71 protein-coding genes, 1 pseudogene and 1 riboswitch (1 of these 73 cut by a window edge) are annotated in these 54,640 nt (G+C 36.5%); of the genes and pseudogenes, 26 read left to right on the top strand and 46 right to left on the bottom strand.

The window, feature by feature from the left end; all coding sequences use genetic code 11:
• Both JR050_RS13765 and JR050_RS13760 read right to left on the bottom strand, forming a co-directional pair.
• On the bottom strand, positions 1-828 hold the 5' portion of the coding sequence (locus JR050_RS13765; RefSeq protein ID WP_204204078.1) for a glucose-6-phosphate isomerase. The gene continues 519 nt to the left of window position 1, outside the view; 828 of the gene's 1,347 nt are visible here — the first part of the coding sequence; its start codon is at positions 826-828; its stop codon lies off the left edge, out of view.
• Positions 829-1,102: 274 nt separating this feature from the next.
• Positions 1,103-2,266 carry an iron-containing alcohol dehydrogenase gene (locus JR050_RS13760; protein ID WP_204204077.1) on the bottom strand — a complete coding sequence of 388 codons (1,164 nt, stop codon included), beginning with the start codon at positions 2,264-2,266 and terminating at the stop codon, positions 1,103-1,105.
• Positions 2,267-2,422: 156 nt separating this feature from the next.
• Here JR050_RS13760 and JR050_RS13755 point away from each other — a divergent pair, with 156 nt between their 5' ends.
• Positions 2,423-2,656: a DUF378 domain-containing protein gene (locus JR050_RS13755; RefSeq protein ID WP_149221031.1), complete on the top strand. Its 234-nt coding sequence runs from the start codon at positions 2,423-2,425 to the stop codon at positions 2,654-2,656.
• A 52-nt stretch (positions 2,657-2,708) separates the two neighbouring features.
• Here JR050_RS13755 and yugI read toward each other — a convergent pair whose 3' ends face one another.
• The 3 genes from yugI to JR050_RS13740 form a co-directional block, all read right to left on the bottom strand.
• The gene (yugI, locus tag JR050_RS13750) at positions 2,709-3,098 is read right to left on the bottom strand and encodes a S1 domain-containing post-transcriptional regulator GSP13 (RefSeq protein WP_204204076.1); all 390 of its coding nucleotides are present in this window, start codon (positions 3,096-3,098) and stop codon (positions 2,709-2,711) included.
• Between the two features lie 348 nt (positions 3,099-3,446).
• Positions 3,447-4,661, bottom strand: coding sequence for a hypothetical protein (locus tag JR050_RS13745; RefSeq protein WP_204204075.1), 1,215 nt, complete (start codon positions 4,659-4,661; stop codon positions 3,447-3,449).
• The gene (locus JR050_RS13740; RefSeq protein WP_204204074.1) at positions 4,654-5,205 is read right to left on the bottom strand and encodes a sigma-70 family RNA polymerase sigma factor; all 552 of its coding nucleotides are present in this window, start codon (positions 5,203-5,205) and stop codon (positions 4,654-4,656) included. Before JR050_RS13740 ends, JR050_RS13745 begins: the two co-directional genes overlap by 8 nt.
• Before the next feature lie 227 nt (positions 5,206-5,432).
• Here JR050_RS13740 and JR050_RS13735 point away from each other — a divergent pair, with 227 nt between their 5' ends.
• Positions 5,433-6,263 (top strand): alpha/beta fold hydrolase, encoded by an 831-nt coding sequence (locus JR050_RS13735; RefSeq protein WP_204204073.1) that lies wholly within the window; start codon positions 5,433-5,435, stop codon positions 6,261-6,263.
• A gap of 84 nt (positions 6,264-6,347) precedes the next feature.
• On the opposite strand, the gene JR050_RS13730 is transcribed toward JR050_RS13735, so the two are convergent.
• From JR050_RS13730 to JR050_RS13715, 4 genes are all read right to left on the bottom strand, one after another.
• Entirely contained in the window at positions 6,348-6,608 is a 261-nt protein-coding gene (locus tag JR050_RS13730; RefSeq protein WP_204204072.1) for a DUF1871 family protein, read from the bottom strand.
• Between the two features lie 501 nt (positions 6,609-7,109).
• Entirely contained in the window at positions 7,110-7,694 is a 585-nt protein-coding gene (locus JR050_RS13725; protein WP_204204071.1) for a superoxide dismutase family protein, read from the bottom strand.
• A 130-nt stretch (positions 7,695-7,824) separates the two neighbouring features.
• A complete protein-coding gene (locus JR050_RS13720; RefSeq protein ID WP_204204070.1) occupies positions 7,825-8,031 on the bottom strand; it encodes a hypothetical protein in 207 nt (68 codons plus the stop codon).
• A gap of 5 nt (positions 8,032-8,036) precedes the next feature.
• Complete coding sequence (locus JR050_RS13715; protein WP_204204069.1) at positions 8,037-8,777, bottom strand: peptidylprolyl isomerase; 741 nt, start codon at positions 8,775-8,777, stop codon at positions 8,037-8,039.
• A 102-nt stretch (positions 8,778-8,879) separates the two neighbouring features.
• On the opposite strand from JR050_RS13715, the gene kapB reads away from it, so the two are divergent.
• Both kapB and JR050_RS13705 read left to right on the top strand, forming a co-directional pair.
• The gene (gene kapB / locus JR050_RS13710; protein ID WP_204204068.1) at positions 8,880-9,263 is read left to right on the top strand and encodes a kinase-associated lipoprotein KapB; all 384 of its coding nucleotides are present in this window, start codon (positions 8,880-8,882) and stop codon (positions 9,261-9,263) included.
• A gap of 173 nt (positions 9,264-9,436) precedes the next feature.
• Positions 9,437-10,624: an MFS transporter gene (locus JR050_RS13705; RefSeq protein WP_239454400.1), complete on the top strand. Its 1,188-nt coding sequence runs from the start codon at positions 9,437-9,439 to the stop codon at positions 10,622-10,624.
• A gap of 25 nt (positions 10,625-10,649) precedes the next feature.
• Here the strand turns inward: JR050_RS13705 and JR050_RS13700 are convergent, their stop codons facing one another.
• Positions 10,650-11,036, bottom strand: coding sequence for a hotdog fold thioesterase (locus tag JR050_RS13700; RefSeq protein WP_204204067.1), 387 nt, complete (start codon positions 11,034-11,036; stop codon positions 10,650-10,652).
• A 123-nt stretch (positions 11,037-11,159) separates the two neighbouring features.
• Between JR050_RS13700 and JR050_RS13695 the strand changes: the two genes are divergently transcribed.
• Complete coding sequence (locus JR050_RS13695; protein ID WP_204204066.1) at positions 11,160-11,333, top strand: asparagine synthase; 174 nt, start codon at positions 11,160-11,162, stop codon at positions 11,331-11,333.
• 39 nt (positions 11,334-11,372) lie between these two features.
• Here JR050_RS13695 and JR050_RS13690 read toward each other — a convergent pair whose 3' ends face one another.
• Genes JR050_RS13690 through JR050_RS20710 form a run of 4 tightly spaced genes read right to left on the bottom strand, consistent with a single transcriptional unit; the run spans position 11,373 to position 13,975 of the window.
• Positions 11,373-11,543 carry a hypothetical protein gene (locus tag JR050_RS13690; protein WP_204204065.1) on the bottom strand — a complete coding sequence of 57 codons (171 nt, stop codon included), beginning with the start codon at positions 11,541-11,543 and terminating at the stop codon, positions 11,373-11,375.
• A 38-nt stretch (positions 11,544-11,581) separates the two neighbouring features.
• Positions 11,582-12,511, bottom strand: coding sequence for an FAD-dependent oxidoreductase (locus JR050_RS13685; protein WP_204204064.1), 930 nt, complete (start codon positions 12,509-12,511; stop codon positions 11,582-11,584).
• Entirely contained in the window at positions 12,508-13,056 is a 549-nt protein-coding gene (locus JR050_RS13680) for a 5' nucleotidase, NT5C type (RefSeq protein WP_204204063.1), read from the bottom strand. The genes JR050_RS13685 and JR050_RS13680 overlap by 4 nt, the downstream gene beginning before the upstream one ends.
• Positions 13,057-13,069: 13 nt before the next feature.
• Entirely contained in the window at positions 13,070-13,975 is a 906-nt protein-coding gene (locus tag JR050_RS20710) for a YunG family protein (protein WP_204204062.1), read from the bottom strand.
• 151 nt (positions 13,976-14,126) lie between these two features.
• On the opposite strand from JR050_RS20710, the gene JR050_RS13670 reads away from it, so the two are divergent.
• Positions 14,127-14,321: a hypothetical protein gene (locus JR050_RS13670; protein WP_204204061.1), complete on the top strand. Its 195-nt coding sequence runs from the start codon at positions 14,127-14,129 to the stop codon at positions 14,319-14,321.
• 159 nt (positions 14,322-14,480) lie between these two features.
• The gene (locus JR050_RS13665) at positions 14,481-15,035 is read left to right on the top strand and encodes a CBO0543 family protein (protein ID WP_204204060.1); all 555 of its coding nucleotides are present in this window, start codon (positions 14,481-14,483) and stop codon (positions 15,033-15,035) included.
• On the opposite strand, the gene fosB is transcribed toward JR050_RS13665, so the two are convergent.
• The 3 genes from fosB to JR050_RS13650 all read right to left on the bottom strand — a co-directional run bounded on the left by fosB (position 15,026) and on the right by JR050_RS13650 (position 16,468).
• Positions 15,026-15,448: a metallothiol transferase FosB gene (fosB, locus tag JR050_RS13660; RefSeq protein ID WP_204204059.1), complete on the bottom strand. Its 423-nt coding sequence runs from the start codon at positions 15,446-15,448 to the stop codon at positions 15,026-15,028. The two genes, JR050_RS13665 and fosB, sit on opposite strands and share 10 nt — an antisense overlap.
• Before the next feature lie 144 nt (positions 15,449-15,592).
• Positions 15,593-15,793, bottom strand: coding sequence for a cold-shock protein (locus tag JR050_RS13655; protein WP_204204058.1), 201 nt, complete (start codon positions 15,791-15,793; stop codon positions 15,593-15,595).
• A gap of 102 nt (positions 15,794-15,895) precedes the next feature.
• Positions 15,896-16,468 carry a CBO0543 family protein gene (locus tag JR050_RS13650; protein ID WP_204204057.1) on the bottom strand — a complete coding sequence of 191 codons (573 nt, stop codon included), beginning with the start codon at positions 16,466-16,468 and terminating at the stop codon, positions 15,896-15,898.
• A 124-nt stretch (positions 16,469-16,592) separates the two neighbouring features.
• Positions 16,593-16,690: riboswitch (guanidine-I (ykkC/yxkD leader) on the top strand.
• Positions 16,691-16,741: 51 nt separating this feature from the next.
• Between JR050_RS13650 and JR050_RS13645 the strand changes: the two genes are divergently transcribed.
• The 3 genes from JR050_RS13645 to JR050_RS13635 all read left to right on the top strand — a co-directional run bounded on the left by JR050_RS13645 (position 16,742) and on the right by JR050_RS13635 (position 17,996).
• Positions 16,742-17,080 carry a DMT family transporter gene (locus tag JR050_RS13645; RefSeq protein ID WP_204204056.1) on the top strand — a complete coding sequence of 113 codons (339 nt, stop codon included), beginning with the start codon at positions 16,742-16,744 and terminating at the stop codon, positions 17,078-17,080.
• A complete protein-coding gene (locus JR050_RS13640) occupies positions 17,080-17,394 on the top strand; it encodes a DMT family transporter (RefSeq protein WP_204204055.1) in 315 nt (104 codons plus the stop codon). Before JR050_RS13645 ends, JR050_RS13640 begins: the two co-directional genes overlap by 1 nt.
• A 137-nt stretch (positions 17,395-17,531) precedes the next feature.
• On the top strand, positions 17,532-17,996 hold the full coding sequence (locus JR050_RS13635; protein ID WP_204204054.1) for a CBO0543 family protein: 465 nt from the start codon (positions 17,532-17,534) through the stop codon (positions 17,994-17,996).
• A 12-nt stretch (positions 17,997-18,008) separates the two neighbouring features.
• On the opposite strand, the gene JR050_RS13630 is transcribed toward JR050_RS13635, so the two are convergent.
• From JR050_RS13630 to JR050_RS13605, 6 genes are all read right to left on the bottom strand, one after another.
• Positions 18,009-18,221: a hypothetical protein gene (locus JR050_RS13630; protein WP_204204053.1), complete on the bottom strand. Its 213-nt coding sequence runs from the start codon at positions 18,219-18,221 to the stop codon at positions 18,009-18,011.
• Positions 18,222-18,237: 16 nt separating this feature from the next.
• Complete coding sequence (locus tag JR050_RS13625) at positions 18,238-18,768, bottom strand: DUF4269 domain-containing protein (protein WP_204204106.1); 531 nt, start codon at positions 18,766-18,768, stop codon at positions 18,238-18,240.
• 14 nt (positions 18,769-18,782) lie between these two features.
• The gene (locus JR050_RS13620) at positions 18,783-19,382 is read right to left on the bottom strand and encodes a sulfite oxidase-like oxidoreductase (RefSeq protein WP_204204052.1); all 600 of its coding nucleotides are present in this window, start codon (positions 19,380-19,382) and stop codon (positions 18,783-18,785) included.
• A gap of 142 nt (positions 19,383-19,524) precedes the next feature.
• Positions 19,525-20,841, bottom strand: coding sequence for a Na+/H+ antiporter family protein (locus JR050_RS13615; protein WP_204204051.1), 1,317 nt, complete (start codon positions 20,839-20,841; stop codon positions 19,525-19,527).
• Positions 20,842-21,149: 308 nt separating this feature from the next.
• Complete coding sequence (locus JR050_RS13610) at positions 21,150-22,649, bottom strand: leucyl aminopeptidase (protein WP_204204050.1); 1,500 nt, start codon at positions 22,647-22,649, stop codon at positions 21,150-21,152.
• 63 nt (positions 22,650-22,712) lie between these two features.
• Positions 22,713-23,090 carry a DUF309 domain-containing protein gene (locus JR050_RS13605; protein ID WP_204204049.1) on the bottom strand — a complete coding sequence of 126 codons (378 nt, stop codon included), beginning with the start codon at positions 23,088-23,090 and terminating at the stop codon, positions 22,713-22,715.
• A 68-nt stretch (positions 23,091-23,158) separates the two neighbouring features.
• Between JR050_RS13605 and JR050_RS13600 the strand changes: the two genes are divergently transcribed.
• A complete protein-coding gene (locus JR050_RS13600) occupies positions 23,159-23,635 on the top strand; it encodes a divergent PAP2 family protein (protein ID WP_204204048.1) in 477 nt (158 codons plus the stop codon).
• A 13-nt stretch (positions 23,636-23,648) separates the two neighbouring features.
• On the top strand, positions 23,649-24,470 hold the full coding sequence (locus tag JR050_RS13595; RefSeq protein WP_204204105.1) for a cobalamin-binding protein: 822 nt from the start codon (positions 23,649-23,651) through the stop codon (positions 24,468-24,470).
• 508 nt (positions 24,471-24,978) lie between these two features.
• On the opposite strand, the gene JR050_RS13590 is transcribed toward JR050_RS13595, so the two are convergent.
• The 7 genes from JR050_RS13590 to dapF form a co-directional block, all read right to left on the bottom strand.
• Positions 24,979-25,695, bottom strand: a complete 717-nt coding sequence (locus JR050_RS13590; protein ID WP_204204047.1) for a 3D domain-containing protein — start codon at positions 25,693-25,695, stop codon at positions 24,979-24,981.
• A 262-nt stretch (positions 25,696-25,957) separates the two neighbouring features.
• Entirely contained in the window at positions 25,958-26,281 is a 324-nt protein-coding gene (locus JR050_RS13585; RefSeq protein WP_204204046.1) for a YuiB family protein, read from the bottom strand.
• Positions 26,282-26,420: 139 nt separating this feature from the next.
• Positions 26,421-26,540: a YuiA family protein gene (locus JR050_RS13580; protein ID WP_204204045.1), complete on the bottom strand. Its 120-nt coding sequence runs from the start codon at positions 26,538-26,540 to the stop codon at positions 26,421-26,423.
• Between the two features lie 270 nt (positions 26,541-26,810).
• Positions 26,811-27,299 carry an NUDIX domain-containing protein gene (locus JR050_RS13575; protein ID WP_204204044.1) on the bottom strand — a complete coding sequence of 163 codons (489 nt, stop codon included), beginning with the start codon at positions 27,297-27,299 and terminating at the stop codon, positions 26,811-26,813.
• A 74-nt stretch (positions 27,300-27,373) separates the two neighbouring features.
• Positions 27,374-28,603 (bottom strand): NAD(P)/FAD-dependent oxidoreductase, encoded by a 1,230-nt coding sequence (locus tag JR050_RS13570; RefSeq protein WP_204204043.1) that lies wholly within the window; start codon positions 28,601-28,603, stop codon positions 27,374-27,376.
• Positions 28,604-28,974: 371 nt separating this feature from the next.
• Positions 28,975-29,328 (bottom strand): HesB/IscA family protein, encoded by a 354-nt coding sequence (locus JR050_RS13565; RefSeq protein ID WP_204204042.1) that lies wholly within the window; start codon positions 29,326-29,328, stop codon positions 28,975-28,977.
• 72 nt (positions 29,329-29,400) lie between these two features.
• Positions 29,401-30,234, bottom strand: coding sequence for a diaminopimelate epimerase (dapF, locus tag JR050_RS13560; RefSeq protein WP_239454403.1), 834 nt, complete (start codon positions 30,232-30,234; stop codon positions 29,401-29,403).
• Between the two features lie 227 nt (positions 30,235-30,461).
• Between dapF and JR050_RS13555 the strand changes: the two genes are divergently transcribed.
• A complete protein-coding gene (locus JR050_RS13555; protein WP_239454398.1) occupies positions 30,462-31,172 on the top strand; it encodes a DUF2225 domain-containing protein in 711 nt (236 codons plus the stop codon).
• 116 nt (positions 31,173-31,288) lie between these two features.
• Here the strand turns inward: JR050_RS13555 and JR050_RS13550 are convergent, their stop codons facing one another.
• Positions 31,289-31,525 (bottom strand): YuzB family protein, encoded by a 237-nt coding sequence (locus tag JR050_RS13550; RefSeq protein ID WP_204204040.1) that lies wholly within the window; start codon positions 31,523-31,525, stop codon positions 31,289-31,291.
• Between the two features lie 241 nt (positions 31,526-31,766).
• On the opposite strand from JR050_RS13550, the gene JR050_RS13545 reads away from it, so the two are divergent.
• Entirely contained in the window at positions 31,767-32,834 is a 1,068-nt protein-coding gene (locus JR050_RS13545) for an NAD(P)/FAD-dependent oxidoreductase (protein WP_204204039.1), read from the top strand.
• A 33-nt stretch (positions 32,835-32,867) separates the two neighbouring features.
• On the opposite strand, the gene JR050_RS13540 is transcribed toward JR050_RS13545, so the two are convergent.
• On the bottom strand, positions 32,868-33,194 hold the full coding sequence (locus tag JR050_RS13540; protein ID WP_204204103.1) for a YuzD family protein: 327 nt from the start codon (positions 33,192-33,194) through the stop codon (positions 32,868-32,870).
• A gap of 336 nt (positions 33,195-33,530) precedes the next feature.
• On the opposite strand from JR050_RS13540, the pseudogene JR050_RS13535 reads away from it, so the two are divergent.
• A pseudogene (locus JR050_RS13535) lies at positions 33,531-33,758 on the top strand (NifU family protein); the annotation flags it as partial.
• A gap of 50 nt (positions 33,759-33,808) precedes the next feature.
• Here the strand turns inward: JR050_RS13535 and yutH are convergent.
• On the bottom strand, positions 33,809-34,810 hold the full coding sequence (gene yutH / locus JR050_RS13530) for a spore coat putative kinase YutH (protein ID WP_204204038.1): 1,002 nt from the start codon (positions 34,808-34,810) through the stop codon (positions 33,809-33,811).
• Positions 34,811-34,948: 138 nt separating this feature from the next.
• Between yutH and JR050_RS13525 the strand changes: the two genes are divergently transcribed.
• Positions 34,949-35,464, top strand: a complete 516-nt coding sequence (locus JR050_RS13525) for a phosphatidylglycerophosphatase A family protein (protein WP_204204037.1) — start codon at positions 34,949-34,951, stop codon at positions 35,462-35,464.
• A 25-nt stretch (positions 35,465-35,489) separates the two neighbouring features.
• On the opposite strand, the gene JR050_RS13520 is transcribed toward JR050_RS13525, so the two are convergent.
• The 3 genes from JR050_RS13520 to JR050_RS13510 all read right to left on the bottom strand — a co-directional run bounded on the left by JR050_RS13520 (position 35,490) and on the right by JR050_RS13510 (position 38,136).
• Positions 35,490-36,260: a TIGR01457 family HAD-type hydrolase gene (locus JR050_RS13520; protein WP_204204036.1), complete on the bottom strand. Its 771-nt coding sequence runs from the start codon at positions 36,258-36,260 to the stop codon at positions 35,490-35,492.
• A 124-nt stretch (positions 36,261-36,384) separates the two neighbouring features.
• Positions 36,385-36,822, bottom strand: a complete 438-nt coding sequence (locus JR050_RS13515; RefSeq protein WP_204204035.1) for a DUF86 domain-containing protein — start codon at positions 36,820-36,822, stop codon at positions 36,385-36,387.
• 21 nt (positions 36,823-36,843) lie between these two features.
• Positions 36,844-38,136: an EAL domain-containing protein gene (locus tag JR050_RS13510; RefSeq protein ID WP_204204034.1), complete on the bottom strand. Its 1,293-nt coding sequence runs from the start codon at positions 38,134-38,136 to the stop codon at positions 36,844-36,846.
• Between the two features lie 162 nt (positions 38,137-38,298).
• On the opposite strand from JR050_RS13510, the gene JR050_RS13505 reads away from it, so the two are divergent.
• A complete protein-coding gene (locus tag JR050_RS13505) occupies positions 38,299-38,565 on the top strand; it encodes a DUF3055 domain-containing protein (protein WP_204204033.1) in 267 nt (88 codons plus the stop codon).
• A gap of 115 nt (positions 38,566-38,680) precedes the next feature.
• Entirely contained in the window at positions 38,681-38,989 is a 309-nt protein-coding gene (locus JR050_RS13500) for a cytosolic protein (protein WP_204204032.1), read from the top strand.
• Between the two features lie 19 nt (positions 38,990-39,008).
• Here the strand turns inward: JR050_RS13500 and JR050_RS13495 are convergent, their stop codons facing one another.
• A complete protein-coding gene (locus JR050_RS13495) occupies positions 39,009-39,284 on the bottom strand; it encodes a YutD family protein (protein WP_204204031.1) in 276 nt (91 codons plus the stop codon).
• Positions 39,285-39,414: 130 nt separating this feature from the next.
• Here JR050_RS13495 and JR050_RS13490 point away from each other — a divergent pair, with 130 nt between their 5' ends.
• Positions 39,415-40,203 carry a YhcN/YlaJ family sporulation lipoprotein gene (locus tag JR050_RS13490; RefSeq protein WP_346726754.1) on the top strand — a complete coding sequence of 263 codons (789 nt, stop codon included), beginning with the start codon at positions 39,415-39,417 and terminating at the stop codon, positions 40,201-40,203.
• Between the two features lie 201 nt (positions 40,204-40,404).
• Here JR050_RS13490 and lipA read toward each other — a convergent pair whose 3' ends face one another.
• Positions 40,405-41,289 (bottom strand): lipoyl synthase, encoded by an 885-nt coding sequence (lipA, locus tag JR050_RS13485; protein ID WP_204204030.1) that lies wholly within the window; start codon positions 41,287-41,289, stop codon positions 40,405-40,407.
• Positions 41,290-41,745: 456 nt separating this feature from the next.
• Between lipA and JR050_RS13480 the strand changes: the two genes are divergently transcribed.
• Complete coding sequence (locus tag JR050_RS13480; RefSeq protein ID WP_204204100.1) at positions 41,746-42,690, top strand: M23 family metallopeptidase; 945 nt, start codon at positions 41,746-41,748, stop codon at positions 42,688-42,690.
• 71 nt (positions 42,691-42,761) lie between these two features.
• On the opposite strand, the gene JR050_RS13475 is transcribed toward JR050_RS13480, so the two are convergent.
• The 5 genes from JR050_RS13475 to JR050_RS13455 form a co-directional block, all read right to left on the bottom strand.
• Positions 42,762-42,869: a methionine/alanine import family NSS transporter small subunit gene (locus tag JR050_RS13475; protein ID WP_204204029.1), complete on the bottom strand. Its 108-nt coding sequence runs from the start codon at positions 42,867-42,869 to the stop codon at positions 42,762-42,764.
• On the bottom strand, positions 42,869-44,389 hold the full coding sequence (locus JR050_RS13470) for a sodium-dependent transporter (protein WP_204204028.1): 1,521 nt from the start codon (positions 44,387-44,389) through the stop codon (positions 42,869-42,871). The genes JR050_RS13475 and JR050_RS13470 overlap by 1 nt, the downstream gene beginning before the upstream one ends.
• Before the next feature lie 242 nt (positions 44,390-44,631).
• Positions 44,632-46,263 carry a catalase KatX gene (katX, locus tag JR050_RS13465; RefSeq protein WP_204204027.1) on the bottom strand — a complete coding sequence of 544 codons (1,632 nt, stop codon included), beginning with the start codon at positions 46,261-46,263 and terminating at the stop codon, positions 44,632-44,634.
• 78 nt (positions 46,264-46,341) lie between these two features.
• On the bottom strand, positions 46,342-47,295 hold the full coding sequence (locus JR050_RS13460; RefSeq protein ID WP_204204026.1) for a phosphotransferase enzyme family protein: 954 nt from the start codon (positions 47,293-47,295) through the stop codon (positions 46,342-46,344).
• A gap of 32 nt (positions 47,296-47,327) precedes the next feature.
• Positions 47,328-47,651 (bottom strand): hypothetical protein, encoded by a 324-nt coding sequence (locus JR050_RS13455; protein WP_204204025.1) that lies wholly within the window; start codon positions 47,649-47,651, stop codon positions 47,328-47,330.
• A 118-nt stretch (positions 47,652-47,769) separates the two neighbouring features.
• Between JR050_RS13455 and JR050_RS13450 the strand changes: the two genes are divergently transcribed.
• Positions 47,770-48,267, top strand: coding sequence for an NUDIX hydrolase (locus JR050_RS13450; RefSeq protein WP_204204024.1), 498 nt, complete (start codon positions 47,770-47,772; stop codon positions 48,265-48,267).
• Positions 48,268-48,332: 65 nt separating this feature from the next.
• Positions 48,333-48,470, top strand: a complete 138-nt coding sequence (locus JR050_RS13445; protein WP_204204023.1) for a hypothetical protein — start codon at positions 48,333-48,335, stop codon at positions 48,468-48,470.
• A gap of 331 nt (positions 48,471-48,801) precedes the next feature.
• Here JR050_RS13445 and JR050_RS13440 read toward each other — a convergent pair whose 3' ends face one another.
• Both JR050_RS13440 and yunB read right to left on the bottom strand, forming a co-directional pair.
• A complete protein-coding gene (locus tag JR050_RS13440; RefSeq protein WP_204204022.1) occupies positions 48,802-49,644 on the bottom strand; it encodes a dimethylarginine dimethylaminohydrolase family protein in 843 nt (280 codons plus the stop codon).
• Positions 49,645-49,757: 113 nt separating this feature from the next.
• Positions 49,758-50,537 carry a sporulation protein YunB gene (yunB, locus tag JR050_RS13435; RefSeq protein WP_239454397.1) on the bottom strand — a complete coding sequence of 260 codons (780 nt, stop codon included), beginning with the start codon at positions 50,535-50,537 and terminating at the stop codon, positions 49,758-49,760.
• Between the two features lie 169 nt (positions 50,538-50,706).
• Between yunB and JR050_RS13430 the strand changes: the two genes are divergently transcribed.
• Complete coding sequence (locus JR050_RS13430) at positions 50,707-51,978, top strand: MFS transporter (RefSeq protein ID WP_204204021.1); 1,272 nt, start codon at positions 50,707-50,709, stop codon at positions 51,976-51,978.
• Positions 51,950-52,555 carry a TetR/AcrR family transcriptional regulator gene (locus tag JR050_RS13425; protein ID WP_204204020.1) on the top strand — a complete coding sequence of 202 codons (606 nt, stop codon included), beginning with the start codon at positions 51,950-51,952 and terminating at the stop codon, positions 52,553-52,555. The genes JR050_RS13430 and JR050_RS13425 overlap by 29 nt, the downstream gene beginning before the upstream one ends.
• 30 nt (positions 52,556-52,585) lie before the next feature.
• Here JR050_RS13425 and JR050_RS13420 read toward each other — a convergent pair whose 3' ends face one another.
• The gene (locus tag JR050_RS13420; protein WP_204204019.1) at positions 52,586-53,128 is read right to left on the bottom strand and encodes an NADPH-dependent FMN reductase family protein; all 543 of its coding nucleotides are present in this window, start codon (positions 53,126-53,128) and stop codon (positions 52,586-52,588) included.
• A 169-nt stretch (positions 53,129-53,297) separates the two neighbouring features.
• Here JR050_RS13420 and JR050_RS13415 point away from each other — a divergent pair, with 169 nt between their 5' ends.
• Together JR050_RS13415 and JR050_RS13410 are read left to right on the top strand one after the other, a co-directional pair.
• Positions 53,298-53,861: a helix-turn-helix domain-containing protein gene (locus JR050_RS13415; RefSeq protein WP_204203384.1), complete on the top strand. Its 564-nt coding sequence runs from the start codon at positions 53,298-53,300 to the stop codon at positions 53,859-53,861.
• Positions 53,762-54,640, top strand: an 879-nt coding sequence (locus JR050_RS13410) for an IS3 family transposase (RefSeq protein ID WP_346726756.1), incomplete at its 3' end; no start/stop codon positions are given. The genes JR050_RS13415 and JR050_RS13410, both read left to right, overlap by 100 nt.

Genomic DNA, 54,640 nt, shown 5'->3' with positions numbered 1-54,640 from the left:
ACCAGGTTCGTAGTTAATTAACATCTCAATCGTTTTTCCTTTATTGTAAAGAACGTTACGAACAGCTGCATATTGGTACGCAAGGTTTTCTTCTAGCTCTGATTTTCCAAATGCCTCACTTGCATCCTGCGCACCCTTCATCATTTGTTCAATATTTGCCCCGCTCACTGCAATCGGAAGTAAACCTACTGCTGTTAGTACAGAGTATCTTCCACCAACATCATCTGGGATAACAAATGATTCGTACCCTTCTTCAGTTGCCAGTGTTTTTAATGCACCTCTAGCTTTGTCAGTAGTCGCATAAATTCTCTTTCTTGCTTCTTCTTTACCGTACTTTTCTTCTAGAAGCTTACGGAAAATACGAAAAGCAATTGCTGGTTCTGTCGTTGTTCCAGATTTTGAGATAACATTAACCGAGAAATCTCTACCATCAAGTAACTCCATTACATCTTTTAAGTATGTAGAACTAATGTTGTTACCAACAAAGATCACTTGTGGAGTTTTACGTTGTTCTTTTGATAAAGCATTATAAAAAGAGTGATTTAATAATTCGATTGCAGCACGTGCACCAAGGTATGAACCACCTATACCAACCACAAGTAATACATCCGAATCAGATTTAATCTTCTCTGCACTTTTCACAATGCGAGAAAATTCCTCTTGATCGTATTGTGTCGGTAAATCAATCCATCCTAAATAATCATTCCCTGCACCTGTTTTCTCATGTAAAGAGTGGTGTGCAACTTTTACTGCATCACGTAAATATGTAAGTTCATGCTCTCCAAAAAACGATAACGCCTTTGAATAATCAAATTTGATATGACTCATTTTATAAGCCTCCTCTATTAAACAGTCTTGCCTCTTTCACTTTATCGAATTCATGATAGCAAATCAAGAAGGGTGGAATTTTGTAAACGGATACATTGGAAATTAAGTTAAATTTCATACCAAAAAATGAGTTTTGGATCAATCTCATGTATTTTTCGTGTGATTAGATTATTATTTTCGCTTTTTAATTTTTCTCGCGTTTTAAATGAATTTCGCTATTCGCTATTATTTTCACAAAAAAAAATAGCACTTCAAGTTGAAGTGCTACCTTAGTTTATAGTGAAGCGCGATAAATCGCTAACGTATCTTCTCTATTTAATTTTTGGAAGTTACCGTATTCGCCGCGGGCCATTGCTTTGTCTGCCATTAATTCAAGCTTTTCATCATCAATATCATAATCCGCTAAACGAGATGGAGCTCCGATGCTGTTCCAGAAGCTGCGTAGCTTTTCAATTCCTTCTAGAGCTACTTCTCTGTCAGACTTTCCGTCTGGATTTACATCAAATACTCGAACTGCTAATTGCTTAAAACGAGCAACGTTTGTATCCAATGTATGCTTCATCCAATTTGGGAAAAGAATCGCTAATCCACCACCGTGAGGAATATCGTATACGGCAGAAACAGCATGCTCAATATTGTGAGTTGCCCAGTCTCCTCGGTACCCCATTTGCAGCATTCCATTTAAGGCAATTGTACCACTGTATAGAATTGTCTCACGGTATTCATAGTTTTCTAAATCATTAACTAATTTTGGTGCTACCTCCATTACAGTGCGCAATGTTCCTTCACATAAACGATCTTGAAGTGGAGTGTTCGTTACATTGTGGAAATACTGTTCGAATACGTGTGACATCATATCTACAATTCCATAAATGGTTTGATTTTGAGGCACAGTAAACGTATTCGTTGGATCAAGAATTGAAAACTTAGGGAATGTAAGTGGACTGCCCCAGCCATACTTTTCATTTGTTTCCCAGTTTGTAATGACAGAGCCTGAGTTCATTTCAGAACCCGTTGCAGCTAATGTTAAAACTGTTCCAAATGGTAAAGCCTCTTTTACTTCAGCCTTTCTAAGAACAAGATTCCATGCATCTCCATCGTACTTGCTACCAGCTGAGATTAATTTCGTACAGTCGATGACACTTCCACCACCAACTGCTAGAAGAAAATCTATTCCTTCTGCTTTACAAATTTCAATACCTTTTTGAGCAGTCGTTAATCTCGGATTTGGTTCAACACCACCAAGCTCGTGAACTTCTGCATTTATTTCTTGTAGCTCTTTCATCACTTTATCATATAGGCCGCTACGCTTAATGCTGCCTCCACCATATACTACTAATACTTTTTTACCGTATGTAGGTATTTCTGTTTGAAGATGTGATAACGTATCTTTTCCGAATATAAGCTTGGTTGGATTATAAAATGTAAACTGTTCCATGATTCATTACCTCCTCATGATTTGGTCATTTCTCATTATGTATCACAGGTGTAGCGATTGTAAAGAAACATGACTCCTTATAGCAGTATGCATAATTTCATTGAAATGTACTCATGCTAAAAATGTAGTTATTTTAATAATAAGGAGGGAAACGTAGTGAGTACAATTCAACGTCTTGCGTTAGCTCTAACAATAATCGGTGCGATTAACTGGGGACTAATTGGCTTCTTCCAATTTGACCTAGTTGCTGCGATCTTTGGTGGACAAGATTCAGCATTATCACGTATCATTTACGGATTAGTTGGGATTGCTGGTTTAATCAACTTAGGACTATTATTCAAGCCTTGGAAAGAGATGGAAACATCTGCAGAACCAAGAGCAACACGTTAATTCTGCATAAGAAAAAGGTAGGGAAGATTCCCTACCTTTTTTCTATTAGTGATTATTTCTTTAATAAGTTTTCACGGCCGTTAGATTGTTCAATCCACTCTTCAAGCTTGTCTTTTAATGTGTTGAAGCCTTGTAGTTCTGTATCAGACTTCTCACTCTTTTTATTCATGATCTTTTGAAGTGGAGCTTTTTCTGGTGCTTTTTCTGTAGCACGGATAGAAAGACTAATCTTCCCTTTTTCTTCGTTAATAGAAAGAACTTTTACATTTACCTCGTCCCCAACAGATAAATGTTCGCTAACGTCCTTTACGAAACCATGCTTAATTTCTGAAATATGAACAAGACCTTGAGTCGTTTCATTTAACGCAACAAACGCACCATAAGCTTGAATTCCTGTTACCTTACCTGTTAATACACTACCTACTTCGATTTTTTCTGACATCCGAAACACTCCTATATGTTTTATTTTCTATCACTTTATATACGCAATATAAAATTATATCATAGTAATGTTATTTAATCAAAAAGGACGGCTTTTGGCCGTCCTTTCTTATTTATTAATAGGGTTCTTTACTAAATGATTGTTTTTTCTATTCTGAACTGAGACCGTTCCTTTCCGCTGCAGTCACTTGCTTTCCGCGGGGAGAAAGTGGAGCCTCCTCGGCTTCGCCTGTGGGGTCTCCACCTTTTCTCTTCTTCCCGCAGGAGTCAAGTGACTTACGCTTCAATTCACTTTTGCTCAAAATTTAGTTAAAAAGTAACAATCGATTACAGTAAGAACATTTATATATTACTCAATAGCACTTTTATGAAACTCAGCTTCTTTAAGACTATTATAGTAATTTTCAACCTTTTTATAAGCTTCTGTATCAGGATCTTTCTCATTTAAGAACTTTTGATAACTTTCTTTTAATTCAGGGTCAAGATAACCATCATTTAAGAATGCAGGTTTACTCACATTCCCATTAAAGTAGAAATTAAAATACTCGTTAAATAAATTATCCATAAGAACCTTACTCGAACCTTTATAATTCTTTCTACTCTCTTCTAGAATAATTATTTTTTCAGCAATTATATCCCAGTTTTTCGAAAGTCCACCATCAATTGCAAGTCTTGAACTATTTATATTAATAAAATCTTTAACATCTTGATCTATCTTGCCCCCATATAAATCAAGGATGCTTTGGAAGTTTATCTCTACCTCATGCTGCCCTTCTATATCAATTAATGTATACCCATTATCTTTTAAATATTGAGCAAACTCTTTCAATTCTTGGTTTTCAATTCCGCTAACAGAAAGAAGTTTTTCCTTTTGTTCAAAAAAATCTTGGCTAATTTTGAGTATCTCACCTGAAATAGCAAATGCAGTTAATTCTTTCTGAAAATGTACTTTTAATTCCTCTTGTTTTCGCATGATATCCATTACATCAGATGATAGATCCTCTTTATTACTAGTCTCCAACTGCCCTAAGTCAGTTTTAGGCATTTCGAATCGATCTTTAACAAACGCCATATATTCTTCGTACGATTGTTCCAGGTCTTTTTCATTTTTATATTTTTTATACTCCGGTTCACCTACTTCTTCAATGAATTCCTTCGTTTCTCGAATGTACGGTAATTCCTCTAAATTTTTAATTTCCACAATTGGGTGTTCATAGGAAGTAGACAGTAATTCATCGTAGTATGCTACGAGTATTTTTTGCTTTTCCGCTATCTGTTCCTTCGTGACTTTCTGTTCATTCGTTACAGGTGGTTTTTCTTCCGGTTTCTTTTCTCCATCACCTTGATTCGTACCTTGTGATGATAACATCTGAACAGCAAGGAGCGATCCGATAATGAGTACGCCGATAAAGCTTGCAACGTATGGTAGTTGTGTTACCCATTTTTTCTTTTGCTTTTGCTTAGTTTTCTTAATTTGCTCCATAATTTTGGCCGGATTACTTGCGGTTGGGATTTCTTCATAGCTATTTTTTAGTTGGTTTAATCGTTGTTCTAGCTTATCCATTCCCATTGCCCCCCTTTCTTTCTTCCTCTTCCATGATTTGTTTTAACATCGACTTTCCTCTTAACAATCTCGTTTTTACTGAAGATAAGCTAATGGATAGTATCTCTGCGATTTCGTCATACTTTTTATCATGAAAGTAGTAGAGGATAATCGGCACACTGTATTTCTCATTCAATCGTTGTATGCTAATGTGTAGGATTCGGTCTTCTTCACTTTGCAAAATAGAAGCTTCTACTTCTGGATATACTTCGCGTTCTAACTGAATCTTAAATAGCTTTCTTTCGTTTTGTACCTTTTTCCGTGCCATGTCTCGCGTTACATTTAACGTAATTTTATACAGCCATGTTGAGAATTTCGCCTTTGAGAACTGATCTAAAAATCGATAGACTCGGATAAATACTTCTTGCGTAATATCATCTATTTCATCCCTGCGGTTTCCTAATTGATAGGCAAACCGTTCAACGACAGGATAGTATTGTTCAACTAGTTGCTGAAAACTTGCAGTGTTTCCTTGCTGTGCTTTCCTTATTAATTCTTCCTCCACGCCCGTCAACCCCTTTCTCTTGCTTATGAAACGAAGCAATCGTTACAATTGTTTCAAAAAATAATAAAAAAAATGTTTACACGATAAAAAATATGGAAATAGTATACATATAAGGCTTTCTAGTATTCCCCCTTTTTAGGACAAGTGTAAACTTGTCCATTTTTTTATGAACAAAATTGAACTTTTTGGGTATGATAATACGTAAATAATGGTTGGAGTGAAGAGCGATGACATTCGAAAAGAACAACGAATTCACCATTACCATTCAAGGGATACCAATCCATTACGAGTTGTATCATAAGGAAGCAAGTAATTTGAAGCCTACCATTGTGTTAATACATGGTTTCCTTTCATCAACCTTTAGCTTCAGAAGACTCGTACCTCTTTTGGCAAAGGAGTATCGCGTGGTTGCTGTAGATCTCCCTCCCTTTGGTAAAAGTGGAAAATCAAAAGATTTTATTTATTCCTATCAAAATTTAGCAAGCGTTGTAATTGAGCTTCTCTCGATCCTTGATATTAAGGAAATTATTCTTGTCGGGCATTCGATGGGTGGACAAATTTCCTTAAACATCGCTAAGTTGCGACCTGATTTAGTTCGTAGGATGGTATTGTTATGTAGTTCTGGATATTTAGAACGTGCCAAACAGGCGCTTATCTTATCTTCCTATATTCCATTTTTCTCGCTCGTGTTAAAGAGGAAATTGGCAAAACAAGGCGTCATGCATAGCTTAATAAACGTGGTGTATGATCATTCGATGATTGATGATGAAATGAAGACAGGATATGAAGAACCGTTTTACAATGATGAAATTTTCACAGCAATGACGAGATTCATACGACATCGTGAAGGAGATTTACCTGCTAACGAACTTCAGTCCATTGATACAAAAATCCTTCTTATTTGGGGACGTGAGGATAAAGTGGTTCCTCTATCAGTTGGTGAACGATTGCATCGTGATCTCAAGTATTCCGAGTTAATTACGCTCGAAAAAACCGGGCATTTACTCCCGGAAGAAAGACCTCATCATATTAAAGAACAAATATTGCAATTTATATAAATAACTGGAGAAAGTGAACACTCCAGTTGTTTTTAAATAAGGCTCAATTCGTAAACGTTTTGCTCGCCCTATGCAAAGACATCCCTAATTGATCATGCACGAGTCGTCTTCATCTTTAATCTGTAGTAGTTGTTTTGCTTTTTCTAAGCAAAGGTCCATTGATAATGTACGCTCAAACGAGAATTCAAAAATACCTTGGATTTTTTTCGCTAGCTCTTCTTCATGATCAAGAAAGTTGACTGCTCCAATAATATCTGCAAACTCAGGGTCATAATTATCTGCACCGATCCCGAATGGGTCCCATTCTAGTAAAAAATCGTACAATTTAATATTTAATGTATTCATTATTGTTATCACCTATTATACTTCTAATTTTCACTATAATCTTATTTTATAGGAAACACACAAACTGACAAGTGGAATTTGATTTGTAGGAAATATTGCTATTCTGAAGGGATTTAAAGGAAACGTCTAGGAATTATAATAAATACGCAATTCAAAAAAGAGGCTAGGACAAAACTAAATCACGATACTTTAAAGACGAACGATTTCAAATTAGATAGGCTTTTAATACAGCTGTTAATTTCCGCGCAAGACTTCGCTTTCCGCGGGCGGTTGGTGAGCCTCCTCTGTCGTTCCTCCCTGCGGGGTCTCACCTAACTCGCTTCTCCCGCAGGAGTCTTCGTCTTGCACTCCAATTAACAGCTAGAACATACTTAAAACAAAACGTAGTCTCTAACAAAACAAATAAATAAATAAATAAATCCGAACTCATTCAAATCCTATAAACGAATTTGAGATGATTGTTCGGATTTTTCTTCGCCGAAAATACTTTTGGACCTGCCTCTATTTCCCTTCCTCTTTCTTGCGCTGATCAATATCTACAACTTTTTCTTTTTTCTTATCTTTATTCATTTGCTCTTCAAGACTGATCACACCGCAAGCGATTCGTTTTCCACCGTTTCCTGCTGGTTGACTCATACCGTCGTCAGCCTTTTCGTGAATAACTAGTGAAGTACCTTCTTTAATAAATAATGAAGTCTTTCCTTCTTTAAGTGTAACACCTGGCGCCATTAGCTCAACTAAAACGGTACCATCTGACTCTGCAATTATATTCGGTAAGTCACCTGCGTGAGAACCTTCTGGATTTAATAAGCCATGGTCTTTGTCTTCTGGATTATAATGTTCCCCTGCAGATTCATAGTCAGGTGGCTCGCATTTTCCTGTTTGGTGAAAATGAATTGCATGTGGACCCGGTTCTAACCCCTTCAAGTCTAATCCAACACTTAAACCTGTTGCCTTTTCTTGAAGCGTTGCCGTCCCCATTGTATCGCCATCTGGATTTTTAATATCAATCATGATTTTAGTTGGTGTATACTCTCCGCATCCACTCATGAGAAGCAGAAGTGACAACAATAGCAACCTTTTCATGCAAATCCTCCTCTAAAAGTCTCATATCTCGTAGCTTAACCAAATCTCAAATTGATTAAACGACAACTATTACCCTTTTATTGGAGCAATTACCTAAACAAGACAAAAAAATAACCGAGGTCAACCCCGGTTATTTGTTCTCTTCATTGTACTTTCTCATTTTCTCTTCTACTTCTTTTGCCTTTTCTAATTCTTTCTTCGATGCTTTAATAATTAATCGAAACACAAGAACAGCCAACATCATAAAAATTAAAAAAGAGAAAGCTGCTGGAATATACTCAGATTTATCTTCAGGAAAATATAAAAATAACCCAAACACTTGAGGTGCTATTAACATAGTTGTTACTCCTTCACATTAACCTTTTCAATCGTTACTGGCTGTTTTGGCTTACCTTGGGCATCCACTTCAACAGCTGCTATTTGGTCAACAACGTTCATACCTTCTATGACTTGACCAAATACAGTATGCTTAAAATCTAACCATGGTGTTCCACCCTGTTCAGCATACGCCTTTATAAGCTCTTCTGGGAATTGAGCTTCCTTCATTTGAGCTTGAAGGTTTTCATCAATCGTTGGATTTTGAACGATAAAAAATTGACTTCCGTTCGTATTTGCTCCTGAATTTGCCATCGCTAATGCTCCTCTAAAGTGCATAACCTTAGGTGAAAATTCATCTTCAAAATCACTGCCGTAAATACTTTCTCCACCCATTCCTGTTCCATCAGGATCTCCACCTTGAATCATAAAGTCTTTTAAAATGCGGTGAAAGGTAACTCCTTCGTAATAACCCTCTTTACCATGAGTTATAAAGTTCTCTACTGCCTTCGGTGCTACATCTGGGTATAACTCAATAGTGATTGAACCCATAGAAGTTACAAGCTCAACTGTAGGGTAATCTTCACTTTTTTCATCTGATAGTTGACGAAGTGCTTCAACATCAATGGTTTCTTTAGTTTCGTCTAATGATTCTTCCACTGGCTCGTCCTTTTCTTCCTTTGTACCTGAGGTTTCATCATTTCCTGTTCCACAAGCACTTAAAAGTAAAACGAATAGTAGTGCGATAACATTTAGTTTTAATTTCATTACTGTTTACACTCCTAACAAAAGTACTCAAAAATTTTGACTTCTTGTCCCTTATGGTACTATGAAGAGTAGAATGAATCAATGAGGGAAGGATGAAATGTTATGTCAGAGTCATTACAAATTGGTGACATTGTCAGAGCACCGTATAAAACAGGAGTATATATTGGAGAAATCACAAACGTTCGACCTGAACATTATCTCGTGAAGGTGAAAGCTGTGCTAAAACACCCAGCTCAAGGAGACCTTCATAATCCGAAGCAAGTGGGTATGGGATTTTTTCATGAACGGAAGGCTCTCGCAGAACATGAGCAAACGAACATTTTAAAAGGTATGGTAAAACCATATGAAGGTGAAATTCCTAATTATAAAATATCTTTAACAGATTCACTTCGTAAACTACGTTGCGATTTAGATAGTGAACAATCTGAATGGGCAACTCTATGCTTGGAGAAAGTTGAAACCTTGGAAAAGGAATATAAGCTATAATCTCATGTATTATACTTTATTCGTACACCTTGCTTAAAAGGTGTTTTTTTATTTTCTGGACAGAATATAGAGAGCAAAAGACTTGATATAATTATTGAGGTTTACTAAAATTTAGTAAGGCGAAATAATTTAGACAGAAGGTGTGTATCATTCAACTGTTAAAGAAAAATCTTATGATTATGTGGACTGCTAACTTCTTTGTCGCAGCAAGTGCCACAATGATCCTTCCCTTTTTATCTATTTACATTGAGACTTTTGGTAACTTTTCAAGTGATTTTGTTCAACGTTGGTCTGGATTTGTATTTAGCATTACGTTTTTAACAGCCCTCTTCTTCTCACCGATTTGGGGGAGAATTAGTGACCGTTATGGTTATAAGAAGATCTTAATGATTACCGGTTTTGGAATCTCTATTAGCATCTTTTTAATGGGATTTGCACAAAGCGTAGAGCAATTATTTTTCTTACGTATGTTTATGGGAATTGTAACAGGCTTTATCCCCACTTCAATTGCCTTTATTTCTTCACAAACACCTAAGGAAACTGTCGGTAAAACACTCGCAACACTTCAAACAGGTACCGTTTCTGGTGGATTGTTAGGTCCATTAATTGGTGGGTTAATCGTTGATGTTGTTGGTTTTGAGTATACCTTTATTGTTACTTCCCTTTTTATTGCCGGTGCAGCTCTTCTCGTTACCCTATTTGTGAAGGAAGAAAAGAAAACAGCCATTCAACTAAAAAAGACGTTCACACGAAAAGATGTTTTCTCCCAAATTATGAGTTCACCGTTATTAATCATGTCAATGGTATTATCCTTTCTAATTCAAACCGCAAATTTTAGCATTCAGCCGATTCTCGCTCTTTACGTAAAGGAATTAAATGCTGGGACAACTGTTGCATTATTATCTGGTTTAGCGTTTTCAGTTACAGGACTGGGAAATTTACTGGCTACAAGACGTTGGGGAAACCTCGGAGATAGAATTGGTTATGAAAAAGTCGTTCTATTATTACTTGTTTTATCGGCTACTTTCTTTATTCCACAGGCCTTCGTGTCATCACTTTGGCAGCTGGTTATCTTACGTTTCTTCCTAGGAATGTCTCTTGGAGGCATTATTCCTTGTATGACTGCATTTATTCGAATGCAAGCACCACAAGCGATGCAAGGTGAAGTACTCGGATATAATGTGAGCTTCCGTTTTCTTGGTAATGTCATTGGTCCTTCACTAGGTGGTATATTAGCTAGTTTGTTTGGAATATCTAGTGTATTTTTAATTACTGGCTTATTGTTTATTGTGGCAGCCCTCCTATTATGGACAATTATGAAAAAAGCTCCTAACGATAAACGTGAGTCCCTTACGGCATAAAAATAACTGGAGGTAAATCCTCCAGTTATTTTTTCAGTTTAATAACAGCTACTGTACACCTTGAGATACAAATAAGATTTTGTTCTTCATCGACAATTTTTATATCCCATACCATTGTCGTACGTCCTTTATGTAAAATTGTTGCAATGGCAGTGACTGTTCCTTCGCGTTTTGCTTTTATATGGTTTGCATTAATTTCTAGTCCGGCACAGCTTTCTGTTTCTTGATCAACTAAGTAATAAGAACCGAAGCTTGCTACTGTTTCCGCTAATGCAACAGACGCTCCTCCGTGAAGTACTCCAAACGGTTGATGTGTCCTTCCGTCAACTGGCATTGTTGCGACTACTCTGCCTTCTTTTATTTCCGTAATCTTAATTCCAAGTGTTTCAATTAATGTGTTTTCTGTTTTCATTCGGGAAGTCCTCCTAATCTTTATTTACATTATTTCTCCTTTTTTCATACAAAATCCTGCTTTAGGCTACTAGTGGTTGGATATGCTAAAGAAGAATTCCATCACCTACTAGGAGGGACTTACATGAATGTTCGAGAAGGTTTAATTCCAACTGTCTTAGGTACTGCGGTTACTGCAACAGGTTTTGCACTTAAACAAAATCGGAACGTAAGTCCAATGCTTTCAAACACAATCGTTGGCTTTGGATTAGCACATGTCGTTCTAGGAACGATTGACCTAGTTGAACATCGAAGATAGGAATTCCATATGAAAAAGCGAGCAATTGCTCGCTTTTGTTTATGTGTTACCATTCTCATCTACTTTTTGTTTAATGCCATCTAATGCTGCATGAGCACGTAAATCATAACCTTCTGCATATTCACTCACATGAATGATGTCTTCTCTTGCCCCAACGATACTCGCAGTTCTAGCATCGTCTAACGTTGATTTATTCTTGTTGTCACTCATGAAAATCCCTCCTCTATAATGATATGTTTAGTATGTCGTTAAACTTGTTTTTCTAATAGAAGAGAAATATTCTTTGTTGTTACCATCCCTTGACCTACAGATGTTGAAATACTTGTATACTCCGGCTTGTTACATAGATCACCAATTGCATATATATTGTCATGGCTTGTCTTTCCATATTCATCGGTAATAACATAGCCTTCTCGATTAGTTAAAACAATTCCTTTTATTTGTTCACTATTCGGTTGAATACCAACCCTGACTAAAACAGCATCTGTATCTAGTTGATAAGGATTACTTCCTTTTGATTGAACAATGATCCCTCTCGTTTCATTCTCTCCACTGATTTTGAGAACCTCAGTGTTTACCAATAAGGAAATCCGAGGATGTTCTTGAACTGGGACAATATATTCCTTTCTTGCCCGAAACATCGTTGAACGATGTATTAACGTTACATATGCACCAGCATTTGCTAACAATAACGCTCCTTCAAACGCTCTGTCTCCTCCACCGATGATCGCTACTTTTTTATTTACAAACAAGTGGTGATCTTTTGACGCAGAGTAAACTTCCCCTCTCTTTACCATTTCTTCTTCACCGGGGACACCTAGAGTTCTAAGGCTAGCACCAGTTGCAAATATAACGTAATCAAATTGAACTTGAATCTCTCCACCTTTAGTCATAATCGTCATATGCTTTTTCTCGATATCAAAAATTTTGATTTCGGTATTGCACAAATAGTTGCTCTTAATATCATTCAAGTGAGTAAAAAAGTGCTCTAATAGTTCACTACCTGTTAAACCATAAAAGCCTGGATAATCCATAATTTTATTTTTAATTTGTGAAAGTTGACCACCAAGCTGTGAATCTTTTTCGATAAGTAAGTGTGATATATCTAGCCGTTTACACCAAATAGATGCTGAAATTCCCGCTGGACCACCACCAACAATCAGAACATTTACTTTCACTGTTTTATTCCCCACCAATTCTCTATGATTCCTCTCTCAAACTCGAGCCAATTTTTCACTCTAGGAACATTAACCATTCTGTTATATGGATAATCCATTGCGATCGCAATTCTGCCTGTTGCTTGAAACGAATGTAAGTTATGAGGTGCATCATCGAACAATAAATCACCACAGACTTTATCTTTTTTGTGAGTAAAAATCATATTTTCCTTCCCAATAATAGGTAGATGTTCGTTGATCCAAAGCTCTTTTTCTGCAAAAGCTGTTGAAACACTGCTCGTTACGATGAGTAGCTCATGTTTTTGAGATAATCGTTCAATGACTTCCTTCGCATTCGGAAGAGGTTTAAGATTCAGAAATAAACCTGGTTCTGTTAAGTAATCATAAATTTTCATACCACACTCAGGCTTTACGTACTTTTCAGATTTCCAGCATTTTAAATTTTCAACAGTAAGTGAATCTTGATACTCTTCATTATATTTTTTATGCCAATCAGTCATTAAATCACAGATAACTGAATCCATATCGAGTAATATTGTAGCCATTTCGTTTACCTCTTTAATTCCTCTTATCTATATATTCTTTTACGGCTTGTTTTAAATATGTATATTGACTTTCATTTGTGTCTAAGTAGGCTTCCTCTCTTGAACTTGGTACATCATCATAGTGAGGTAGCACAGCAAATTGTGAGCCCGTAAAATCATGACGTGATCCATTTAATATATTAAAAAAGTGCCAATGGCCGTCTACCCTCGTTTTCGCTATATCCCCACCTAAATAATCATGAACAACTAGAGAAGTCACACCACATTGTCCACATGCCGGATTATCTACTGTCCACTTTGAACTAGATTGAAGAGACCAACTATGTTCAAGTGCCTCTTTCAATAAATGTATCGTTTGTTTTCTTTCAAATTCTTCTTTCAGCATCGAATAGACAACCGTATCATGAAAGTTAACACCATCAAAATCAGTTTGTCTCAAGACACCATCTTGATGAAATCCAAAAGTAGTGAGTAACTTTTGGGAGCCTTTATTTTCAGCGAAAATATCCCCCACAATTCGATTTAAGCCAAGAGTAGTAAAACCAAAAGAAAGCATCATCGTTAATATTTCAGTCATTACGCCTGTTCGTTGATATTCCTTTCGAATCACTACTCCCATTTCTGTTTTTTGATGCCATAAATTCAGTTTATGAAATCTAAACATTCCGATGATCTCTTCATTTTGCTTATGGACAATTACCCAGGGCAATTCTTTTTGCATGTAGAAGTTTTGAATGCTAGACTCAATAGACTCTTTTAGTTCTTCTGTTGTCTGTACTGGATTGGGAGTAATGTATTTCATCGTATCTTTGTCAGACATAAATGCAAACAGAAGTGGTGCATCTGCTTCTGTCATTCCACGTAATCGATAATGCTCCGTTTCTAGAGTGGGAATATCTAAATACCAATCCTTATTCATACAATCTCTCCTTACTCAAACTCGTGACAATAGCCCTAAACAACTATTATACAAAGTGAAAATTCGCTCTATTATCCTACTAAAAAGGGCTAATCCATCCTTACCAACGGCAACATTCTTTCATATATTATTAATGAAAGGAGGGAGATTTATGGAATTAATCTTCTTATTTTTGGCAGCCGTTCTTGCTGGTCTTGCATTACTTTTTTTACCGACATCTGCAGTCGCATCCGTACCTTTTTTAGCTACTCTAATGACATTTATTGCACCAATCGTGTTTGTTATTGTTTTAATATTTGCGCTCGTAATTCTATACAAAGCAATTAGGGCACTTTTAGGTAGATAATTTACCGGATATCTAATTGGGAGGGCTACCTTTTGAGCCCTCTGATTTTGGACAACGAGAGTAAAAGGTTCGTTTTGTTACATACTAATATGATACAAGAGATGGTCGTCATTACCTAACTAAATGCACTCTTATTCCAACTCATAAGGAGTTAAGTATATGAAGCATCCATCGTTTGAAGACGTGAAAATGGTTGACCGACACTTAGCGGAACTTAGAATGGAGTATTTCATTCATGAAATTTTATTTACCTTTCAATGGTGGCTTTTAGCCCTGTTTATCGTTTTACCTTGGATTATTTTTTTCTTACTAGTAAAAAGAAAAGCGATGATCGAGACTCTTCTTTATGGTTCCATTATTAGCATGCTTGCTGTATTTCTTGATGACCTAGGTGTGGAGCTGCAGTTATGGAGCTATAAGTATCAATTTTTCAAGCTAATACCACGTTTGAACCCTGTGGATTATTGCATTCTTCCTGTTTTCTATATGCTTATTTATCAAACCTTCCGAACCTGGAAGAGCTTTGTTATAGCCATGACTCTTTTTTCTGCCGTTGCATCCTTTATTGCCGAACCTATATTCATATGGTTAGATATTTATTTGCCGAACAAGTGGGAGCATTGGTACTCCTTTCCTTGCTACATCTTATTAGGCTTATTTGTAAAAGCTGTATTGCAAATACTACTTCGTATCGAAAGACGTAATCAATCATAAAACTCCATATGTAGCTTTTCATGTTTATAGTAACGTATTCGATCAATTAGGGTACCTGTGTGGAATTCGAACTTATGGCCATCTGGATCTGTAAAATAAATAGAGCGTTTATCACGTGCATCGCGATTGCGTCCATTTAAAATAGTTACATTTAATTTTATTAAATTCTGATAGAATTCATTAAATTCTTCATCCTCTATTGAAAACGCAAGATGTGTGTAGGAAGCGTGTATTTCATTACGTGGAATATCTTTTTCAACATTCAGTGCTAGCCATATCCCTGCTAAATCCAAATAAGCTGTATTGTTCCCCTTAACCAAAAGCTTTGCACCAAAAACGTTCTCATAAAACTTAATTGAATGTTCTAAATCAGTTACTGAATATAGCAAATGATTGATCCCTTTTATGTTCACTTCTATCACTCCTAACTAAGAGTTATTGTTCGATAAATTATTAAAATAACCTCCTAAATAAAGACATAAAAAAACAGACTAATAATATCTAATTTAGATATTACAGTCTGTTTTTATTAGTGAAAAACATTAATTTTCGCTTATTTAAGCTTTATGAACGTTAGTTGCTTGAGGTCCACGTTGTCCGTTTTCAATCTCAAACGTTACTTCTTGACCTTCATCAAGGGACTTAAATCCTTCACCTTGAATTGCTGAGAAGTGAACGAATACATCTTCTCCGCCTTCACGCTCAATAAATCCAAAACCTTTTTCACTGTTAAACCATTTTACTTTACCGCGTTCCATCTCTTTGTTGCCTCCTAATAATAAAAATACACATCTTTCGACCGTGCCTTTATATTATTTCCATGTAATAGCTTTTTTCATACATTTCCATTTAAACAAAAATTATGATTCCTTACTTTTTAGATGAAGCCTTAGAAATATCTTTGTTAACCAATAGCCTACCAAAAATAACAACTGGTAAATTAAATAGATATAAAAGTAATTAATCCATTTATATTTTTCAAATAGACCAATCATAACTAATAGAGGTTTAAAACCAAAGCCAAAAACGAGAGCTGCAATGATTGAAACGAAATAAAAGTTCTTCCCATTTCGGATGGTCCACTGATAGATTAGCATAATGGTCACCGGAATAATAGCTGCGTCTAGCGAGAAGCTAGGGAGAAATGGAATTACTTGATATGGATAGCCCCACAGTCCTAATCGAATCCCTGAAGAGTCTATATAAGCAAATAGTACATGTACTGTAAAACCAAAAAAGCCGATGCGAAAGATATCCTTTCGATCAATTTTTAAATAAACAATAAGAATAGGAACAAGTAATAGCAAAAGGTTCACCCAAAACTGCCACGTACCAAAATGTGAGTATTTCATCCAATAATCTATTCCTAAATTTGTTAAGTTTTCCTGTTTATCAACCATTTCTCGGAACATTTCCTGTTGTGGTCCACTCATGAAAACACCTCCCAAAGCTTTACTATTTCAATATTTTACCGTAGGCTATTGATATTATTCATTAGATAAGTCGCATCGCTCTTGAAGAAATCCGAAATAATAATTATAATAAGTAAATTAATATTGAAATGTTTTCTAGGGTTCCGCAAGCTGGCTTGGACTGGTCCGAGAGAAAACTCACAGCCTTTTGCTGTGTCACGGAAGGATAAAAGCCTGGGAGATCATACACTTGATTTCTTAGGTTTTTTTATTTGAATTTAGGAGTGAGTAATTTTGAATAGAACTTGGTTCGCAGTAGTTGTTGCTGCGTTGTTTGAGGTTGGTTGGGTAATTGGTTTAAAACATGCAACTAACGCATGGGAGTGGATTGGCACCATTCTTGCAATTACGGTTAGCTTTTATGTCATGATCATGGCCGGTAAGAAATTACCAGTCGGAACAGTGTACGCTGTTTTCGTAGGGTTAGGAACAGCCGGGACTGTTCTATCTGAAATGATATTTTTCAATGAGCCGATTCAAATAGTAAAACTATTATTAATTGGTCTCTTGTTAGTCGGAGTGATTGGATTAAAACTCGTAACAAAAGAGACATCAGAAGGAGTTGGTAGCTAATGGCATGGTTTATGCTTTTACTCGCTGGTCTCTTTGAAATGTTTGGTGTAACAATGATTAATAAATATCATCATGAAAAAAGTGTCTTCTCTATCATTTTGTTAGTCATTGGATTTGCAGGAAGCTTTTTATTTTTATCGTTATCAATGAAAACATTACCGATGGGAACAGCCTATGCAATTTGGACAGGAATTGGCGCATCTGGTGGGGCAATCTTTGGTATGATTTTATACGGAGAAGCGAAAGACTGGCTGCGCATACTGTTCATCTCCATGATTATAAGTTCGGCCATTGGGCTAAAGTTAATAGCATAGTGAAATATAATAGACTGAATCCAGTAGGAATCGGTCTTTTTTCACCACTAAAATAGAATAGTTCTTTAGAGGGAGGGGGAAACTTTTGTAAAACAGGAATTATCGGAGAAATGTCGCACGATTAGGAGAGTGGATAATTGGAATTACAAACTGTTTTTATCTATACGACAAGCGTACTTATCGTAGTAGCAGCTTTTTTTATCCCTAAGAAAATTAAACTGTATGAACTATATACAACATCTATATTCGCTACATTGTTCGGTCTGCTTGTTGATACAGTGTTAGCAGTAAAATATAAGACTTATGTTTTGGATAAGCCGGGAATCCAAATCCCTCCATTAATTGGACAAGTAGTTCTATATTTTTGTACGAATATCCTACTACTGAACTTTTATCCTTTTAATAAACCGTTAAAATGGAGAATCCTCTATGTCTTATTCTTCACTTTGCTAACAGTTGTATTTGAGTTTACTGCTTATATATTTGGATTTATTAAATACAATGAATGGAAAATATGGTATTCTGCATTAAGCTATCCATTTTTAATTTATTTTTTATTACTACATTATAAATTCTTTCTGTGGTTGGTGAAAAAATCTTAAAGCACTTTATACTTATAATTCCTTTTCTATCTCTTTTGTTTTTTCTTCATATTGTATATTATGCTTTGAATCATTCACGGATTCTGTCGTAAAATGGTCCCCCGTACCATTAATCATCGCATCAAACGGCTTATAATGAATAAAGGAATCGCTTTTTGACTTACCTCTTCTTGTTAAAATAAAAGCACCAATAATTAATAATACTAATAATATTAAACTAGCCATCCCAATTCCTTCCCCTCTAAATAAATCCTTGTAACACACCATATTCAATTAATTGATCATAGGGATCACCCGATACATTCAATAATGTACAAAAAGCCGGTTCTGTTTTGTATCCTTGTTTCTTTAATTGAATCACTTTTTCTTTCCACTTTGGATTTTTTACTAACAGGTTATGCTCAATCACCATATGTAAATACGCATACTGCTCATGTACAGGCTTGTTTTGGCCAAATAACTCGAATTCAAAGCCTTGATAGTAAAAATTCGCTTTAATCACTTTTTCATTTCGCATGATGGTAGATTTGAGACGAAATTTCTCATGATGACTAAATTGGTCAAGAAGCTTTCTTTCAAACAATGGAAAATCTTTTACATACATAATAATATCTAAATCAGATTGGGGCAGGTCAATTCCCAATGGAATAGTCCCACATAAAACAGGGGTATAAATCGCTAATTCGTCCATGATTCCTAACAATTGAATCACATGGTAAGCCTTCTTTTGTTTACTTGTTCCTGAATTCAAATATTCAATGTTCTCAAACAGTTCCGATCCCCCCATTAATCAAAACTAAATCTTTGTTCTTCCCACGGATCTCCATACATATGGTAGCCGTTCTTCTCCCAAAAACCAGCTCGATCTTCCTTCGTGAATTCAATCCCTCTAAGCCACTTTGCACTTTTCCAGAAGTAGAGATGCGGAATTACAGCTCGTAGTGGATAGCCGTGCTCAGGCGTGAGTGGCTTTCCATCATGAGCAAAGGCGAGTAAGCTTGTCTCCTTCAAGAAGTCTTGTACCGGAAGATTTGTTGTCCAGCCCTCCTCTGCATGAAGAATGACATATTTCGCTTCAGGCAGAGGCTTTGCCGCCTTCACAACCTCTAGTGTCGAAACACCTTCCCATCCGGTATCTAATTTAGACCAGCCAGTAACACAATGTATATCATTGCTAATCGTAACAGCTGCCAAATTTTGAATATGTGTAAAGGAGTATGTTATCGGATTTTCTACTAATCCAAAGATGTTTAAATTCCAATCTGAAAGATCTTGCTTATAGAAAGGTATATTACCGTGGTGTAATACTGGGAACGTTGTTGTCACATTTTGGTTCGGCGGTACACGATCACCATTTTTCTTTGCTTTTTCTTTTCCAAAGTACATCTTGATACCTCCTTTTATTATTAAAGAACTATCCTTCGTCAGGTTTGACCTTTTTAAAAGGTCTCTTTCTATAAATTTCGCCTTTTATGTCTAGTATCCTACATAAAAAAGAAAAAGAGACCCAAATGAGTCTCAAAAAAATTTATAAAATGATAGCTGCAATCCAACCAAAGATAATTAATGGAATGTTGTAGTGAATAAATGTTGGCACAGTTGTATCCCAAATGTGATTGTGCTGACCATCTGCATTTAATCCCGAAGTTGGTCCTAACGTACTATCAGAGGCTGGTGAACCTGCGTCACCTAATGCCCCTGCTGTCCCAATAATCGCAATAGTTGCCAATGGGCTTAAACCAAGTTCTAAACTTAATGGTACGAAAATAGTGGCGATAATTGGCACCGTTGAGAAGGAAGATCCAATTCCCATCGTCACTAATAAGCCTACGAGTAGCATCATAAGTATACCTAGTTGTTGGTTACCATTCAACAAGTCTGAAGCTTCGTTTACTAATAATTCAACGTGACCTGTTTCTTTCATAACATTGGCAAATCCAGATGCCGCCAACATCACAAATCCGATAAAGGACATCATTTTCATTCCTTTTGTTAGAACTGTATCTGTATCATTCCATTTCACTTTCCCGCTTAATGCCACAATTACAATACCTGCTAATGCACCCATAATCATAGAGTCTGTTGTTAATTGAACAGCTAAGGAAGCAATAATAGCCACCCCAGCAAAGAGTAAGCCTTTTAATGTAAACGATTCTTTCTGATTATCTTCTGAAATGGCAATATCCGTGTAGGATTTTTTTTTGCGATATGAGAAGAACACTGCAATGAGTAAACCAACTACCATACCAATAGAAGGAATAATCATCGCCATTGGGATATCCTCTCTTGCGACTGTAAGCCCACTTTCTGCCATGTTTGTTTGAACAATATCATGAAAAATGGCACCAAATCCAGTTGGTAACAACATATATGGTGTTACTAATCCAAATGTGATAACAGATGCGATTAAACGTCTGTCTAGTTGTAACTTATTAAATACTAATAATAATGGTGGAATTAAAATTGGAATAAATGCAATGTGAATCGGTATTACGTTTTGCGAAAAGACCGACATAATTAAAATAATTAAGATAATGGCTACCTTTGATAAAGACTTGCGCTTTGAATCTCCTTGCTTACCCACAATTTTAAGGGAAGCATTTACTAATGCTTTTGGTAAACCTGTTCTTGATATCGCAACAGCGAAACTGCCAAGTAATGCATAACTAAGAGCTACCTCCGCACTATTACCTAATCCTGCGCTAAATACTTCAATCGTTGAAGTCAATCCAAGTCCTCCAACTACACCTCCGATTAATGCACCAATTACTAATGAAACAACTACATTTAAACGAGCTAAGCTCAAAATAAGCATGACTAGTACTGCTATTACGACTGCATTCATGATGAATCCTCCTACGATGTATATGTTCAATTGCTTTAGTTCGCTAAATCACTAATATGTTAACGCGATAAAATAATATCATGGTAGATTCATAGTGTCAACAAGGGATAATAGATTGGATACAGTTTACAAAAGGGGAAGGATTCAGGTATTTAGACGAGTTTCAGATTTTTTTGGACGACAATTTATTTTTTTGGGGCGACTTAGTTAATTATTTGGACGACTTAGTTTAGTTCTCGGACGATTACCAATATTTTGTAAATAAAACCACAAAAAAAGAACTGGTCCATAGACCAGTCCTTCACGTATTATTCTTCTCCAAATCGCTCAACTAATGTCGCAAGTGTTCTAGACATAACGCCTGTAGCTCCAGATGGACCTAGATCATATTCAGATGATGATGTTGCCGTTCCAGCAATGTCTAAGTGTACCCAAGGTGTTTCTTCTGCAAACTCACCGATAAATAATCCGGCAAAAATTGCGTGACCATCACGACCTGGTGAGTTATTTAAATCAGCAACGTTGCTTTTTCTTACACGCTCTTTAAATTTATCTGTAATAGGCAATCTCCAAATCATTTCTCCAACTTCATTTGAAGCTTCTAATACTCTTTCAAATAGTGCTTCGTTGTTTGTCATAGCACCCGTGATATGGTTTCCAAGAGCAATGATAACTCCACCAGTTAGTGTTGCAACGTCAACAATATAATTTGCACCATGATGTTTCGCATAGGTTACTGCATCTGCAAGTGCTAAGCGTCCCTCTGCATCTGTATTTAAGATTTCAATAGTTTTTCCGCTCATAGAAGTTACAACATCATCTGGCTTAAATGCATTTCCGCTAATCATGTTGTCAGTTGAAGGAATGACCATGACAACGTTTTGCTCTGGCTTTAGTTCAGCAATAATTTCCATTGCACCTAATACTGCAGCTGCTCCTCCCATATCAGTTTTCATTCCTACTAAACCATCCTTTGGCTTAATTGAGTATCCACCAGAATCATACGTAATCCCTTTTCCTACTAAACCGATTACGTCTGTCCACTCATCTTTTCCTTGATACTTAATGACTATCATTTTAGGTGGTTCTACAGAGCCTTTATTGACTGCAAGAAGAGCACCCATTCCCAGGTTTTCCATCTCTTCTTTGTCTAAGATTTCGTATTCTAGTTCATACTTTGTCGCAAGCTCTACTGCATAGTGGGCTAAATCTGTTGCAGTTAACATATTGGCTGGAGTATTTACTAACGTACGTGCACTGTTCGTACCTTTTCCGTAAATATATCCAACTGTTAAGCTAGCATCTACTTCTTCTTTATCTTGCTCTGTATAAACAACGACAGATGATATTTCCTTTGTTGGTTCATTTGATTTTTGCTTATAATCTGCAAATTTATAGGTCGCAAGTGGGAGTGCTTCTCCTAATGCATGCGCAACATCAGAAGCATCTACTTTATCTGTTACAAAGCTATCAAGTACAATTTCAATTTCTTCTAGCTTCGCGTTCTTACACGCTTTAAATAGCTTTCCAAACGAGCTTCTTGCTGTTTCGAAGCTAAATTGATTTTCTTTTCCTAATCCTACGAAGTAAATTCGCTTTGCTTCTAATTTCCCTAGTGTATGTACTTTTGAAACAACACCTTTTTTAGCAGAAACATCCCCCTCTTTGACAAGTGTAGCTAATGAATCTCCTAAAGCAGAATTAACGTCTCCAAGAATTCCTTCAAATGAAGCTGTTTTTTCAAATAATCCGACAACAAGCGTAGTACTTGCTTCGTTTACTGAAAAGTTATTTTTTACTGTGAACATGAAAGCACCTCCAAAATTGTAACTGATTCTATTATATAGAAAACTTGTAATTATTTCGAGTATCTAATTATCCTCTAGATATAGATATATCGATGGAAGCATTGGTAGTTCTTTTACAGACTCAAAAGGTACTCGATCTATATGTTGTGGTATAATGTGGAGACATTGTTCGATAAATGTATTCACGTTTTCTAAATCTAGCCCCCAGTAACGAGGACGATACTTTTGTAAGTATTGATGTCCAACATTCATCATCGCTCTTGCTCCTTTTACGTTACCATACTCATAATGATAAATAGCAACTGTCATTTGGAGCAGACCTTTTAAAAATAGATTATCTTTATCAGTCAGCCACATTTCTTCAAGTAAATCATGACAGGTGTAGTAATCACCTTCATTAAATTTAATAAAGTATTCATAGTATTCCATCGGATAGTCCATGTGGTTATCCTCCCAAAAACAACGTTACCTACATCATAGCAAATTAGTCAGAAAGGACGTATTCAAACATGAGTTTACTTACTAACTTTCCATTATGGGCTGCTCTAGCCGCAATATTCTTTGCACAGTTTGTGAAAGTGCCCATTCAATTCATTGCTTCTCGAAGGCTAGATTGGTCTCTGTTAACAAGCACGGGTGGTATGCCAAGTTCCCACTCTGCAGCTGTTACAGCACTTACTACTGGAATTGGATTGCAACAAGGCTTAGATTCTCCAATCTTCGCCGTTTCAGCAGTGTTCGCGATTATTGTCATGTTTGATGCAACTGGAGTGCGTCGCCATGCAGGAGAGCAAGCGACTGTACTGAATCAGCTTGTAACAGACTTTCATAAATTTATGGAAGAAGCGAAGCACTGGCCGGAAAAAGGAGAGCAAGAAAAGAGAAAAGAATTAAAGGAACTATTAGGTCACCAGCCTATTGAAGTATTCTTCGGCGGGTTATCAGGTGTATTGTTAACTTTATTACTTTATTTTCTTATTTATTAAGGGGGAGAGCTTCCTGAGGTTAATATCTATTTGCCCTAGTAATACAGAGCTACTAGCATACTTAGGACTTGAAAGCTCACTAATCGCTGTAGATGATTATTCCGATTGGCCAAAGTCCGTTCACCAATTACCAAAGTTAGGTCCTGATCTTTCGATTGATATGGATAAGGTTGAGCAATTAAATCCTGATCTGGTCCTAGCCTCTTTAAGCGTTCCTGGGATGGAAAAAAATATTACTGAACTTGAACGACGTAACATTCCACATATTATATTAAACCCTCAATCGTTAGAGGATATTGCAGACGATATACTGCTAGTTGGTGAACATACAAATACAAGATTGAAAGCAGCAGAGGTTGCAGAACGTTATCGAAAATTCATTACTACATACAAAATGATCTCGAAAGAAATAGTAAACAAGCCTTCATTTTATTGGGAATGGTGGCCAAAACCTATCTTCACTCCTGGAGGCATTAATTGGCTAACAGAAATAAGCACACTTGCAGGAGTTCGTAATATTTTCGAAGATAAACAGGTTGCAAGCTATCAAACAGATTGGGAAGAGATTCAAACTCTGAATCCTGATCATATCGGTCTTGTTTGGGTCGGAATTGAACAAGATAAGATGAAGCCTGAACTTGTGAAGAAACGTCCCGGTTCTGATTCTATGAATGCTATTATTCATAATCGTATTCACGTACTAGATGAGCCTTTATATTGCCGCCCATCACCAAGATTATTGTTAGGGCTAAAAAAACTTGGCTCTTTAATCCACCCAACTATTTATCCTGATAACGATGGGATAGACCCATTATTAGTAGATAGACTTAGTTAGCTAACAGGATTAGGTGATGATTAGTCATTATATATGTACAAAATTATGGATATAAATTTTGAAGCTAATGAAAATGGAATAGCCTTGAGCATTTCGGACCATTTTCGTATCCAATTTACCATTCAATTCTGCAGTAAGTAGGAATGGTCAAATATTGATTCTTCCTTGGTAGTGGTTATATATTTTAATATCTGTCCTTTAAGGACACTAATAAACGTAGTGTGAATCCTTTTATTTTATAAGTATAACTGTTAAAAGATAGCCTTGATTGTACAAACCTGATTGTAGCGGAATGGCACTCGACTCCTGCGGGAGCAGTGGGACAGGTGAGACCCCGCAGGCGGAAACGCTGAGGAGGCTCACCGCCCACCCCTCGGAAAGCGAGTGCCATGGAGTGGAAATCAAAACAGATAATTATATAGAAATACATCATAAAATAGTAAAAAACTGTAGAAAGCTCGAAATTATTCGAGTTTGTCTACAGTCTGAAGCGCTCATATTGAGCGCTTTAACTTTTTGTCTTTTCTAAATATTGTTGTCTAAACACTTGCATCGATTGTTGATTATTTAAATTTACTAACTTTTCTTCAGTTAGTTTACCATTACCTTTTTCAATAACATAAACCTCTACTTTTTTCTTTCCCCATTTTTCATAAACTTCCTGAACGGTATCATAATAAAGGTCTAATTTATTTCCTTTAATTGCTCCACCTGTATCAGCCACAACTCCAAATCCATAGCCTGGAATAAATAGAATTGTGCCAATTGGAAATACACTCTTATCCGCAGCAATTGTTGAATATAAATCACGTTTTACTTTCACACCTGAATATGTAATTCCATAAGAAGGATGATCAGGTGATTTCCCCGTCGATTCTACCCCAGCAGTATATCCAGTAGCTGTAACAGTCACTGAAGGATATTGAGTCCAATCTACCGCTTCCTCAAGACTTGGAGGTGTAGCAGATGCATAGCTTGATGAGATATATGTTTCAGTTGGTGACGTTGTTTTTAACGTTTTATAGCTTAATGTTGTTTTGCGTTCAGAAAGTTCCTCTGGCGGACTTGGAACATAATCATAAAATGCTGAATAAAACGGATGGTCGTACCGATCTGTGTTTTCCTCTGCTTGTACACCTGAAATTGATGAAAATGTTGCTAATATTGCTAATAAAAATAAAACGGACATGATCGTTCTCTTTAATAATGTTTTTATCCTATCCATTAAAATACCTTCACTCCTCTCACGAATCTATTCATTTCCAATTTTCCGAGAAATTATTCATGGAAATAAAAATCCGTGCACCAATGGATAATGTGAAACTTCAATCAGTGGGAGTTTTCCTCATCCACTGTGGGTTAGAAAAGGGATAAAATGGGACCACATTATCATTACCAAAATCAGCCGTTTTATGAATAAATTATTCAAGTTTTTCCAGACAAAATAAAAAGGTCTTACGTGTATTACACGTAAGACCACAATTTCTTTAAAACATTTGATATCCTCTTGAACGTAGCATTTTTATAACGATGCCTGAACAAATGGCACCAATTAACCCAGCAACTAATATACTAATATCGGCAACTGCTAATGCTGAAATTTTATCACCTAAAAGTGAAAATGAAGTTGTTGTATTTGTAAAGTATTCGACGAAGCGAACTTCATCCACAATTAATATGCATACGATTGGATAGATGATCGCCATAATCCATGTAGCACGTAAAAGCATGTTTAATAAAAATCCTATTCCGAAAAACAAAACAAAGAATAAGAGCACAGATATTAATAAAACAGGCAATCCCATTGTCATTGCCCTTCACCTCCAGCACACTGTACAAAACAAGCCTACTTATTCAAAGGCTTGTTAATCTCTTTGATAAGTGTACTGAATTCCTCGTGTTAAATCAATCCTCTTACGCGTCGTTCACTTTATTGTCATTATTGCTGCTTTATTTTTTACCAGTACCTAAGCAGCAAGTACATGTTTCCGATCCCCCGAGAAGTAATTGAAAATAACCTTTTCCTGAGCAGTAAGGACAATCCTTTGTATCATAAGATGTAGTTTTCATTTTCGCTTCTCTCCCTTTCGTTTAATAATTTATAATTTTCTGATAATATATCAAGAATTGAACAAAAAGGAAAGAGTTAATTTTGTTAATAATCTTACAATGAAAGCGAATACATAATGAATAATCTTTGTTTTTTGCTTATTTTCTTACTTTTTCTCAATGTTGGTATTTATTAATTTTTTCGCTGCAAGGAGGCTTTATTTCTCAGCTTAGGAGAATACACCTGTGTTCCTCCTACAATCAACTGGAACGACGATTATTATGAAAATCTCAATAAAAGATTTTATAGGATGTGTATCCAAAAATGTCACCAGGATTAACGGTGTCATTAATGGTTGTTAGCTGATTTTCTAGCATCTCCATATAGTACTTTAACAGTACTGATGTATCTGGATCATGTTTAAGCAGCTCTGGGTTAACGAATATGGCTTCCTCAAGTTCTTTTTCTTGTACTGTGACGGAATACGTCGCTGTTGGCTTGAGCGTAAAAATAATCATGTTATCACTAATTTCTTCTTTTATGACACCAGACCTAATTCCAACTATGCCTTTTACCATACAGTCGATGCCTGTTTCTTCTTTTACCTCTCTTACAACCGCTTCATCGATTGTTTCATTGGCATTCACAAAACCTGCTGGAATGGACCATTTTCCTTTTAATCCACCATATTTCTTTTTCACAACCAGCCATTCTCCGTTTGAATTAATGACTAATCCTGCTACAGCAAGCCAAACGTTTGCTCTTTTCTCACTCCCCATAATTTCAACCAACCTTTTTGTTTAGTTTCATATATCAAAAGGCAAGGGAATTGATCCCTTGCCTTTTCTAGTTATCATAGGAAATTAAATTTACCTTTTTTAAGTACGAGCATTGGTCCACCGATTAGAAGTAATGCACGGTTATCAATTACTTTCTTCATGAAAGCTGCTTGCCATCCTACAATCTTCTTACCGAATACAACACCAATCGCATCATCATGTCCTAGTGAACATACTGTACCTTTTAAGTCTGGCTTGAATTCTTCTAGGTTTCCAGAATCACGAATTAATACAGCTAAGTTGCTCGCAAGATTAATACCTTGTTGCATCGCAATTTGAGCAGTTGGTGGGTATGGACGATCATTTTCAGGATTAATCATTAGAGATGAATCCCCAACGATAAATACATTATCATGACCTGGAGCACGTAGATAAGGATCCACCTTTACACGTCCGCGCATTGCTTCAAATCCAGATTCTTCAACAATCCCGTTACCACGAACACCAGCAGCCCAGATTACTGTACCAGCCTTAATCTCTTCAACTTGATCATCTTTTGCTACGATAATACCTTCTGTTGTACATTCTTTAATTGCCGTTCCGATACGGAATTCGATCCCTTTTCTCTCTAGGTAGCTTCTTGCATAGTCAACAAGCTCAGGATCAAAACCTGGTAAAATCATTGGAGCTGCTTCAACACATACAACACGTACTTTATCACGGTCGATATCAAACTCCTGGCAAAGCTCAGGAATACGGTTTGCTAATTCCCCAACTAATTCGATACCAGTAAATCCGGCACCACCAATGATAATTGTGATTAGCTCGTCTTTCTTTTCTCTCATATTTGAATACTTTGCAAATTGATATTCAATATGCTCTTTAATTTGTCTTGCAGAGCTAATGTTTGCAATTGCAAAAGCATTTTCCTTTAGGCCTTTAATTCCGAACGTTTCAGATTCATATCCTAAACCGACAACAAGGTAATCATATGTAAGCTCACCATTGTCTAAAATAACTTTTCTTTCTTCAGGGATGATCTTGGATACTGTATCTTGAACAAAGTTTACCTTTGAACGGTCAATAATGTCGTTAATTTGGATACGAGAACGGTCATGATGAAGTGTACCTGCTGCATTTTCATGTAACCAAGTTGTTTGGTAATGATAGTCGTTGTTGTTAACTAACGTAATGTCAGCTTCGTTAACTCCAAGTTTTTTTTGTAAGTTTACGGTTGTCATAATTCCACCGTAGCCAGCACCTAAGATTACTATTTTTGGCTTTCTCAAAAAAATCACATCCATTTTATTTTTTGTATTATTGTGATACTTTTCACTAACTATTTCAAAAATAAAAAATTGTGCGAAAAATGTCATAAAATATTATAAATACATATTACATATTATTCTTTTTCCTTTTATTTTTCAACTATTAATCCAACTATATGTATATTAATGGAGAAAACTTATTATTCAGGACATTGGTCAAGTTTAATGATGGGAAATTATATAGTTTATTTTACATAATAGTGCTTAGATTGAATTTTATGATTCCAGCTTGTAATGTTAAGAGCTTCAATAATTACTTTTGTGTAAAAAAGAGATAAATACATCTATATTCCTCTCAAACAAAAAACCTTTTTAATAGGTGTGCTACCTACAAAAAGGTTTGAATATTAACATTCTTCAGGAGTACCTTCACGGGTAGCTGTTCTAAACGATGATCCACAGCCACAGCCAGCAATCGCATTCGGGTTATCGATGGTGAAGCCTCCACCCATCATGGATTGCTTGAAATCTATTACGACACCTTTTAAAATCGGTGCACTTTCTTGATCGATAATCACTTTAATACCATGTTGCTCTAATTCAATATCATCTGCGTTCTTTTCTTCATCAAAGCCGATTCCGTAAGAAAGTCCGCTACAGCCTCCACCTTTTACACCGACACGTAAAAATAGGTTATCATTCCCCTCTTCTTTCATCATGTCTTTAATTTGGTAGCCTGCTGCTTCTGAAATTGTAATCATAAGAGCACCTCCTTTTTACTTCTTATATATAGTATACAAAGGTTTTTCTTTGTACTCAAACAATCAAGCTTATTATTTTACATAATACATTCCGGAGCAAATCACTTCAGCAGGTCCTGTCATAAAGACATCTCCTTCTTCTGACCACGTGATTTGAAGATCACCACCTGCTAAATGTACCGTTGTTTCTTCGCCTTTTTTTGTTTTACCGTTTAGTACTGATGCGACTACGGCTGCACATGCTCCTGTTCCACAGGCTTGTGTCACTCCAGAGCCTCTTTCCCACACGCGGAAATGTAGCTCATTACTACTTGCGACTTCAACAAATTCTACATTAACACTCTCTGGGAACCTTTCATCCTTTTCAATTTTAGGACCTAATGTTGTAACTGGTGCTTCATTAATATTATCTACATACATGATACAATGCGGATTCCCCATTGAAACTGCTGTAATTTGATAGCTTTCTCCATTTACGTTAAATGGTTCATCGACTACCTGTACAGCCTGATCACCAAGCATTGGAATTTGGTGTCTTGCTAAGTACGGCTTACCCATGTTTACCGTAACGGAATGAACATAGTTATCTTCCACATGAACCATTGCTTCCACTAAACCCGATAATGTTTCAATTAAGAAAGTTGTATCATTCACAATGCCATTTTCATATGCATATTTCGCAACGCATCGAAGTCCATTCCCACAATTTTTCCCTTCAGAACCGTCGTTATTAAATATCCTCATCATGACAGGTGCCTTTTCAGAAGGACATATTAATATCATTCCATCTGATCCGATACCTGTATAAACGGAAGATACTTTTATTGCTAATTCTGGTAGAAGTTCTTCTTCCAATTTTGTTTTGAAAACATCTATATAAATATAGTTATTCCCTAGACCATGCATTTTTGTAAAAGGAATTTGTATCAACCTATTCACCCACTATCCCGAATTAAAACCTAATTCTTTCATTATAGAATTCTTTCTCCATTAATACAATCACCTAGAACATTTCCATAGTCCTATTTACTCACTGATCAATATAGGGAAAAAGATTGAGTAATTTTCTATTTTTTAGTATATTTATTATATCTAAACATTACGGATTTCGTTAATTTGGACGGAGGATTATCATGGAACATATGGACATACTCTTTGATAAAAATGTTAAATGTATGGCGTGTGATCACAACTACACAACAAAAAAAGTACGTTCCCGTTTCATTCGTGCATTGCATTCAGATTCTGACTTCTGCTCATATTATGCAGATGAGGAAAATAGTCCTCTTTTATACTATGTGAGTGTGTGCCCCGGGTGTGGGTTTTCAGTATCTGATGAATTCTCTACCTATTTCGCTCCAAGCACTCTAGAATCTATTAAGCATTCAATTTCATCTCAATGGAATAACCGAAGCTATGGTGAAAAACGAACACCAGCTGCTGCAATTGAAGCCTACAAGCTCGGTATAGTATCTGCAACACTAAAAAAAGAGAGAAATATCGTTCTTGCCGGTCTATATATGAGACTTGTTTGGATATATCGTAAAGAGAAGAACAGTGCACAGGAATTGCGATTTATGAAATTAGCCGTTTCCGAGTACGTAAAGTCGTACTCGAATGGTGACTATCAAGATACGGATATGTCAGATCTTAAGATTGCTTATTTAATTGGAGATTTGTATCGAAGACTAGGTGATGACAAACTAGCCATGACTTACCTTTCGCGAGTCATTCACCGTAAAGAAGAAAAATATGAACGTAGAATGGTTGAAATGGCTAAAGAGTTATGGTCTGATATACGTGAAGATATGAAAGCAAAAGAGCAAGAATTAAAATCTAGCTAACGTGAAAAACTAGGGATACGGCAACCCTAGTTTTTTGGATTGACTCTGTTAAACAATGTTGCTAACACAGCCTTTATTTAAAGAACATTTTATTTTCAGATAGATAATTTTAAATATTAAAACATTGGATTTTCATCCAGATGTTTATAAATATTTTCAACTAAACTTTGAGGGTCTTCTCCTGTTACGACTTCTCCGTTAACTAACGCATATAATGATATGAAGCATTTGCCACAATAGCTAAGACACCCGTACTCAACAATATCCAAATTGGGATCACGGTCGAGGATTGCTCTAGCTTCTTGTGCACCACTTGCTAAGTTACTTATACAAAACTCGATAATTGGTTTCATGATTTCACCTCTATGATTCCTAGGCTACCTCTTTTTATATTCCTCGTCAATTCTATAGGAACAGCACGAGCGATTAAGCAGATTCACCTAATAAAATAATGTTAAATTTCATAAAAGCATTGTGATAAGGCAATTTTATTTGGTATACTTTTTAATGGAATTTTGATATATTTATTATTTTTATAAAATATTGATTACAAACTAAATATGACCGAACATCACCTAAAAGGAGACCAGAATTATGAAACATCTTGTGTTGCTAGGTGGCGGTTATGGAAACATGCGTGTTTTATTACGCCTATTGCCAAACCAATTGCCAGAAAATGTTCAAATCACATTAATTGATCGTGTTCCATACCACTGCCTTAAAACAGAATACTACGCTCTAGCAGCTGGTACAATTTCAGACCAACATGTTCGTGTTACGTATCCAGAGCACCCTCGTTTATCGATTAAATACGGGGAAATTACAGAAATTGATATTGAAAGCAAACTAATTTACCTACAAGATCAAGAATCTGTTTCTTATGACGACTTAGTCATTGGCCTTGGGTGTGAAGACAAGTATCACGGTGTTCCAGGTGCTGAGGAACACACATACAGCATTCAAACCATTTCTAAATCGAGAATGGCTTATCAAGCTCTGAACAATTTAGGCCCGAATTCTGTAGTCGGGATCGTCGGTGGAGGACTAAGTGGAGTAGAGCTAGCGAGTGAGCTTTCGGAAAGTCGTCCAGATTTACGTATTAAATTGTTCGACCGTGGAAAACACATATTATCAATGTTCCCAGAACGTCTAAGTAATTACGTTGAAAACTGGTTCCACTCACATGGCGTTGAAGTTATTAATCAATCAAACATTACGAAAGTAGAAGAAAATACGATTTATAACCATGATGAGCCTATTCATTGTGATGTGATGGTTTGGACTGCTGGAATTCAACCAACCAAAGTTGTCCGACAACTTGATGTAGAAAAAGATCAGCAAGGACGCGTCGTCTTAACAAATCAACATAACCTTCCTAACGATGAGCATGTATATGTTGTAGGTGATTGTGCTAGCTTACCGCATGCACCGAGTGCTCAATTAGCAGAAGGTCAAGCCGAACAAATCGTTCAAGTACTTCTAAAAAGATGGAATGGTGAAGAGCCGCCAGCTGAATTCCCTACAATTAAGCTAAAAGGTGTATTAGGATCATTAGGTAAGAAGCACGGCTTCGGACTATTAGCAGACACTCCTCTAATGGGAAGAGTACCACGATTACTAAAATCCGGAATTCTTTGGATGTATAAGTATCATAATGGATGATAGAACAGCCCTCTTTAAAAGAGGGCCTTTATTTTACTCTGATTGATATCCGTATTTTTCCAATTCAGCATAAACTGTTTTCAATCGTGGATTTCCTTCACCAATGATCTCACCGTTAATCACTACAACCGGGTAAAACATATCTTCTTCTATTACTCGGCTTGCAAATAATGCTTTTTCTTCGTCAACAGGTGGAGTGAAAATATCAATATATGTAATCGTGAATGGCTGGTTTGGAAACTTCCGACCTACAGCTGCTTCTAGCCAATCATACGTTTCTTTCGAAGAAGGCATGTTTACACAGCTTGGACATAAAACCTCTGCACCGTACACACAAATTTCTACTTCATTCAATGGCATCTCATCCACTTCCCTTCCCTACTATCTTATACAATTTTCTTAAAATTGCCTACAATAAAGTGAAATTTCAGTCTGAGGATAAAGTAGAAATTTGGTTAAAAGCGCCACTTCCTGTGGCAACACCTAATTGACCAACTTCCTGTTGGCTCGAACCAACCTTAGTTCTTACTGGCACATATCACCTACTATACGCTTCCCTTATTCTCTTATATTTTATAGTCGGGGATTAGCACCAGTTAGAACGGGATAAATTAGGTATCGATTTCCAAATCAACAGAATAGATTTTTTTCCATTAAGTCATTATAATAGAGGTATGGAAAGGAGTCGATATATAGATGGAAATGATCGAACAAGTAAAGGAAGTATTAGATAAGCTTCGTCCATTCCTTCTTCGCGATGGTGGAGATGTTGAATTAGTAGATGTAGAGGATGGTATTGTAAAATTACGTCTTCTGGGTGCATGCGGAAGCTGCCCAAGTTCAACTATTACATTAAAAGCTGGTATTGAACGTGCTTTATTAGAAGAAGTACCAGGAGTAATTGAAGTAGAACAAGTTTTCTAATTCAAACACAGTAAAAGCGCCCTCATTAGAGAGCGCTTTTATTAATACTGTTAAATCCAGTTCACTTTTGGGATATTCATTCCCCTTCTTCTCACTCCAATTAAACCATGTATGTCACTTAATAGTCTTTCATATCGATGTGATCTTTTTAATATATTTTGTAAATGCTCGGTAAGCGCTTGTTTTTGTTCTTCATCTTGCGTGCGATAATAAGATTCAATGCATTCTAAATAATGAACAGGGAACATTAATCTTGAGTATAGCAATCTCCATGAAAAGGAAGACAATGGCTGAACATTTTCGTAATTAGAGATAAATTGATAGTAATGTTCACTTCTTTGAGGCTCATCATTAAAGGATGAGCGAATCCATTCTACAAGATCTCGACTTGGGTGGTCGAATACCCAGTCAGTCGGTAAGCGCATCAATGATTCTTGACTCCAGCAATCGTATGAAAATCTGTGGTGACATACTGTACCATAATCCGTTTCTCTAGGGAGATCGTCCATCTCTGTGTCCACTAAGTATTGGATTGCATTTTCAGTTAGACCTACATAATAGGGGAAGGATTCAATAAATAATTTTTCGAAGAGCTCCATAGGATGATCCTTCGTTTTTAATGCCCAAAACTGTTCCATTTGATCAATTCGTTTTTCCCACATTGACTTCCATTGTCCGATTCTGACTAACTTTTGAATTGGAAAGGTGATACGACGTCCTTTTTGATGAAACTTTGCTAACTCTTCTGGAATGGCTTGTGGGTAACCAAGCTTTCGTGATTCATATGGACATCTCAGTAACACAAATAATTGCTCTTCTGCTTTGCTCACAATTTCGCCTCGTTTGTTCTTTACCATTGCAGCAATGTGCTGATCACCTTTTTGGACGAAATATTCCCCTAACAGGGACATCTCTTCAATTTCATCGGCTTCTAAGTGAGTAACAGGAACAACTAAGTAATGGCCATTTTGACATCGATATCGCTCGTAGGATCGGAACATTCCATCTGATTCTGCTCGAAGATTGAATAACGTGTGCAAATGTTGTTTCACGTATAAGTCCCCCTCTCTTGTGACATTTATATGTCCTAGAAAGTGAAAACTTGTAATAAATATAAAGGAATTCCGAATAAATTAGTAATCAACGGAAAATATGTAGAGTAGGAATCTAATCAAAGAAAGGTGATCCTAATGGAAAATTCTAATAGATCAAGACTAGAGGTAACAGCGAGAAAATGGCTACAAGAAAGAGGCGTAACAATTGATGATATAGGAGATCTTGTATACTTCCTACAAGTAAAATATCATCCAGACCTGACAAAGGATGTATGCATTCATAACGTAGAAAAGGTTCTTTCAAAGCGAGAAGTCCAAAATGCCATTTTAACGGGAATTCAATTGGATCGATTGGCTGAACAAAAGCTCTTAGAAGAACCACTGCAAAGTACAATTGAGGTAGATGAAGGTTTATACGGAATTGATGAAATTATTGCCCTTTCTATTGTAAATATATACGGATCGATTGGATTTACGAACTTCGGGTATATCGATAAACAAAAACCAGGTATTCTTCAATTTTTAAACGACAAGTCCACTGGACAATGTCATACATTTTTAGATGACATCGTCGGTGCAATCGCAGCCGCTGCTTCAAGTCGTCTTGCTCATAGCGCAGCTGCTAAAGAAGAGAAATATGATGAACAGTAAAAAAACATGGCAGAAGCCATGTTTTTTATATATATTGCAACCATTCCTTTAAAGAATCCACCACATATGTAGGGTGCTTTTCAATCTCCTTCATATGTTCTCTAGTTGTAACGCCAGTATGAACAAGTAGTGTATCTAAGCCAGCATCGATACCAGCTAAAATATCTGTTTGATAATTATCACCAATCATTAATGTTTTTGAAGGATTGGTTCCGATCGCTTTGAGCGCTTGCTCCATAATTACCTTTTCTGGCTTACCAATGAAGATGGGATTTACCTCTGTTGAAACAGCAATGACCGATGTAAGCGATCCATTCCCAGGTAAGAAACCTCTTTCTGTCGGAAGTGCAATATCAGCATTGGTTGAGATGAATTTTGCACCGTTTCGAACAGCAAGGCATGCAATGGCAAGCTTTTCATATGTAATGCTTCTGTCTAAACCGGATACCACCACATCAGCATCTTCTCCAGCGAACGTAAAGCCTTTTTCCTGCAGTGCTAGCCGTAGACCTTCTTCTCCAATCATATACACCTTTGCATCCTTTTTCAACTCATATATGTAATTAGCTGTTGCTTGAGCCGTTGTGAATACTTGGTTCGTTTCTGTCGGAATATCAAATGCTTTCAAGTGTTCAGCAACTTGTTCAGGTGTTTTCGTGGAGTTATTTGTTACAAACAAATATGGGATGTTTTTCTCCTTCAATGCTCTCACAAAATCACAAGCCTCATGGATCCGTTCCGTTCCTTTATACATCGTTCCATCTAAATCAATTAAATACCCTTCATACTGCTTCATTGTCGTCCCTCCAACTAGTTCTTTTTATAATTAACATGTTTCATAATAATTTATTTATGTAATTGGCTGCGTGTTATAAGCCTATGTAAAAACAAAATCGCCTCATAAGAAGCGATTTTGTCGGTTACTTTTTAAACGCACTTACAGGTCCTAATTCGTTTTGTAGATATGCGCGAATGGAAGTAGGAAAGGCTAGTATTATTTCTTGCTCCGTTTTCATTGTTTCCATTAGCTTCTCATGGTGAATGGTCGTGTACTCTTGTACTAATGATTTACGAAAGGCAATAACCTTTTTTAGAGAAGAAGCTGCTTTTGAGTCAATTACTGATTCATCCTCTAAAATATCTATGATATCTTCATAGCTTCCTGGATCGCGCATAATAAATCCATCGATCATTGCATTTCCAACGTCCAGTATTGCTTCAATCATTAGATGGCCAATTCTTTCAAGAGCCAACTTCTCAAGAAAGCTATCAAACGACTTTTGATCTTCAATAACCTTTGTTAAAGATTCTAAATACGTTAATGTACTCTCAATTTTATCTCGGTCTACAAAATACATGGCATTAGCCTCTCTTTCTCTCTATGACACAGTTCGTGACACGCTCGGAAGTATATCAGGCTTCGCATAAAAATAACCTTGTGCCAAGTCAACATTATTTCTAGATAGCACCGTTGCTTCTCCCTCTTTTTCAATACCTTCCGCCACAACAATCGAACCTGTTTCCTTCGCTATTAATAATAATCCCTTCAGCATCGATTCTTTGACTGAATTCGTATCAATATCTTGAATAACGGATCGATCGATTTTAATAATATCTGGTAACACTTCGCTTATTGTATGAAGACTTGCGTAACCTGCTCCTGTATCATCAACTGCAATTCTAAAGCCCATCATTCTTAATGCCTTAATATTGTCAGTGAAGTATTTATATCCTTCGATTGAATCACGTTCTGTAATTTCAATGATAATTTTGTAAGGATCTATTTCAGTGTACTTCGTAAGTAACTCGGTCGTTGCATTAATAAATTCCTTACTACCTAATGTAATCGGCGTAAAATTAATAAAGATAAGATGACTTGTACCCGTCTTAATGATTTGTTGGAATGCCTTTTCTAGGACGATGACTTCTAACTCAAATAATAAATTCGTCTGTCTAGCAATAGAAAATAGCTGCAATGGACTTTCCATTGTTGTACCTTTTGGTCCACGTGTAAGGATTTCCCAAGCTTTAATTTGCTTTGTTGAGACATCAATAATCGGCTGTGCTAACAGTTGAAGATCTTTATTATTAATGATGCGCGTCATTTCAAATAATAAGTCATTGTATTTAGAATGAATCCGTTTCTCCGCCATCGCATTAGCTTGGTGGTATGCTCTTTCAATTGCTTCAGTTGTCAGGGATTTAGACTCTTCAATAAACATATATCCTGTTTCAAAAGAAAAATGAGCGCCTTGATATTTATTCTCTAGCTTGTCCATAACACTTGCTAAAATATTATTTATAAACGCTTCAATTTCAAAAAAGCTTTCTTTTTTCTTTTGATGTACTTTTATTATCAAAGCATGACCGTCGCTTGAATGATTATGAAGAGAGATGATATTCTCATCTGTAAAAACCTCTAATATAGACTGCTTGAAGCATTCCTTTAGTCCATTACGATACTGCTTCGTATTTACCGAATGATGATCGGTTTGATTAAAGACAATTACCGCTGCTTGATGACCGTTTTTAAAGCAAAATTCTACCCCTTCAACTACTGGATTTCGGAGGATAAATGAAGGTGGGTAATATCTTAACTTTTTATATGGTAATAAAATTTTACTCCAATTAATGATGGATTGACAGATTTTTACTAAAGGGCTCTCGGTCATTGTTGTTCCCCTTCCTAAAGTGTCACACGATAAGACTCCTAATTACCTACTATTTTAACATATAACGACAATATTCTCCTTTTCTTTTTTATGATTCTGGAAAGAATCCTTGGAAAAAATATGTTACTATAAGAACTATATGAACGTTAGGAGGTTTTTTTTATGGCTGAACGCATGTACCTTTATGATGATACTGTACAGACAAACACGAGATTTGTAAGTTTTATGGGTGAAAATGCTCGTTTTGATTTAGCGATCATTGTTTCAGATCGATATTACGGGAAGAAACTTGTTTTAGATATACAAGGTGGCCGTTTCGCTATCATTGGACAAGATGATTTAGATGAACCGGGATATTTAGAGGAAGCTTATAACTTAAACGAAGAGGATGCTGAAGAGCTTCGTTCTTTCTTATACGAAATCGTCTAATGAGATAAAATAAAACGGGGAACACTACCAGAGATAGGGGATACTTACAAACATTTTGAATGATTGTAAGTTGAACTGATCACCCAAGCCTAAAGTCTTAAAAGAGGTGATGTCAATGGTAGACAATAAAGATACAGAAACGTACACAGATTTCTCTAATGTAGAAGCTATGCGTAACTTTATTGTACCAAACCACATGCCAGAAGGACCTTATGGTTGTCCAATTGGTGCTGATGAACCTGTTCAAAATAAATCAACACCTTGGCAAGAGGGGCAAAGAACATATAGTGCCTTTAATTATGAATTTAAAAATCTTCATCAAGATATTCCAAGACAATTTCCTGGTGCTCATCCTACCCACGATGACCCAGAAGTGAATGAAGAACAACCATTTACAACCCCAACCTTTAGCAAAGAAAAATAGAAATCGGATCTTCCGATTTCTATTTTTTCACTTTACGAAGTACGAAATAAGCACAACCAAAGTTACAGTACTCGTACAAATACTCTTTTAGCGTACTGATTTTTGTATCATAGGTTGCCTTTTGATTTTGATCATCAAAGAAGCCTTTAAGACGAAGTTGGTTATAACCCCAATCACCTACAATGTAATCATACTTATTTAGGATCTCACTATATCTACCTCGAAGGGCTTCCTCATTAAAGCCTTCACGATAATCTTCCAATACTTCATACGTTAAATGATTAATTTGGAACATATCCTCACCTCTATTTCCTCTATTTTACCATAAAGCTGGGACAAATCGCTATTCTTCCTTGACTTCACCAACAATTTCTAAGTAGAAAATCAATAATTTAGGTGAACATAAGTGTAAGGGGGTGACGAAAGTGAATAAAAAACTTTTGTTAGTTGGGATATCCGCACTTTCAATGTTAACTGCTTGTCAGTATGAGGCATTTTCGGATGATCAAGATTTTCATAAGGAAACTGGCAACAGAGCGATTCATGTGTCTGATAAAAATGAACTATATAATAGCAGAAACATGAATAACAATGGTGATCATGACGAAGCAGGTACTAACTTCGGATTTGTTCGTCATCAAAAGAGCCCTATTGCAGGTGAAAATGAGTATTATGTTGGTGATATGCCTCAGATTGACCGTGAGCAGGTTGCTGACTTGATTAGTAAAATGACGATTTTACTTCCTAACGTAAACGATGTAGGTACATTAGTTACAGATGAAGAAGTATTAATTGCTTATGAGACAGACTCATCTAACCGCTTTGAAACAGCAGACCAGGTTAAGAAAACAGCAATGTCCGTTGTACCTCGCTGGTATCACGTTTATGTTTCAGATGAACCGATGATGATTGATGAAGTACAAAAATACGGCCGTCTTGATTCTAACAGTCGTGATATTGACCGAATATTAGATACAACCATTAAAGATATGTTAAATGCACCACAAGGGCGTAAGCTAAGTGATGGTGAAAACGCAAATGGCGAAATGATCAATGAGAACAATGAAGAAATCGACGAGGATATGAACGAAGGTACAACCGAAAACAATACCGGCAACACACAAGATACAGTGAAAACAGATGATAAAGATGATAGAGCAAAAATGAATGACACAGACGATAATGGTGAAACGTATCGTAACAATCGATTGTAAATAGAAGACCAGTGCACCTAACCGTGTGCTGGTTTTTTCATTTGCAATTTCCGTTTTATGGTCAAAGACTCTTAATTGTGCCAGTTTGGCTCTTAAATAATGATTTGTGCTCATAAAAAGTCTATTCGTAAACATTGTTCCAATTTATCTACAGAATACAAACTAAATAAAAAACGAGCTACAATAGTAGCTCGCTCTGCATTATGCTTGTTGTTTCGCTGCATTCACTTGTTCATCTGCATGATATGAAGATCTAACCAGTGGTCCCGCTTCACAATGGCTGAATCCTTTACTTAAGGCGATTTCCTTTAGTTCTTGGAACTCATCTGGGTGATAATATTTTAAGACTGGTAAATGTTTTTTCGATGGTTGTAAATATTGACCGATTGTCATGATATCCACATTGTTAGCACGAAGGTCGTCCATTGTTTCAATAATATCTTCCTTCGTTTCACCAAGCCCAACCATGATACTTGATTTTGTAGGAATTTCTGGATACATTTCCTTCGCTCTGCGTAAAAATTCTAAAGAACGATCGTATTTTGCTCTAGCACGAACACGGTCTGATAAACGGCGCACGGTTTCGATGTTATGGTTTAGGATGTCTGGCTTAGCATCCATCAATGTTTTTAAGTTTTCATACTCACCATTCATATCTGATGGTAACACTTCAATTGAAGTAAAAGGATTTTTTCGACGAACTGCTCGTACTGTTTCTGCAAATACAGTTGCTCCGCCATCTTTTAAATCATCACGAGCTACTGCCGTAATAACAGCATGCTTTAGCCCCATTATAGACACACTATCTGCTACACGTTCTGGCTCTTTCAAATCCAGTTCATTAGGAAGACCAGTCTTTACTGCACAGAATCGGCATGCTCTTGTACAAACATCACCTAAAATCATAAATGTTGCGGTCTTACGAACCGCCCAGCACTCATGAATGTTAGGGCATCTCGCCTCTTCACATACTGTATGTAGGTTTTTTTCTCTCATCATTTTCTTTAAGCCAGTGTAATTCTCGTTTGTATTTAATTTGATCTTTAGCCATTCAGGCTTTCGAACGTATTCCTCATTCTTGGCCATGCCGATCACTCCTATATATGTAAATTTTTTAGAAAAACTTGGCTAGCGACAAGTCTTTAGACGCAGGAGATTGTCTTAGTTTTTCTTATGCGTTAAGAAAGTTATATATTTTCTTATAAGCCAAGAAATATATCATAGTAGTCCATTTCACTTTAACATACCTTTGCAATATCCGCCAACTAAGTAAATTTCCCACTGATTATATTGGGTTGGACCTCATATTTTCCTACCACAAATTAAACAAAAGTAAATTACCATAAATTCGCATTAATGTTTTTGATACTTCTTTTGCAAACTAAAGTTAGAAAAACTTGCCTAGCTATATAAGACAGTCAAAAGAAATTTATTGGTAGAGGAAAACAGTTGATGTTCGATTCTTTTTCTTTTGTTTCGAGCATGAAAGAAAGGAGTTTAACGGTGAAAAGATTGTTCATATTGTTACTTTTCTTTTCAATCATGTCCCCGAACATGACACATGCAATAACTGGGGAAGAACAAGCAAAGCTTTATCAAATAAGGATGGAATTATATACGAAAATGGAGGCTCTAACTCAAATTCCATGGTACTATCTAGCCGCCGTTGATCAATATGAGCGAAACTTACGCTTCTCTCGAAAGGATTTGCCAAAGCCAGAAGGTGCAATCGGCATATATTATCCGAAAGAGGTATGGAGTGGACCTATTAACCCTAACAGTGAAGATACAAACCCAGTCACAATCGGGGTATTTGGGGGTATGGGACAAGATGGAAATGGTGACGGTGTGGCCAACCGATTAGATGATGAGGATGTCTTATATACGATGGCCAATTATATTCAATCCTATGGAAGTGATCATCATAATGTAAAAATCGCTTTATGGGATTACTATCAGCGTGACAAAACAGTGGCATTGATTATGGGTCACATGAAAGTGTTTAAGCATTTTGGGAGGTTAGAGTTAGATCAGCATGCATTCCCAGTACCGATTCGAAGTAACCATAGTTATAAAAATACGTGGGGTGATCGAAGAGGTTGGGGCGGCTTACGTATGCATGAAGGTACAGATATTTTTGCAAATTATGGCGTACCTGTTCGTTCGACATGTTATGGAATTATAGAGGTTAAAGGCTGGAACCGATTTGGTGGATGGAGAGTAGGTATTCGTGATTTAAATAATACATACCATTACTTTGCTCACTTAAATGGGTTTGCCAAGGATCTTACGGTAGGACAAATTGTTGAGCCTGGCATGATTATTGGGTCTGTTGGAAGCTCTGGCTATGGTCCTCCTGGTACAGCAGGTAAGTTTCCTCCACATCTACATTACGGTATGTATAAAGATAATGGATATACAGAATGGTCATTTGATCCATTCCCACATTTAAGAGCTTGGGAAAGACAAGAGCGTAATCGAAAATAGTTAAATAGTTTATATTTCTTTTTAGTCAATAAAAAAGACAGGTTCTGTTTTCGAACCTGTCTTTCAATTTGTTATGAGTTTTGTTTTGCTTTCCTAACAGCAAAGGTAATACTTGCAGCTAATCCGCCCCAAATAATTACGATACCTACAACCATCATAAAAATTGCGCTTGCGCCCATTATTGAGATACCTCCTTGTTATCTGGTACGTTTAGTGTTTGTCGATCCCACTTGAATAATGAGAATACAATACCAACTACAAGGGCTAAACCAGCAACTACCCATCCAGAATAGATTAAGAAGGATAGACCATAGTCACCATTACCGTAAAATGTTTCAGGGTTTAAGTTTTTTCGGATATTATCGAACATCATATATCCAAGTACAATTGGTGTAATAATACCCAAGCAGATTTTCCACCATGCTCCTAACATGATATCTGATACTCCATTTGCATGTGCCTGCAGGTTTTTAAGCTCTTTCAGCACCCATGCAATGACAACTACTTCTGCAAGACCTGCTAACGTAACACCAAAGTTATTAATGAAGTAATCAGCTACGTCTAAGAAGTTTAATCCACCTCTAGTAGCAAATAGTACAGATACTAAAGCTGCTGCTCCCCCACCAATCAATACTGCCTTTGTACGTGAAAATTTAAACTTATCTTGAATACCAGCGATAAACGTTTCAACGATTGAGATGAGTGACGTTAATCCTGCTAATACTAATGATCCAAAGAATAGGAATCCGAAAAGCCCATTTAACGCTGGCATTTCGTTAATGATTTGTGGGAATACAATGAATGCTAATCCTACTCCAGATGATACAACCTCTTCTACAGGCTTTCCAACTTGCATTGCCATAAATCCTAGTGCACTGAAAACTCCAATACCAGCTAAAAGTTCAAATGCAGAGTTACCAAAACCAGTAATGAAGGCATTATTTGTTAAATCAGACTTCTTTGGAAGATAACTTGAATAAGTAATCATGATAGCAAATGCAATTGATAAACTAAAGAAAATTTGTCCATATGCCGCTACCCAAACCTTACCATCCATAATGCTATCCCAGTTTGGTGTAAAGAAAGCATTCAAGCCTTCTGCAGCTCCATCCAACGTGACCGCACGGAGAACGACAATTAAAAATAGTACAACTAGCAAAGGAATACAAACGCGATTAATCATTTCAATTCCTTTTTTAACACCTTTGAAAAGGACACCAAGTGTAATTGCCCAAACAATTAACAGTGGTAAAAATACTCCAGGTACTAATCCGCCAATCTCTCCTGGTGCTCCTACTTGTAAATACTCACCAATTAAGAAACCTGCTGTGTCTGTTCCCCAGTTTTGGTTGAATGAGAAAGCAGAATAAGACATCGCCCATGCGATAATAACTGGATAATAACAAGCAATAACGAATGATACAGCTACTTGCCACCATCCTAACCACTCTGTCTTCTTGTTCAATCTTGCATAAGATAACGGAGCTGAGCCACGATACTTATGACCTATTGTAAACTCTAGGATCAATAGTGGAATACCGGCTGTTAAAAGTGCAAACAAATACGGAATAAAAAATGCGCCTCCACCATTTTCATAAGCTACTGCTGGGAATCTCCAAATGTTCCCTAGACCTATTGCGGAACCAACTGCTGCTAAGATAAAACCTGCACGTGTTCCCCATTGAGGACGATTATCCATCCTTTTGACCTCCTTCTTTGTTCCCAAACCACCTTAATTTTAGGTAATTTGGAAACTTTTAAATAATCTGATTATTTAATATATAGTTAGTATAATCACACAATATGATAATGTAAAGACAAACTTTCAAAATACTTTTGAGTAAGTAATTTTTTAGATTTAAAAGAAGCTTGGTACATACGAACTAATATAACAAAAAGAAAAAGCTACCCATATTTGGATAGCTTTTTTAGGATGGAATTTTAATATGGATCAGAAGCATGTCCCATTTCTTCTGCTAATTTTACAGCTTCTTCAGTATCCGTTGTTCCAATTGGTCCATGTGCTGTTTCATCGGCACTTTTGCTATGCAATCCTTCTGCTACTCTACGTCCATAATCAGGGTCACACATCGTTAAGTGCTCAATCATCGTATTTTGAATTTCTTCATGTGCTGGTTTTAGTGTATTGACAAGATTTTTTATTAACTCATCTCGTTCCCAATCGTTAAATCTACGATATGTTTCACCAGCTTGACCATAATCATTTGTACGATCAATCTTTTCTCTTTTCACATCTCCTTCAACAAAAGGAGTATGGTCTTTCCCGGATTGTTTTGCTTCCTTTAATCCGCCTAATATGGATGGTTCATAGTTAACATGTGGATTTTGATTTGCTCCTCGGTCAACTTTATATAGCATTTGACCGCCCTCTTGATTAGTGGCAACATGCTTTTTTGGTGCATTAATCGGAAGCTGCAGATAATTCGCTCCAACCCGATAACGCTGAGTATCTGAATAGGAAAACGTTCTCCCTTGAAGTAATTTATCGTCAGAAAAGTCTAGACCGTCCACTAAAACCCCTGTACCGAAAGCAACCTGTTCTAATTCAGCAAAATAGTTTTCAGGGTTTTTATTTAGTACAATTTTCCCTACAGGAACCCATGGAAACTGATCTTTATACCAGAGTTTTGTTGGATCAAGCGGATCAAAGTCTAGCTCTGGATGTTCGTCATCACTCATGATTTGTACAAACATTTCCCATTCAGGGTATTCACCTTTTTCAATTGCTTCATACAAATCTTGAGTAGCATGATTGAAGTTCTTTCCTTGTACTTTCTCTGCCTCTTCTTGCGTTAAGTTTTTTATTCCTTGCTTTGGTTCAAAGTGATATTTTACAAGTACTGCTTCACCCTTTTCATTAACCCATCGATAAGCGTGAACTCCCGATCCTTGCATTTGTCTATAGTTAGCAGGAATCCCCCAAGGTGAAAATAAAAACGTAATCATGTGCATCGCTTCAGGAGATTGGGAGATGAAATCAAAGATTCTTTCTCCATCCTGAATATTCGTAACAGGATCTGGTTTAAAAGCATGAACTAAATCAGGAAACTTTAATGGATCACGGATAAAGAAAATCTTTAAGTTATTCCCAACTAAGTCCCAATTTCCATCCTCCGTATAAAACTTAATGGCAAACCCTCTTGGATCTCTTAACGTTTCTGGTGACGCAGTACTATGAGTTACTGTTGAGAAGCGAATAAAAATTGGAGTTTGCTTCCCTTTCTCTTGAAACAGCTTTGCTCTTGTATATTTAGAAATTGGCTCGTCTCCATATGTACCATAAGGTTCAAAATAACCATGAGCACCTGCACCCCTTGCATGAACAACACGCTCTGGTATTCTCTCACGATCAAAATGACTAATTTTTTCGAGAAAATCATAATTTTCTAATGTTGTAGGTCCACGGTTGCCTACTGTTCTTACATTCTGATTATCTGTGACTGGATGACCTTGTCTATTTGTTAACGTATCAGAAGTTTCATTCTTACCCGTAGTTTCTGATTGTTCACCCTCTCCGTTAACATTTGTACCCCTGTATTCATTGTCATTCATACATTAAACCTCCAATTTATATACTGCACAAAACAGTATTTCCTTAATTTGGACAGTTTATTGTATAATATAAAAATTTTATCTACTAATTTGTTTTAATCTACCTTCTAGCTTCTCAATTAATCCATTTAACCAAGAAGGTTGATTAGCATTGACTTCTAGATCTACAGCTCTTTTTAGCCTTGCATGTATATAAAGTTCATGGAATCTTATAAATAGCGGTAGTTTTGATAACACCTCTTCATCTACAGAAGTTTGACTTATGTAACCACTCATAAATGCTTCAAATGTCTCACCATAAAGGTCTTCTAGATCTCGCAGGGCATACGCAATATCTGCTACATACCAATAATACGAAGCATCATCGAAATCAAGGATACTGATTTTACCATTATTCCAATATAAATTATCAAGCTCAAAATCGAAATGTATTAACCCAAAGTTATCCTTCGTTGTTGGTAAAGCCTCTAATTCTACCATTAGTATTTCAATTTCCACTATTAGTTCTTTATCAACCTGACTCTTAATAAACTCAGCATGCTCTTTCCAACTTTGACGTTTTCGTACATTTTCTGCATTCAACTGTTTACTTACTTCATGCAACTTCCCTAACGCACAGCCCCATGTGTAATATTGCTCTGAATTTAGATTTTCAATTTCAAGCTGTTCACCTTCTAAACCTTCAAACAAAGTTGCATAAAAAACACCTAATTTTGTATCTACTTTTTCAATATAATGATTGTTCTTAGATATAATAGGTTTTGCTACTCGAAGGTGATGTTCACTAATTTCATTAATCAATGTAATCTCACTTTCTAGTTGTTCCAGTGTTCTTTCATTTACTGAGTTGAATCGTAAAAATAAGCGTTTTCCTTCTTTTTTACATACAAATACAAAGTTGGCACTCGCTCTCCAGTAATAGACAGAACCTAAGTCATAGTCCCAGCGTTTCATTATTTCTTCTGCCAGATTACTTTTCCACTCGGAATTTACTGTCTGGACAATGTCTTTCATTAAACTGAGCTTCATCATATGTAGTTTTTCCCCGTTCATTACTTAAATTTTTAGAAGTACTCTATATAATAAACAAATGTAGTAACCCCACTTAAGATGATATATACAATCATCCCTATTAATACGGGATTCATTTTAAAGCGAAATACACTTACTTTTGGTGTATCATTTCCGAACATTCCTCGTAAATATGAGTTCTCCTGGTTATTTTTTTGTACTGAATTCATTTGGAAAAACCAAACAGTTCCAAATAAAGCGACACCACCTAGAATTGCAAAGTCAATAAACTTCCATCCTAGTAAATACGCTATTCCCAAAAGTAAAATACATTTCATCAAGATTGTCCCCATTACTACTACAACATTCTTCATCATTGTTCATCCCCCCTCCTTCTTTACGAGCAAAAATTGTAAAAGTTTCACTACAAGTACATATTTTCCCAAAAGGTATTCTTATCTTACAATAGAAAATATGAATAGGAGGTTGGTTATCATGATTAACACCACATTGGCAAACTGGGATGGAAACATTGTTAAATTAACGTGGAAACCATCTAAAGTCCTACCTGATGAAAAATTAATAACAAGTGTTCATGGCTATTGTTTTAATGAAGGCAACATTCTGTTAGTCAAAATTAAAGACAGAGGATTTAATACACCCGGGGGGCATATTGAAAAAGGCGAGTCTGCCGAAGATACTTTCCATCGTGAAGCATTGGAAGAAGGTTATGTGAATGGGAAAGTAACTTTACTTGGTTACATTGAAGTAAATCATGAAGACAACCCGCTTTATGAACCAGATGGAAAATACCCGCTCGTAGGTTATCAAGTATATTATCGAATGGATATTCATGAGATTCTTCCTTTCCAGGGGGACTATGAAGCTACTGCTCGTATTTGGGTAGAACCTGATTTATTTACAAATGTTATAGACGATCATATTTTACATAGGCTGATTCTAGAAGAAGCCTTAAAAGCTTCAAATCATTAGCAAGTATATAATCTCCTAAAACTGAAAACGCTAAAAATACAGCTTGCAAGATTTAGGAGGTTATTATGAAAAAGGATGAACAACAAATAGAACACATAACCGAAATTAACGAATGTGAGTCGATTGCGGAAGGCAGTTACTTTTGGAATGAGCTTCGTACGATCGTAGAAGATGGCGCAGCGAATTCAGACAAAGAAGATTGAGGCTGGGACTTATGTATTTCAGGCCATGATAAACCCGTACTATTAGGCGATATATTCACCTAATAGTTCGGGTCTTTATTTGTTGCTTTAGATTTGATTTTACATCCTATTTATAAATAACTAGTGGAATGGAGCGGAAGACACTCGACTCCTGCGGGAAGTAGAGGAAAGGCTGAGACCCCGCAGGCATAGCCGAGGAGGCTCAGCTTCCTCCCCGCGGAAAGCGAGTGTCTGCAGCGCAATGGAACGAACTTGTTCTTCCAGTTTAACTGATTAATAAATAACAAAGTAATGATAAACCCGAACTATTATTATGTCCCAACCTCTATTTTTAGTCTCTCCATAGTGGCAATGAACAACAACGAAATGCACCACCTGCTCTAATAATCTCAGAGAAATCGATCAAAATCACTTCATACCCTCTATTACGAAGTTGTCGATTGACATTTTCATTCATCGGCTGGCTAATAATTTTTTTCTCACCGATGGAAAGTACGTTCGTCCCCAGTGTTTTTTGCTCTTCAGAAGATACCTCTATGATCTCGTAACGCTCTCTAAGCAAGCCTTCCTTTTCTGGTCCAAATTCACCTGGATATAAAATGGCTTCAGTTGGAGAAATGATATTAAATAAGCAATCCAAGTGGAGGAATTCATCACTAAATGGTAAAGAAATGACTTCATATTGAGGAAGTAGTTTTTGCAAGTGGTCAGCTGATTGTTGTGAAGTACGATTACTAATTCCTACATAAATAGTTGAACCATCAATTAGAACATCCCCACCTTCGATATGATCTTTCATTAAATCATGATGAGGTATTCCACGTTCATCTAACATTTCAATTAGGATCTCTTCCTCACCTGTTCTAGGAGGATGAGCCATTTTCGAAATAAAAAGCTCTGTCCCAAGTGTATAAGCAATATCTCTTGTAAAAACACCTTCTGTGAATTGCTTAATACTTGGAAGGTACAAAACCTCAATTCCTTGTTCCTTCAGTATTCTCGTAAACTCACCGTGCTGAGACATCGCTTGATCAAGTTTAATCGTTACTTTATGTGATTCTCCATTTATCGAATACAATGATTTTCCTTTTGATAAACTTAACGGCGGACAAACAATGACAGTTTTTAGTTTATCGTATTCGTTTCTGCAATGAATGTTAAATGATTGTATCATCGGCTCCTCCTGTTTACAGACTTGTAGGCTTACTATTTCCTACTTACTATGTACATATAAAATTTGAGAACAAAAAAGAGAGACGCAATTTGATATGCGCCTCTCTAACGAGATCAATCAGGAGAGATTTCTATTGATGGATTTACTCCATCACCACCTGAGCCGTTATAAAAATCTGGTACTTTACCAGGTAAAATGACATCACCAATTGGAATTGTATTCTTTACTGTTGTGATTTTGGTTGAAAAAGGAACAATTACCTGTACACTTACCTCAATTTTTACAAGCACTAATATACGGAAATTATTTATTCCAAATTCTTCAATCTTATGAATAACATCAGATTCTACTTGCCCAACTGTTGTAAAGCTTATCGGTATTTTTGGTCCTAAATTACCCAAAATAGCCATATTTGTTGCCTGCCCTAATGGTATTTCCCTAATGATTCCTTGTTCAATAGAATCTCTACTTTTTTCGATTTCAATTTCAGTTAATACTTCTAACTGTTCAATCTTCCCTTCTTCAGCTAATTTAAGGTATTTTTGTACAGCTGTGGTAGTTTCTGATTGAACCTTTGCTACCATAGCGTTATCTACATTTACCATAGTAATCTCTTGACTTGTATTTTCTTTTGTAATGAATAGCTCTCTAACATCTAACCCTTCTGCAACCTTTTGATTAACCGCCTTATTTATTGCAAGAGTTGCAACTCTCTTTGTTTCATTATTGGCAAAATCCTGCAAAACCGGTTCAATTCCTTCATTTACAATAAAAAGCCCAATAGCAGTCGAAAACATGAACATGACAAATGATAATAAAAACACGTAACGAAAAGGCAACGGTCCCTTTCCCTTTTTAACTTTTGGCGGGCCAATTCCACGAAACTTTGCCAAGCTGATCCCTCCCTATAAGATATGTATGCTCTCACGGTCAGAGATAAGCCTATTTTGTCCTTATAAATTTTTTACCTATTTTTAGAAAAAGGTATTGAAACTGACACTCGTGTCGGTTTATAATAACGACACAGGTGTCAGTTTAGAAGTTAAAAGGAGGCTTTACTAAATGGAATCGAAAAGAAGATCAACTTTATTAAAGAATAAATCATATTTATGGTTAATTTCTTCACAAATCGTATCATCCTTAGGTGATTGGCTTGATATTTTAGCAGTGATGACATTAGTAGCAATTAAGTGGAACGCCTCTCCCATTGCCGTATCTGCCTTAATGCTCTGTTTTGCCGGACCAATGATAGTGGTGGGTCCTATTGCGGGAAGCATTGCAGACAAATTTGATCGAAAAAAGATCATGATCATTTCCGATATTTTGAGTGCTATAGCGGTACTAGGTGTTGCATTCTCTACTTCACTTTGGCAAGTCTACGTATTAATTACGTTAAAAAGTATCTTTGTAGCGTTTTTCATGCCAGCAAAAAACGGAAAGCTTAAAGAAATCGTAGATCCAGAAGACATTCAAATGGCTACTGGAATTAGCGGTATGATTGATAACGGCGCTAAAGTAATCGGACCAACAATTAGCGGCTTGTTAGTAGCGTCTGTCGGGGTACAGTGGGCATTTTTCCTTGATGCAATTAGTTTTGTATTATCTGCATTATTTCTTATTGCTGTGCCGAAAACTGCTATCCAATCAACAAATGACATTACAGCAACATCTAAGTTATCCTTACAGGAGCTGTCTAGCACGATGAAAGAAGGCTTTGCAATTTTAAAAGGTTTCCCTATTTTATTGACTAGTTTGTTTTTATTTAGTGCTTCACTTTTTGTCCTGCAAATTGCAGATACTCAATTTATGGTATTAGCCCGCTTGATTTTCGAAGAGCCTACAACTCTCGTTGGATATGCGATGGCGGCCAGTGGTGTTGGAATGTTTGTCTCTTCCGCTATTCTTACAAAAATTAAGTTACCAAATGTGTTAGTAACAACTTCACTCGGTGGAATTGGGGTTGGGGGTGCCTTTGCGCTTGTTGCACTAATGACAAGGCTTGATATTACCTTAATTTATCTGTTATTCCCTCTTCTTTGCTTTATAGCTGGTGCTTCCTTTGGGCTTACTGCCATACCTTTTCAAATTAGTGTACAAAAGCAAGTTCCTATTTCTAAAACTGGTCGAGTTTTTGGTACAATTGGAAGTATCACAACCATATCTTCTTTTATCGGGATGGGTCTAGGCGGAGTGTTGTCACAAACAATTGGTGTTATTCAAACGTTCGTTCTAGCAGGAGTGTTACTTATCTGTGTAGGTACATTGATGCTCATCTCAAAAAGAAGTGTTGAAAGTAGGGGTCATCATGTCACCGAAAGTGACGGAGGAATATAAAGAAAATCGTAAGTTAGAACTTTTGCAAGTCGCTCGTGAAGTATTTATTGAAAAGGGCTTTGAGTCAACAACAATGAAGGATATCGTCGAGAAAAGTGGATTAAGTCGTGGTGGCGTTTATCAATACTTTTCAAGCACTGAAGAAATGTATCGTGAAATTGTGGAGCTTGGAGACAAAAAAAACATTAAGAGATTTGAAGAGATTATTCATTCTGATATACCAATATGGAATACACTAGTAGAAATGGTTGAAGGCTATCGCCATATTGATATTCCAAACTTTGGGACTGTTCAATTTGAGTACAGTGTTAATGGCTGGAGAAATCAAGAACGCTTGTCTTATATACTAGACCGTTCAGTTACATGGCGTAACATGTATAACGAACTTCTTGAAGAAGGAGTAAAACGTGGAGAATTTTATCCTAAACTCCCGATCAGTGCCATTGCCGATTTTTTATTAAATGTACTTGATGGATTACTGCTTTACCATTGTTTCGGTGGAACAACGATTATGGATATTGAAGGACAAGTTGATTCTTTGGTGTTCTATTTAGAAAAAGTATTATTAGAAAAGTAACACGGTAGCTGACCGTGTTACTTTTTGTGTTTACTTACTTAATTTTATTGCAGCCTCTGCAACCAGTTTTCCATATTCCCTTGCCAGTTGCATTTCTGTATCATTTGGTTTATTCATTGGAGCTTCCTTTGATTCTTCTGTTGGAACAACTGCAACTGCACCATAAGGGCATCCATATTGTGCTCTTTCCGGTGAAATTGCACCAGTATTTGAAACAACAATCATACCATGATGAAACATTGGTGTTTGAAGAGCTCTACATACATTCTCAACACCACCATGCTGTGTAGTAGTTGTTGCAAACACTCCTCCTACTTTACCTTGCAGTGCACCTGTGAACCATGCATAGCCAAGCTTAGAAAAGAATGTTGACATTTTAACGTTGGGCTCACCAAAAATTCCACCTGAGCCCCAAATAATACCTGCTGCCTCATTTAATTCTTCTGGCTCTACATCGTCCACCGATTTGTAAACAACTTCTGCCCCTTGAACTTCACGTGCTCCATCCGCAACTGCAGTACCAAGTACTTCTGTATGTCCAAACATACTAGAATGTAAAACGTAAATTTTCATTGGTAGTCCTCCCTATTCTTATAAAGGCTTTATTAACATTGAGCATTACTGGTTTATTGTTCTCTTGTTAAATCGGATTTATATTTAGTAAAAAAATGAAAAAGCAATGAACAAAAATGTACTGCACCCCAAAAGTTAGAGTAAAATCTAATTTTCGGGGTGTATTTTTATGGCTAAATACAGTGAAAAATTTAAGTTAAACCTAGTCAAAGAGTATCAAAAGGGGAAATTGGGATATAACCTTTTGGCTAAAAAGTATGGTATGAAGGACAGTACACCAATTTTGAGATGGGTAAAAATATACGAGAGATTTGGTGTGGAAGGCTTAATGAAGAAGAAAAATAAGGAAACATATTCTGTTCAATTTAAGCTAGATGTATTAAGCTTTATGCAGAGAACAGGTTCTTCAGAAACTGAAACAGCCCTTAAATTTGGGCTAACAAACACTCCTATGATAGCCTCTTGGAAGAAGGCATTTCTCGAGGGGGGTCCTGAAGCCCTGGATAGACCGAAAGGACGGCCATCCATGTCTGATAAAGCTAAGAATAGAAAAAATAAACACACCGAAGAAAAAGAAATGACATACGAACAAAAATTGGAACGGGAAAACGAGCTTCTTCGTTTAGAGGTAGAATACTTAAAAAAGTTACGAGCTTTTCAGATGGATCCGGAAAACTATCTCGAAAAGCACAAGCAGCGCTATCACTCGAACTCAAAGAAACCTTCAAACTAAAAGATGTTTTACAAATAGTTGGCATTCCCGAGTCCTCCTATCATTATCATATTAAAATGATGAAGAAGGAAAACCCAGACCAGGGGCTGGAGGAAAGTATTCAATCCATTTTTGACGAAAATAATGGCAATTATGGGTACCGTCGTATCAAACTAGAATTGAAGAATCGCGGGGTTAAGGTCAATCATAAAAAAGTTCAACGAATCATGGATGAACTTGGACTCAAAGCAGATAAGTTTGGGCGAAAATCACGTAAGTATAGTTCGTACAGAGGAACCACTGGAAATGTTGCCAAAAACCTTATCAATCGTCGTTTTTACACAAATGTTTATCATCAAAAGTTAACCACTGATATCACAGAATTCAAGTGTTCAGACAATGTAAAACTATATCTAAATCCAATTATGGATATGTTCAACGGTGAAGTTCTTTCATATGGGATAAGTATGCGTCCAACCTTAGAATTAGTGCTCAGACCTCTCGGGGAAGCACTAGAAATAGTTAAAGATTCAAAGTTCAGAACTACTATACATTCTGATCAAGGATGGCAGTATCAACATATTCAATGGGTAAGTACCCTCAAGGAATACAAGGTGTTCCAGAGTATGTCTCGAAAGGGAAACTGTTTAGATAATTCACCTATGGAAAATTTTTTCGGGTTAATGAAACAGGAAATGTATTATGGAGAAGCACTGTGCTCATTTGAGGAATTAAAAAAGAGAATTGAAGACTATATCTATTATTATAATAACAAGCGTATAAAGCAAAAATTGGCAGGC

The organism is Bacillus suaedaesalsae (assembly GCF_016890225.1).
GTDB classification, from domain to species: Bacteria; Bacillota; Bacilli; order Bacillales; family SA4; genus Bacillus_BS; species Bacillus_BS suaedaesalsae.
Note: the sequence above shows the minus strand (reverse complement) of the source record. Positions and strands in the feature narration are given on the sequence as shown.

Excerpts from the sequence above, each read along its gene's own strand:
- JR050_RS13760 (WP_204204077.1), bottom strand. The coding sequence starts at position 2,266 with ATGGAACAGTTTACATTTTATAATCCAACCAAGCTTATATTCGGAAAA.
- yugI (WP_204204076.1), bottom strand. The coding sequence starts at position 3,098 with ATGTCAGAAAAAATCGAAGTAGGTAGTGTATTAACAGGTAAGGTAACA.
- JR050_RS13745 (WP_204204075.1), bottom strand. The coding sequence starts at position 4,661 with ATGGATAAGCTAGAACAACGATTAAACCAACTAAAAAATAGCTATGAA.
- JR050_RS13735 (WP_204204073.1), top strand. The coding sequence starts at position 5,433 with ATGACATTCGAAAAGAACAACGAATTCACCATTACCATTCAAGGGATA.
- JR050_RS13730 (WP_204204072.1), bottom strand. The coding sequence starts at position 6,608 with ATGAATACATTAAATATTAAATTGTACGATTTTTTACTAGAATGGGAC.
- JR050_RS13725 (WP_204204071.1), bottom strand. The coding sequence starts at position 7,694 with ATGAAAAGGTTGCTATTGTTGTCACTTCTGCTTCTCATGAGTGGATGC.
- JR050_RS13720 (WP_204204070.1), bottom strand. The coding sequence starts at position 8,031 with ATGTTAATAGCACCTCAAGTGTTTGGGTTATTTTTATATTTTCCTGAA.
- JR050_RS13715 (WP_204204069.1), bottom strand. The coding sequence starts at position 8,777 with ATGAAATTAAAACTAAATGTTATCGCACTACTATTCGTTTTACTTTTA.
- kapB (WP_204204068.1), top strand. The coding sequence starts at position 8,880 with ATGTCAGAGTCATTACAAATTGGTGACATTGTCAGAGCACCGTATAAA.
- JR050_RS13705 (WP_239454400.1), top strand. The coding sequence starts at position 9,437 with ATGATTATGTGGACTGCTAACTTCTTTGTCGCAGCAAGTGCCACAATG.
- JR050_RS13700 (WP_204204067.1), bottom strand. The coding sequence starts at position 11,036 with ATGAAAACAGAAAACACATTAATTGAAACACTTGGAATTAAGATTACG.
- JR050_RS13695 (WP_204204066.1), top strand. The coding sequence starts at position 11,160 with ATGAATGTTCGAGAAGGTTTAATTCCAACTGTCTTAGGTACTGCGGTT.
- JR050_RS13690 (WP_204204065.1), bottom strand. The coding sequence starts at position 11,543 with ATGAGTGACAACAAGAATAAATCAACGTTAGACGATGCTAGAACTGCG.
- JR050_RS13680 (WP_204204063.1), bottom strand. The coding sequence starts at position 13,056 with ATGGCTACAATATTACTCGATATGGATTCAGTTATCTGTGATTTAATG.
- JR050_RS20710 (WP_204204062.1), bottom strand. The coding sequence starts at position 13,975 with ATGAATAAGGATTGGTATTTAGATATTCCCACTCTAGAAACGGAGCAT.
- JR050_RS13670 (WP_204204061.1), top strand. The coding sequence starts at position 14,127 with ATGGAATTAATCTTCTTATTTTTGGCAGCCGTTCTTGCTGGTCTTGCA.
- JR050_RS13665 (WP_204204060.1), top strand. The coding sequence starts at position 14,481 with ATGAAGCATCCATCGTTTGAAGACGTGAAAATGGTTGACCGACACTTA.
- JR050_RS13655 (WP_204204058.1), bottom strand. The coding sequence starts at position 15,793 with ATGGAACGCGGTAAAGTAAAATGGTTTAACAGTGAAAAAGGTTTTGGA.
- JR050_RS13650 (WP_204204057.1), bottom strand. The coding sequence starts at position 16,468 with ATGAGTGGACCACAACAGGAAATGTTCCGAGAAATGGTTGATAAACAG.
- JR050_RS13640 (WP_204204055.1), top strand. The coding sequence starts at position 17,080 with ATGGCATGGTTTATGCTTTTACTCGCTGGTCTCTTTGAAATGTTTGGT.
- JR050_RS13630 (WP_204204053.1), bottom strand. The coding sequence starts at position 18,221 with ATGGCTAGTTTAATATTATTAGTATTATTAATTATTGGTGCTTTTATT.
- JR050_RS13620 (WP_204204052.1), bottom strand. The coding sequence starts at position 19,382 with ATGTACTTTGGAAAAGAAAAAGCAAAGAAAAATGGTGATCGTGTACCG.
- JR050_RS13615 (WP_204204051.1), bottom strand. The coding sequence starts at position 20,841 with ATGAATGCAGTCGTAATAGCAGTACTAGTCATGCTTATTTTGAGCTTA.
- JR050_RS13610 (WP_204204050.1), bottom strand. The coding sequence starts at position 22,649 with ATGTTCACAGTAAAAAATAACTTTTCAGTAAACGAAGCAAGTACTACG.
- JR050_RS13605 (WP_204204049.1), bottom strand. The coding sequence starts at position 23,090 with ATGGACTATCCGATGGAATACTATGAATACTTTATTAAATTTAATGAA.
- JR050_RS13600 (WP_204204048.1), top strand. The coding sequence starts at position 23,159 with ATGAGTTTACTTACTAACTTTCCATTATGGGCTGCTCTAGCCGCAATA.
- JR050_RS13590 (WP_204204047.1), bottom strand. The coding sequence starts at position 25,695 with ATGGATAGGATAAAAACATTATTAAAGAGAACGATCATGTCCGTTTTA.
- JR050_RS13585 (WP_204204046.1), bottom strand. The coding sequence starts at position 26,281 with ATGACAATGGGATTGCCTGTTTTATTAATATCTGTGCTCTTATTCTTT.
- JR050_RS13580 (WP_204204045.1), bottom strand. The coding sequence starts at position 26,540 with ATGAAAACTACATCTTATGATACAAAGGATTGTCCTTACTGCTCAGGA.
- JR050_RS13575 (WP_204204044.1), bottom strand. The coding sequence starts at position 27,299 with ATGGGGAGTGAGAAAAGAGCAAACGTTTGGCTTGCTGTAGCAGGATTA.
- JR050_RS13570 (WP_204204043.1), bottom strand. The coding sequence starts at position 28,603 with ATGGATGTGATTTTTTTGAGAAAGCCAAAAATAGTAATCTTAGGTGCT.
- JR050_RS13565 (WP_204204042.1), bottom strand. The coding sequence starts at position 29,328 with ATGATTACAATTTCAGAAGCAGCAGGCTACCAAATTAAAGACATGATG.
- dapF (WP_239454403.1), bottom strand. The coding sequence starts at position 30,234 with ATGCATGGTCTAGGGAATAACTATATTTATATAGATGTTTTCAAAACA.
- JR050_RS13555 (WP_239454398.1), top strand. The coding sequence starts at position 30,462 with ATGGAACATATGGACATACTCTTTGATAAAAATGTTAAATGTATGGCG.
- JR050_RS13550 (WP_204204040.1), bottom strand. The coding sequence starts at position 31,525 with ATGAAACCAATTATCGAGTTTTGTATAAGTAACTTAGCAAGTGGTGCA.
- JR050_RS13545 (WP_204204039.1), top strand. The coding sequence starts at position 31,767 with ATGAAACATCTTGTGTTGCTAGGTGGCGGTTATGGAAACATGCGTGTT.
- JR050_RS13540 (WP_204204103.1), bottom strand. The coding sequence starts at position 33,194 with ATGCCATTGAATGAAGTAGAAATTTGTGTGTACGGTGCAGAGGTTTTA.
- JR050_RS13525 (WP_204204037.1), top strand. The coding sequence starts at position 34,949 with ATGGAAAATTCTAATAGATCAAGACTAGAGGTAACAGCGAGAAAATGG.
- JR050_RS13520 (WP_204204036.1), bottom strand. The coding sequence starts at position 36,260 with ATGAAGCAGTATGAAGGGTATTTAATTGATTTAGATGGAACGATGTAT.
- JR050_RS13515 (WP_204204035.1), bottom strand. The coding sequence starts at position 36,822 with ATGTATTTTGTAGACCGAGATAAAATTGAGAGTACATTAACGTATTTA.
- JR050_RS13510 (WP_204204034.1), bottom strand. The coding sequence starts at position 38,136 with ATGACCGAGAGCCCTTTAGTAAAAATCTGTCAATCCATCATTAATTGG.
- JR050_RS13505 (WP_204204033.1), top strand. The coding sequence starts at position 38,299 with ATGGCTGAACGCATGTACCTTTATGATGATACTGTACAGACAAACACG.
- JR050_RS13500 (WP_204204032.1), top strand. The coding sequence starts at position 38,681 with ATGGTAGACAATAAAGATACAGAAACGTACACAGATTTCTCTAATGTA.
- JR050_RS13495 (WP_204204031.1), bottom strand. The coding sequence starts at position 39,284 with ATGTTCCAAATTAATCATTTAACGTATGAAGTATTGGAAGATTATCGT.
- lipA (WP_204204030.1), bottom strand. The coding sequence starts at position 41,289 with ATGGCCAAGAATGAGGAATACGTTCGAAAGCCTGAATGGCTAAAGATC.
- JR050_RS13480 (WP_204204100.1), top strand. The coding sequence starts at position 41,746 with ATGTCCCCGAACATGACACATGCAATAACTGGGGAAGAACAAGCAAAG.
- JR050_RS13475 (WP_204204029.1), bottom strand. The coding sequence starts at position 42,869 with ATGGGCGCAAGCGCAATTTTTATGATGGTTGTAGGTATCGTAATTATT.
- JR050_RS13470 (WP_204204028.1), bottom strand. The coding sequence starts at position 44,389 with ATGGATAATCGTCCTCAATGGGGAACACGTGCAGGTTTTATCTTAGCA.
- katX (WP_204204027.1), bottom strand. The coding sequence starts at position 46,263 with ATGAATGACAATGAATACAGGGGTACAAATGTTAACGGAGAGGGTGAA.
- JR050_RS13460 (WP_204204026.1), bottom strand. The coding sequence starts at position 47,295 with ATGATGAAGCTCAGTTTAATGAAAGACATTGTCCAGACAGTAAATTCC.
- JR050_RS13455 (WP_204204025.1), bottom strand. The coding sequence starts at position 47,651 with ATGATGAAGAATGTTGTAGTAGTAATGGGGACAATCTTGATGAAATGT.
- JR050_RS13450 (WP_204204024.1), top strand. The coding sequence starts at position 47,770 with ATGATTAACACCACATTGGCAAACTGGGATGGAAACATTGTTAAATTA.
- JR050_RS13445 (WP_204204023.1), top strand. The coding sequence starts at position 48,333 with ATGAAAAAGGATGAACAACAAATAGAACACATAACCGAAATTAACGAA.
- JR050_RS13440 (WP_204204022.1), bottom strand. The coding sequence starts at position 49,644 with ATGATACAATCATTTAACATTCATTGCAGAAACGAATACGATAAACTA.
- JR050_RS13430 (WP_204204021.1), top strand. The coding sequence starts at position 50,707 with ATGGAATCGAAAAGAAGATCAACTTTATTAAAGAATAAATCATATTTA.
- JR050_RS13425 (WP_204204020.1), top strand. The coding sequence starts at position 51,950 with ATGTCACCGAAAGTGACGGAGGAATATAAAGAAAATCGTAAGTTAGAA.
- JR050_RS13420 (WP_204204019.1), bottom strand. The coding sequence starts at position 53,128 with ATGAAAATTTACGTTTTACATTCTAGTATGTTTGGACATACAGAAGTA.
- JR050_RS13415 (WP_204203384.1), top strand. The coding sequence starts at position 53,298 with ATGGCTAAATACAGTGAAAAATTTAAGTTAAACCTAGTCAAAGAGTAT.